Origin of the sequence: Pseudorhodobacter sp. E13, assembly GCF_003991405.1 — a bacterium.
In the GTDB taxonomy this organism is placed as follows: Bacteria; Pseudomonadota; Alphaproteobacteria; order Rhodobacterales; family Rhodobacteraceae; genus Pseudorhodobacter.
The window spans coordinates 283163-339402 of the sequence record NZ_RPEN01000158.1 but is presented as its reverse complement, the minus strand read 5'-3'; the positions used below and the strand labels follow the sequence as shown (position 1 = coordinate 339402).

53 protein-coding genes and 1 tRNA gene (2 of these 54 running past the window's edge) are annotated in these 56240 nt (G+C 62.3%); 32 read left to right on the top strand and 22 right to left on the bottom strand.

Annotated features, from left to right (window positions below; genetic code table 11):
• The 3 genes from lon to EGN72_RS15380 form a co-directional block, all read left to right on the top strand.
• Positions 1-2342, top strand: the 3' portion of a protein-coding gene (gene lon / locus EGN72_RS15390) for an endopeptidase La (RefSeq protein ID WP_127049112.1). The gene continues 67 nt to the left of window position 1, outside the view; only the last 2342 of its 2409 coding nucleotides appear in the window; its start codon lies off the left edge, out of view; the stop codon is at positions 2340-2342.
• A gap of 370 nt (positions 2343-2712) precedes the next feature.
• Positions 2713-3078, top strand: a complete 366-nt coding sequence (locus tag EGN72_RS15385) for an HU family DNA-binding protein (RefSeq protein ID WP_158623207.1) — start codon at positions 2713-2715, stop codon at positions 3076-3078.
• Between the two features lie 13 nt (positions 3079-3091).
• Positions 3092-3166 (top strand) — tRNA-Val (locus EGN72_RS15380).
• A gap of 48 nt (positions 3167-3214) precedes the next feature.
• On the opposite strand, the gene EGN72_RS15375 is transcribed toward EGN72_RS15380, so the two are convergent.
• From EGN72_RS15375 to EGN72_RS15355, 5 genes are all read right to left on the bottom strand, one after another.
• Positions 3215-4816 (bottom strand): FMN-binding glutamate synthase family protein, encoded by a 1602-nt coding sequence (locus tag EGN72_RS15375; RefSeq protein WP_127049108.1) that lies wholly within the window; start codon positions 4814-4816, stop codon positions 3215-3217.
• Positions 4817-4929: 113 nt separating this feature from the next.
• Complete coding sequence (locus EGN72_RS15370; protein WP_127049106.1) at positions 4930-5316, bottom strand: VOC family protein; 387 nt, start codon at positions 5314-5316, stop codon at positions 4930-4932.
• Entirely contained in the window at positions 5313-6179 is an 867-nt protein-coding gene (locus EGN72_RS15365) for an arginyltransferase (RefSeq protein ID WP_127049104.1), read from the bottom strand. Before EGN72_RS15365 ends, EGN72_RS15370 begins: the two co-directional genes overlap by 4 nt.
• A 133-nt stretch (positions 6180-6312) precedes the next feature.
• Entirely contained in the window at positions 6313-6756 is a 444-nt protein-coding gene (locus tag EGN72_RS15360; RefSeq protein WP_127049102.1) for an RDD family protein, read from the bottom strand.
• Between the two features lie 62 nt (positions 6757-6818).
• Positions 6819-7250 carry a DUF2852 domain-containing protein gene (locus tag EGN72_RS15355; RefSeq protein ID WP_127049100.1) on the bottom strand — a complete coding sequence of 144 codons (432 nt, stop codon included), beginning with the start codon at positions 7248-7250 and terminating at the stop codon, positions 6819-6821.
• 332 nt (positions 7251-7582) lie between these two features.
• On the opposite strand from EGN72_RS15355, the gene EGN72_RS15350 reads away from it, so the two are divergent.
• Together EGN72_RS15350 and EGN72_RS15345 are read left to right on the top strand one after the other, a co-directional pair.
• On the top strand, positions 7583-10357 hold the full coding sequence (locus EGN72_RS15350) for a glutamine-synthetase adenylyltransferase (protein ID WP_127049413.1): 2775 nt from the start codon (positions 7583-7585) through the stop codon (positions 10355-10357).
• A gap of 26 nt (positions 10358-10383) precedes the next feature.
• Complete coding sequence (locus EGN72_RS15345; protein ID WP_127049411.1) at positions 10384-10653, top strand: hypothetical protein; 270 nt, start codon at positions 10384-10386, stop codon at positions 10651-10653.
• Between the two features lie 15 nt (positions 10654-10668).
• On the opposite strand, the gene eda is transcribed toward EGN72_RS15345, so the two are convergent.
• Positions 10669-11307, bottom strand: a complete 639-nt coding sequence (eda, locus tag EGN72_RS15340; RefSeq protein WP_127049098.1) for a bifunctional 4-hydroxy-2-oxoglutarate aldolase/2-dehydro-3-deoxy-phosphogluconate aldolase — start codon at positions 11305-11307, stop codon at positions 10669-10671.
• Positions 11308-11653: 346 nt separating this feature from the next.
• On the opposite strand from eda, the gene EGN72_RS15335 reads away from it, so the two are divergent.
• Both EGN72_RS15335 and EGN72_RS15330 read left to right on the top strand, forming a co-directional pair.
• On the top strand, positions 11654-12367 hold the full coding sequence (locus tag EGN72_RS15335) for a hypothetical protein (RefSeq protein ID WP_127049096.1): 714 nt from the start codon (positions 11654-11656) through the stop codon (positions 12365-12367).
• A gap of 78 nt (positions 12368-12445) precedes the next feature.
• Positions 12446-13747 (top strand): surface lipoprotein assembly modifier, encoded by a 1302-nt coding sequence (locus EGN72_RS15330; RefSeq protein ID WP_127049094.1) that lies wholly within the window; start codon positions 12446-12448, stop codon positions 13745-13747.
• 17 nt (positions 13748-13764) lie between these two features.
• On the opposite strand, the gene edd is transcribed toward EGN72_RS15330, so the two are convergent.
• The gene (gene edd / locus EGN72_RS15325; RefSeq protein WP_127049092.1) at positions 13765-15567 is read right to left on the bottom strand and encodes a phosphogluconate dehydratase; all 1803 of its coding nucleotides are present in this window, start codon (positions 15565-15567) and stop codon (positions 13765-13767) included.
• Positions 15568-15894: 327 nt separating this feature from the next.
• On the opposite strand from edd, the gene EGN72_RS15320 reads away from it, so the two are divergent.
• The 7 genes from EGN72_RS15320 (at position 15895) to EGN72_RS15290 (ending at position 23434) form a co-directional block, all read left to right on the top strand.
• On the top strand, positions 15895-16590 hold the full coding sequence (locus tag EGN72_RS15320) for a DUF6778 family protein (RefSeq protein ID WP_127049090.1): 696 nt from the start codon (positions 15895-15897) through the stop codon (positions 16588-16590).
• A gap of 60 nt (positions 16591-16650) precedes the next feature.
• A complete protein-coding gene (locus tag EGN72_RS15315) occupies positions 16651-17898 on the top strand; it encodes an RSP_2647 family RNA methyltransferase (RefSeq protein WP_127049088.1) in 1248 nt (415 codons plus the stop codon).
• A 3-nt stretch (positions 17899-17901) separates the two neighbouring features.
• Positions 17902-18450: an RSP_2648 family PIN domain-containing protein gene (locus tag EGN72_RS15310; RefSeq protein ID WP_127049086.1), complete on the top strand. Its 549-nt coding sequence runs from the start codon at positions 17902-17904 to the stop codon at positions 18448-18450.
• A gap of 169 nt (positions 18451-18619) precedes the next feature.
• Positions 18620-21199 (top strand): CHAT domain-containing tetratricopeptide repeat protein, encoded by a 2580-nt coding sequence (locus EGN72_RS15305; protein ID WP_127049084.1) that lies wholly within the window; start codon positions 18620-18622, stop codon positions 21197-21199.
• A gap of 93 nt (positions 21200-21292) precedes the next feature.
• Positions 21293-21982 (top strand): ribulose-phosphate 3-epimerase, encoded by a 690-nt coding sequence (gene rpe, locus EGN72_RS15300; protein WP_127049409.1) that lies wholly within the window; start codon positions 21293-21295, stop codon positions 21980-21982.
• The gene (gph, locus tag EGN72_RS15295; RefSeq protein WP_127049081.1) at positions 21979-22635 is read left to right on the top strand and encodes a phosphoglycolate phosphatase; all 657 of its coding nucleotides are present in this window, start codon (positions 21979-21981) and stop codon (positions 22633-22635) included. Before rpe ends, gph begins: the two co-directional genes overlap by 4 nt.
• A 4-nt stretch (positions 22636-22639) precedes the next feature.
• The gene (locus EGN72_RS15290; RefSeq protein WP_127049079.1) at positions 22640-23434 is read left to right on the top strand and encodes a dimethylarginine dimethylaminohydrolase; all 795 of its coding nucleotides are present in this window, start codon (positions 22640-22642) and stop codon (positions 23432-23434) included.
• A gap of 69 nt (positions 23435-23503) precedes the next feature.
• On the opposite strand, the gene EGN72_RS15285 is transcribed toward EGN72_RS15290, so the two are convergent.
• Positions 23504-23938: a hypothetical protein gene (locus EGN72_RS15285; RefSeq protein WP_127049077.1), complete on the bottom strand. Its 435-nt coding sequence runs from the start codon at positions 23936-23938 to the stop codon at positions 23504-23506.
• Positions 23939-24014: 76 nt separating this feature from the next.
• Between EGN72_RS15285 and EGN72_RS15280 the strand changes: the two genes are divergently transcribed.
• Together EGN72_RS15280 and EGN72_RS15275 are read left to right on the top strand one after the other, a co-directional pair.
• On the top strand, positions 24015-25016 hold the full coding sequence (locus EGN72_RS15280) for a hypothetical protein (RefSeq protein WP_127049074.1): 1002 nt from the start codon (positions 24015-24017) through the stop codon (positions 25014-25016).
• A gap of 117 nt (positions 25017-25133) precedes the next feature.
• On the top strand, positions 25134-27542 hold the full coding sequence (locus EGN72_RS15275; RefSeq protein ID WP_127049072.1) for an FAD-dependent oxidoreductase: 2409 nt from the start codon (positions 25134-25136) through the stop codon (positions 27540-27542).
• Positions 27543-27638: 96 nt separating this feature from the next.
• On the opposite strand, the gene EGN72_RS15270 is transcribed toward EGN72_RS15275, so the two are convergent.
• On the bottom strand, positions 27639-28532 hold the full coding sequence (locus EGN72_RS15270) for a LysR substrate-binding domain-containing protein (protein WP_233587156.1): 894 nt from the start codon (positions 28530-28532) through the stop codon (positions 27639-27641).
• 126 nt (positions 28533-28658) lie between these two features.
• On the opposite strand from EGN72_RS15270, the gene EGN72_RS15265 reads away from it, so the two are divergent.
• From EGN72_RS15265 to EGN72_RS15240, 6 genes are all read left to right on the top strand, one after another.
• Positions 28659-30323: a Na/Pi cotransporter family protein gene (locus EGN72_RS15265; protein WP_127049070.1), complete on the top strand. Its 1665-nt coding sequence runs from the start codon at positions 28659-28661 to the stop codon at positions 30321-30323.
• A 125-nt stretch (positions 30324-30448) separates the two neighbouring features.
• On the top strand, positions 30449-31672 hold the full coding sequence (locus EGN72_RS15260) for a 2-aminoethylphosphonate--pyruvate transaminase (RefSeq protein ID WP_199743758.1): 1224 nt from the start codon (positions 30449-30451) through the stop codon (positions 31670-31672).
• Between the two features lie 21 nt (positions 31673-31693).
• Positions 31694-32938 (top strand): phosphonoacetate hydrolase, encoded by a 1245-nt coding sequence (phnA, locus tag EGN72_RS15255; protein WP_127049068.1) that lies wholly within the window; start codon positions 31694-31696, stop codon positions 32936-32938.
• 13 nt (positions 32939-32951) lie between these two features.
• Positions 32952-34403, top strand: a complete 1452-nt coding sequence (gene phnY, locus EGN72_RS15250) for a phosphonoacetaldehyde dehydrogenase (protein WP_127049066.1) — start codon at positions 32952-32954, stop codon at positions 34401-34403.
• 47 nt (positions 34404-34450) lie between these two features.
• Positions 34451-35800 carry an aspartate aminotransferase family protein gene (locus EGN72_RS15245; RefSeq protein ID WP_127049064.1) on the top strand — a complete coding sequence of 450 codons (1350 nt, stop codon included), beginning with the start codon at positions 34451-34453 and terminating at the stop codon, positions 35798-35800.
• Positions 35797-36633 (top strand): EamA family transporter, encoded by an 837-nt coding sequence (locus tag EGN72_RS15240; RefSeq protein WP_127049061.1) that lies wholly within the window; start codon positions 35797-35799, stop codon positions 36631-36633. The genes EGN72_RS15245 and EGN72_RS15240 overlap by 4 nt, the downstream gene beginning before the upstream one ends.
• Before the next feature lie 8 nt (positions 36634-36641).
• Here the strand turns inward: EGN72_RS15240 and EGN72_RS15235 are convergent, their stop codons facing one another.
• A complete protein-coding gene (locus tag EGN72_RS15235) occupies positions 36642-37832 on the bottom strand; it encodes a diaminopropionate ammonia-lyase (protein ID WP_127049059.1) in 1191 nt (396 codons plus the stop codon).
• A 135-nt stretch (positions 37833-37967) separates the two neighbouring features.
• Here EGN72_RS15235 and EGN72_RS15230 point away from each other — a divergent pair, with 135 nt between their 5' ends.
• The 3 genes from EGN72_RS15230 to EGN72_RS15220 are packed head-to-tail and all read left to right on the top strand — an operon-like array spanning position 37968 to position 40494.
• Complete coding sequence (locus EGN72_RS15230; protein WP_127049057.1) at positions 37968-38711, top strand: allophanate hydrolase subunit 1; 744 nt, start codon at positions 37968-37970, stop codon at positions 38709-38711.
• A complete protein-coding gene (locus tag EGN72_RS15225) occupies positions 38708-39718 on the top strand; it encodes a biotin-dependent carboxyltransferase family protein (protein WP_127049055.1) in 1011 nt (336 codons plus the stop codon). The genes EGN72_RS15230 and EGN72_RS15225 overlap by 4 nt, the downstream gene beginning before the upstream one ends.
• Entirely contained in the window at positions 39715-40494 is a 780-nt protein-coding gene (locus tag EGN72_RS15220; RefSeq protein WP_127049053.1) for a LamB/YcsF family protein, read from the top strand. The genes EGN72_RS15225 and EGN72_RS15220 overlap by 4 nt, the downstream gene beginning before the upstream one ends.
• A gap of 18 nt (positions 40495-40512) precedes the next feature.
• Here EGN72_RS15220 and EGN72_RS15215 read toward each other — a convergent pair whose 3' ends face one another.
• The 9 genes from EGN72_RS15215 to EGN72_RS15180 all read right to left on the bottom strand — a co-directional run bounded on the left by EGN72_RS15215 (position 40513) and on the right by EGN72_RS15180 (position 47477).
• The gene (locus EGN72_RS15215; RefSeq protein ID WP_127049051.1) at positions 40513-41247 is read right to left on the bottom strand and encodes a GntR family transcriptional regulator; all 735 of its coding nucleotides are present in this window, start codon (positions 41245-41247) and stop codon (positions 40513-40515) included.
• A gap of 135 nt (positions 41248-41382) precedes the next feature.
• Positions 41383-42069, bottom strand: a complete 687-nt coding sequence (locus tag EGN72_RS15210) for a M48 family metallopeptidase (RefSeq protein WP_127049049.1) — start codon at positions 42067-42069, stop codon at positions 41383-41385.
• A 64-nt stretch (positions 42070-42133) separates the two neighbouring features.
• On the bottom strand, positions 42134-42730 hold the full coding sequence (locus tag EGN72_RS15205) for a DedA family protein (protein WP_127049047.1): 597 nt from the start codon (positions 42728-42730) through the stop codon (positions 42134-42136).
• The gene (locus tag EGN72_RS15200; protein ID WP_127049045.1) at positions 42727-43044 is read right to left on the bottom strand and encodes a hypothetical protein; all 318 of its coding nucleotides are present in this window, start codon (positions 43042-43044) and stop codon (positions 42727-42729) included. Before EGN72_RS15200 ends, EGN72_RS15205 begins: the two co-directional genes overlap by 4 nt.
• The gene (locus tag EGN72_RS15195; RefSeq protein WP_127049043.1) at positions 43041-44225 is read right to left on the bottom strand and encodes a VWA domain-containing protein; all 1185 of its coding nucleotides are present in this window, start codon (positions 44223-44225) and stop codon (positions 43041-43043) included. Before EGN72_RS15195 ends, EGN72_RS15200 begins: the two co-directional genes overlap by 4 nt.
• Positions 44226-44229: 4 nt before the next feature.
• A complete protein-coding gene (locus EGN72_RS19320) occupies positions 44230-44394 on the bottom strand; it encodes a hypothetical protein (protein WP_199743757.1) in 165 nt (54 codons plus the stop codon).
• Between the two features lie 38 nt (positions 44395-44432).
• Positions 44433-45809, bottom strand: coding sequence for a DUF2927 domain-containing protein (locus EGN72_RS15190; protein ID WP_127049041.1), 1377 nt, complete (start codon positions 45807-45809; stop codon positions 44433-44435).
• Position 45810: 1 nt separating this feature from the next.
• On the bottom strand, positions 45811-46164 hold the full coding sequence (locus tag EGN72_RS15185; protein ID WP_158623206.1) for a GNAT family N-acetyltransferase: 354 nt from the start codon (positions 46162-46164) through the stop codon (positions 45811-45813).
• A gap of 476 nt (positions 46165-46640) precedes the next feature.
• On the bottom strand, positions 46641-47477 hold the full coding sequence (locus EGN72_RS15180) for a MoxR family ATPase (protein ID WP_127049036.1): 837 nt from the start codon (positions 47475-47477) through the stop codon (positions 46641-46643).
• A gap of 172 nt (positions 47478-47649) precedes the next feature.
• Here EGN72_RS15180 and dksA point away from each other — a divergent pair, with 172 nt between their 5' ends.
• Together dksA and EGN72_RS15170 are read left to right on the top strand one after the other, a co-directional pair.
• Complete coding sequence (gene dksA / locus EGN72_RS15175; RefSeq protein WP_127049403.1) at positions 47650-48072, top strand: RNA polymerase-binding protein DksA; 423 nt, start codon at positions 47650-47652, stop codon at positions 48070-48072.
• Positions 48073-48161: 89 nt separating this feature from the next.
• Complete coding sequence (locus EGN72_RS15170; RefSeq protein WP_127049034.1) at positions 48162-49376, top strand: FAD-dependent monooxygenase; 1215 nt, start codon at positions 48162-48164, stop codon at positions 49374-49376.
• A 19-nt stretch (positions 49377-49395) separates the two neighbouring features.
• On the opposite strand, the gene xth is transcribed toward EGN72_RS15170, so the two are convergent.
• Positions 49396-50175, bottom strand: a complete 780-nt coding sequence (gene xth / locus EGN72_RS15165; RefSeq protein WP_127049032.1) for an exodeoxyribonuclease III — start codon at positions 50173-50175, stop codon at positions 49396-49398.
• Positions 50176-50351: 176 nt separating this feature from the next.
• Between xth and EGN72_RS15160 the strand changes: the two genes are divergently transcribed.
• The 3 genes from EGN72_RS15160 (at position 50352) to EGN72_RS15150 (ending at position 52645) form a co-directional block, all read left to right on the top strand.
• The gene (locus EGN72_RS15160) at positions 50352-50540 is read left to right on the top strand and encodes a hypothetical protein (protein ID WP_127049030.1); all 189 of its coding nucleotides are present in this window, start codon (positions 50352-50354) and stop codon (positions 50538-50540) included.
• Positions 50541-50660: 120 nt separating this feature from the next.
• Positions 50661-51719: a hypothetical protein gene (locus tag EGN72_RS15155; RefSeq protein WP_127049027.1), complete on the top strand. Its 1059-nt coding sequence runs from the start codon at positions 50661-50663 to the stop codon at positions 51717-51719.
• Positions 51716-52645 carry a DMT family transporter gene (locus tag EGN72_RS15150; RefSeq protein WP_158623205.1) on the top strand — a complete coding sequence of 310 codons (930 nt, stop codon included), beginning with the start codon at positions 51716-51718 and terminating at the stop codon, positions 52643-52645. Before EGN72_RS15155 ends, EGN72_RS15150 begins: the two co-directional genes overlap by 4 nt.
• A gap of 12 nt (positions 52646-52657) precedes the next feature.
• Here the strand turns inward: EGN72_RS15150 and EGN72_RS15145 are convergent, their stop codons facing one another.
• Positions 52658-52984, bottom strand: coding sequence for an iron-sulfur cluster assembly accessory protein (locus EGN72_RS15145; protein WP_127049401.1), 327 nt, complete (start codon positions 52982-52984; stop codon positions 52658-52660).
• Between the two features lie 154 nt (positions 52985-53138).
• On the opposite strand from EGN72_RS15145, the gene EGN72_RS15140 reads away from it, so the two are divergent.
• The gene (locus EGN72_RS15140) at positions 53139-54308 is read left to right on the top strand and encodes a deoxyguanosinetriphosphate triphosphohydrolase (RefSeq protein ID WP_127049399.1); all 1170 of its coding nucleotides are present in this window, start codon (positions 53139-53141) and stop codon (positions 54306-54308) included.
• 6 nt (positions 54309-54314) lie between these two features.
• Positions 54315-56123 carry a sodium:proton antiporter gene (locus EGN72_RS15135; protein WP_127049023.1) on the top strand — a complete coding sequence of 603 codons (1809 nt, stop codon included), beginning with the start codon at positions 54315-54317 and terminating at the stop codon, positions 56121-56123.
• Between the two features lie 31 nt (positions 56124-56154).
• On the opposite strand, the gene EGN72_RS15130 is transcribed toward EGN72_RS15135, so the two are convergent.
• Positions 56155-56240, bottom strand: partial view of a disulfide bond formation protein B gene (locus EGN72_RS15130; RefSeq protein ID WP_127049021.1) — the end only. The gene runs 388 nt beyond the window's last position; only the last 86 of its 474 coding nucleotides appear in the window; its start codon lies beyond the right edge, outside the window — the gene reads right to left on this strand; the stop codon is at positions 56155-56157.

Here is a 56240-nt window from a genome sequence, read left to right as displayed (position 1 = left end):
TGATCGTGCCGCTGTTCGTCGGGCGTGAAAAATCGGTTCGGGCGCTGGAAGAAGTGATGGCCGAGGATCGCCAGATCCTGCTGTCCAGCCAGATGGACCCGACGGTCGATGACCCGGAAAGCGATGGCATCTATCGTGCCGGCGTGTTGGCCAATGTGCTACAACTGCTCAAGCTGCCCGATGGCACAGTGAAAGTGCTGGTCGAAGGCAAAAGCCGTGTGCGGATTACCAATTTCATCGAAAACGACCGGTTCTTCGAAGCCGAGGCCGCGCCGCTGACCGAATTGCCGGGCGATACCGCCACGGTAGGGGCGCTGGTGCGCGCCGTTGCCGAGGAATTTGAGCGCTACGCCAAGATCAAGAAAAACATCCCCGAAGAGGCGCTGTCGGCCGTGGCCGAAACCCGCGAACCCTCGCGCCTTGCTGATTTGGCCGCAGGCCATCTGGGGATTGAGGTTGCCGACAAGCAAGCCCTTCTGGAAACGCTGGATATCGGCCAGCGTCTGGAAAAGGTTTACGGCCATATGCAAGGCGAAATGAGCGTTTTGCAGGTGGAGAAAAAGATCAAGACCCGCGTGAAATCGCAGATGGAGCGGACGCAACGCGAATATTACCTGAATGAGCAGATGAAGGCGATTCAGAAGGAACTCGGCGATGGCGAGGATGGCCAGAACGAGATTGCCGAACTGGAAGCCCGCATCGCCAAGACCGCGCTGTCCAAGGAAGCGCGCGACAAGGCCGAAGCCGAGGTGAAAAAGCTGAAAAGCATGAGCCCGATGAGCGCGGAAGCGACCGTGGTGCGCAACTATCTGGATTGGCTGCTTGGGGTGCCGTGGGGCACCAAATCCCGCGTGAAAAAGGATCTGGGCAAGGCGCAGGCCGTGCTGGATGCCGATCACTACGGGTTGGAAAAGGTCAAGGAACGCATCGTCGAATATCTGGCGGTGCAGGCGCGGTCTGCCAAGCTGAAAGGCCCGATCCTGTGCCTCGTCGGCCCTCCGGGCGTTGGCAAGACATCCTTGGGCCGCTCGGTCGCAAAGGCCACGGGGCGCGAATTTATCCGCATCTCGTTGGGTGGCGTGCGCGATGAGAGTGAAATTCGCGGCCACCGCCGGACCTATATCGGCTCTATGCCCGGCAAGATCATTCAGGCGCTGAAAAAGGCCAAGACGACGAACCCGTTGATCTTGCTGGATGAAATTGACAAGATGGGGCAGGATTTCCGCGGCGATCCGGCCTCGGCCATGCTGGAGGTGCTGGACCCGGAACAGAACGCCACCTTTACCGATCACTATCTGGAGGTCGAATATGACCTCTCGAACGTGATGTTCCTGACGACGGCCAACAGCTATAACATGCCCGGCCCGCTTCTGGACCGGATGGAGATTATTCCGCTGTCGGGCTATACCGAGGATGAAAAGCGCGAGATTGCAAAGCAGCATCTGATCCCCAAGCAGATCAAGAACCACGCCTTGAAAAAGGGTGAGTTTTCGGTGGCCGATGATGCGCTGCTGGAGGTGATCCGCACTTATACCCGCGAAGCAGGGGTGCGGAACCTTGAACGCGAGCTGGCGAAACTGGCACGCAAGGCTGTGACCGAAATCGTGAAGGCGAAAACCAAGGCGGTGAAGGTGACGATTGAGGGGCTGGAAGGCTTCCTTGGCGTCAAGCGGCACCGCTATGGTCTGGCCGAAGCCACGGATCAGGTGGGTGTGGTGACGGGTCTGGCCTGGACCAGCGTGGGGGGTGAGTTGCTGTCGATTGAGGCGCTGCGCCTGCCGGGCAAGGGCCGGATGAAGACCACGGGCAAGCTGGGCGATGTGATGAAGGAATCCATCGATGCGGCCAGCAGCTATGTGCGCTCTATCAGCCCGGAAATCGGCGTGAAGCCGCCGAAGTTCGAAACGATTGATATCCATGTCCATGTGCCCGATGGCGCGACGCCCAAGGATGGGCCAAGCGCGGGTCTGGCCATGGTCACATCCATCGTTTCGGTGCTGACGCAGATTCCGGTCCGCAAGGATATCGCAATGACGGGCGAGGTTTCCTTGCGCGGCAATGCGATGCCCATCGGCGGCCTGAAGGAAAAACTGCTGGCGGCCTTGCGCGGTGGGATCAAGACGGTGCTGATCCCGAAAGAGAATGAGAAGGACCTGTCCGAAATTCCGGACAATGTGAAAGAGGGTCTGACCATCATTCCCGTGACCCATGTACGAGAGGTTTTGGAACATGCGCTGGTGCGCAAGCCCGAACCGATCGAATGGGATGAGGCCGCCGAGGAAGCTGCCGCCGCCGCGCGTCAGGCCAAGGCCGAAAGCAGCATTCCGCAGACCGCCCATTAAGCGGTTGAACAAGGGAAAGGCGCGTCTGCGGGGCGCGCCTTTTTCTTTGGGCAGGGCGCGGGCCCCTTGGACCCTTTGCCAAAGGCAGGCTGCGGCGCGAAACTTTGGTTTCATTTAACCAAGCGCTGTGGAATTGGATTTGCCCTGTTCCCAACGGCTGAAAACTCGCCTAAATTGTTTCCAAGTAGAAAACAAACGGGGAGCAGGCGCCACCAGGGCCACATCCAACAGCACCGCTGACAAATCCAAATCGCAGAGCACTGCGGCGAAAACCCCTGCCAAGGCAGAGCCGAAAACCGCTACGAAAACCGCACCGCCGCGCGGCATTCCGGCCCCGGCAATCAAGCCAGCGGCGGTGGTCGTGCCGAAAATGTCGGTTGTCGGAACCTCGGGCGAGGCACCGGCGACAGTGGCCGCAGCCGCCAAAGCCGGGGGCGATGAGCCGCATATGCTGAAAAAGCAAGAGTTTGTGGAGCGGGTCGTCAAAGCCTCGGGCGCCAAGAAGAAAGATGTAAAGCTGATCCTGGATGCCGCTTTGGGCGTGCTGGGCGATGCGCTGTCGGCGTCCGAGGAATTGAACCTGCCGCCACTGGGCAAGGCCAAGGTGAACAAGCAGCGGCAGGAAGGCAATGCCGAGGTGTTGATCTTGAAACTGCGGCGCGGCGGCGGCAGCGGTGGTGGCGGTGATGCCGCGGCGGAAAAAGAGGGTCTTGCAGAGGACGGTGAAGACGATTAAACCGCCCCCCGATGGGTGATTAGCTCAGTGGTAGAGCGCTTCGTTCACATCGAAGATGTCAGGGGTTCAAATCCCTTATCACCCACCATTTCAACAGCTTCGCAGGCGTTGCGGCCGCTTTCCAAGCCCCGCGACGCTACATCGCAAAGGCAAAGCTGTCGGCGCTTGCGTGATCCCAGTATTTGGCAAAGGCCGGGTGGCTGACATCGCCGCCCATCAACGCGCCTTGATCCAGCCAAAGATATTGGCTGGCGGCAGAGCGCACCTCGCGGCTGTTGACGCGGATCATCAGGTGATGCGGCGTCAGGTCATTGGGGTGCTGCAAACCGCTTGCCTCAATCGCTTCTTTCAGCGTGTGCATCGTGTTGGCATGGAACTTGGCAACGCGTTGGTATTTGTCATCCACCACCAGCGCGCGGTAGCGGCCGGGATCTTGCGTGGTGACGCCGGTGGGGCATTTGCCGGAATGGCAGGCCTGCGCCTGAATGCAGCCGATGGCAAACATGAAGCCGCGCGCCATATTGCAGGCATCGGCCCCCAGCGCGAACATGCGGCAGATATCAAAGGCCGAGATCAGCTTGCCCGAGACGATGATCTTGGTCTTGTCGCGGATGCCAAGGCCGACCAGCGTGTTATGCACCAGCATCAACCCTTCGCGCAGGGGCGCGCCGTAATGGTCAGCAAATTCAGCGGGGGCGGCCCCGGTGCCGCCTTCCGCCCCGTCAACCGTGATGAAATCAGGCGATTGGCCGGTTTGCGCAAAGGCCTTGGCCAGCGCGAACCATTCCCACGGGTGCCCGACGCAGAATTTCAGGCCGACCGGCTTGCCACCCGACAAATCCCGCAACCGCTGCAAAAAGCTGCATAATTCCATGGGGGTAGCGAAAGCAGAATGGGAGGAGGGGCTGATGCAATCTTCGCCCACTTTGACGCCGCGCGCCTCGGCAATCGCCTCGGTCACTTTGGCGCCGGGCAGGATGCCGCCATGGCCGGGTTTTGCGCCCTGGCTCAGCTTGACCTCAATCATCTTGACCTGATCGGCGCTGGCATTTTCGGCAAAGCGATCTTCGGAAAAGCTGCCATCAGGGTTGCGGCAGCCAAAATACCCCGAGCCGATTTGCCAGACCAGATCGCCGCCCCCCGCCCGGTGAAAGCGCGAGATGGAGCCTTCGCCGGTGGTATGGGCAAAGCCACCCATCGCCGCACCTTTGTTCAGCGCCTCAATCGCGGTGGGGGACAGCGCGCCGTAAGACATGCCCGAAATGTTCAGCACCGAGGCGCGATAGGGTTTCTTGCAGCCCGCCCCGCCAATGGTCACGCGAAAGTCCTGGCTGGGCAGATGCGAGGGGCGCATCGAATGGTTGATCCATTCATGGCCGATTTTCTCCACATCCAGCAGCGTGCCAAAGGGGCGCAAGCCGTCAATCCCCTTGGCGCGGCGATAGACCAGCGCGCGCTGTTCGCGGGAAAACGGCGTCGCGTCCTGATCGCTTTCCACGAAATACTGGCGGATTTCGGGGCGAAAGGTTTCCAGCAAGAACCGCAACCGGGCCGAGATGGGGTAATTGCGCAGCACCGAACTGTGCGGCTGTGTCAGGTCAAACAGGCCAAGCGCCGAAAAGGACATGGCCAGCACCGTGATAAGCCCGCCCCAGATCGGGTGATAGACCGTGACGGCAAGCCCGACAGGCACCGCCAGAAGCACCAGCGCAAGCGGTGTGTAACGCAGGGGGAACATATCAACCTCTCAATCCGGCGCGGTTCTGGGCATCCTGCGCCCGTGCCCTTAAATCAAGGTTAACGCTAGCGGGTCTGGCCCCGGCTTGCCAAGTTTATTTGTAAAGGTGCAGGTCAGGCGCGCTGCAACAGATCCCAGCGGTTCCCGAACGGGTCGCGCCAGATGGCAACCTTGCCATAGGGTTCTTGCCTGGGGGCTTCTTCGAACACCACGCCTGCGGCCTGCATACTGGCGTGGTCACGGTCAAAATCATCGGTTTCCAGAAACAGAAACACGCGGCCCCCGCTCTGATCGCCGATGCGGCGGTTTTGCTGGCGGGTTTCGGCCCGTGCGAGGATGAGCGAGGCCCCGCGCCCACCGGGGGGTGACACCCGGACCCAGCGTTTGCGGCCCTGATCGACATCTTCGGCAAGGTCAAACCCCATCACATCCACATAAAACCGGATTGCCGCATCATAATCGGGCACCACGAGGGCAAGGGCGGCGATGGCTTGGGTCATCGTTTGATCGGGGGGGCGGGCATGTCGGTTGGCCGCTCTTTCGGGCTGCGGCCATCGGGCAGGTTGATGCGGGCGACCTGCTCGGCAATCGGGTCGACGGAAAGGGGGTGCAGCTCGGCGGTGTGGGCCTGCGGATCACCGATCGGTTGCCAGCTTCCCGCCTTGAAAATCTCCAGCCCTGAAAAGCCTGCCTTATAGCCCATTTTCCGGCTGCCCGGCACCCAATAGCCCAGATAGACAAAGGGCAGCCCCGCGGCGCGCGCAATCTCGATATGGTCGAGAATCAGGAAGGTGCCCAAAGAGCGCGCGGTCAGATCGGGGTCATAGAAGGAATAGACCATGCTCAGCCCGTCATCGAACACATCCGTCAGACACACGGCAGACAGATCGGCGGGGCCGCGCCCTTCGGTTTCGGAATATTCGATGACGCGGCTGCGGATCGGGGTTTCCTCGATCATCGCGGCGAATTCGAAAATATCCATATCGGCCATCCCACCTTCGGCATGGCGGAAATCCAGATAGCGGCGGAACAGGGCATATTGGTCCTCGGTTGCCCAAGGGCTGGTGGCGTTGCGTTTCAGCGCCGCATTGCGCCGCAACACCTTGCGCTGGGTGCGCGTGGGCGTGAAATCGGCCACGCGGATACGGGCCGAAAGGCAGGCCGAACATTCCGCACAAGACGGGCGATACAGCACATTCTGCGAGCGGCGGAAGCCTTGCTTGGACAGCGTGTCATTCAGCTTTTGCGCATGTTCCCCTTGCAGCGCGGTGAACAGCTTGCGCTCCATCCGGCCTTCCAGATAGGGGCAGGGCTGTGGGGCGGTCACATAGAACTGCGGGGCGAGGGGAAGGGTGTGTCGCATCTCTGTCCGGAAAAGCTGTAAATCAGCGACAGGTTAGCAAGCACACCCGCGCGCGCCAAGGAAAGACTGCATGGTTTTTCGACAGAAATTCAGGAATTTGCAGGTTTTCGCCGGGGGCGCGCAGAATGTGCGGTCAGTAACGGGCGCTGCGGTTGATGGCGACGCTGCCCAGCACGGTATCGGTCAGCCCTTGGCCGCGCGGGCTTAGGATCATCATCGCGACAGACAGCACCTGCGGCAGCACAAGGCTGCTGCTGACCAGATAGCCCAGCGTATGCACAAAGGCGGTTCCGGTATCAAAGGGGCGGCCATCGGCGCGGCGGAATTCAATCGCCGCAAGGCGCATGCCCAGCGTGGCCGAGCCGCTGCTGATCGTGACCCAGCGATAGGCGGCATTCACCACCACGAACAGCACCGGCAGAAAGAACAGCGCGGTAAAGGCGGTAAACGGCACGATCAGCGCGGTCAGGATCATGGTGAGCAGCGTATCAATGACCCAAGCGACCCCGCGCTTGGCGGTGACGCCTTCGTAAAATTCGGCGTTATAGTCCGGGTCGGGCAGGGCGTTGGCGAACATGATGTGCTGGTCCTTGAAGCAAAGGGGGGCGGCCCCTGAGGTGGGCCGCCCGTCCGGGTTTATCAATAGGCCGAGACATCTTTGGCGGCGTCATCGGCGGTGTTGCGCTTCACGCGCTCATCCATGAAGGCGTCGAATTCCTGCTTGTCCTTGGCATCGCGCAGACGTTTCAGGAAGGCTTCAAACGCTTCTTGTTCCTCTTCCAGACGGCGGATGGTTTCGCTGCGATAGGCATCGAAGGCCGTGTTGCCAGTGGAAGCGGTTTTCCAATCGCCATGGGAATGGCGGCGGGCGCGGCAGGCGGAACGGTTGAACATGCGTTTACTCCAGATCATATAGGCGAGGATGGCAAGGCCGACAGGCCAGACGAAAATGAACCCCAGCACCATGGCTGCAATCCATGCGCCTTTGCCGCGATCATCCAGCCAGCCCTCGACGCGGCGAGGCCAGCTTGTGATGCCGTGGGGTAGGCTTTGGGTCGATGTGTCATACATTGTGGACTCTCCGTTCAAAGGGGTTGCGGTTCGGGGTTATGTTTATTCCTTTTACATTACCAAGATTGCCACGATGCCAGCGCTTTTCAAGTCTTTATGTTAAAGAAATTTACATTTTTTGAGGGTTGGAGGTAAAATTCAGGTCAAGTCATTGAAGTTAAGATATAAAATATTGTCAGCCTGTGTGTCTGTGCGCCTTTGGCGGCCAACCGATCGCAGCCGGGCGGTGTAAAAACGCGCTTTGCCGCACAGCCTGTGCGGGCCGCAGAAATATCCGCTGCGCCCGATTGACCGCGCCGCGCCTGCTGGGCATTCTGCGCGGCATGTCGCATATGCCCTTCGCCCCCCGCATCACCCGCAAACCGCTGCCCTATGACTCCGCCGCCGGGGCCGAGATTGCGGCGCGCTTTGCCGATATTGACCCTGCTGTGCTGCCCGTTCTGGTAGGGGCGGCGGGGTGCAGCCCGTTTCTGGCCGATCTGATGCAGCGCGAGGCTGATTGGCTGCGCGCCGCCCTTGCCCGCGCCCCGGAAACGGCGGTGGCGACAGAGCTTGCGGCGCTAAAGGATCTGTCGCTGGACGCTTTGGGCGCGGGCTTGCGGCAGGCCAAGCGGCGGGTGGCCTTGCTGGCAGGCTTGGCTGACCTTGCGGGCGTCTGGCCGCTGGAGGCGGTGACAGGCGCGCTGACCGATCTGGCCGACCGCGCGGTGGACCTGTCGCTGAAGCGGTTGGTCGCCGAAGAAATCCGGCGCGGCAAGATCCCCGGCGCGGTGGCCGAGGATGCCGAGACAGCGGCGGGCATGGTGGTCTTTGCCATGGGCAAGATGGGCGCGGGGGAGTTGAATTACTCCTCGGATATCGACCTGATTTGCCTGTTTGATGAAAGCCGCTATCCCGACAGCGCCGCCGAGGCCCGCAGCGCCTTTATTCGTGTCACGCGCAAGATGGCGGCCTTGGTGGGCGACCGCACGGCGGAAGGCTATGTGTTCCGCACCGATCTGCGGCTGCGCCCGGATGCGGCGGTGACACCGGTCTGCCTGTCTTTCGCGGCGGCGGAAAGCTATTACGAAAGCGTGGGCCGCACATGGGAACGCGCGGCCTGGATCAAGGCGCGGCCTTGCGCAGGGGACATTGCGGCGGGGGAGCGGTTTATCAAGACGCTGACGCCGTTTGTCTGGCGCAAGCATCTGGATTTTGCGGCCATTCAGGATGCGCATGACATGCGGCTGCGCATTCGCGATCACCGCCGCCTGCATGGGCCGGTGGTGGTGGAAGGCCATAACATGAAGCTGGGCGTGGGGGGCATCCGCGAGATTGAGTTTTTCACCCAGACGCGGCAGTTGATTGCAGGCGGGCGCGACCCCGATTTGCGCGGCCGCCAAACCGTGCCGGGCCTTGCCGCACTGGCCGAAAAAGGCTGGATTGCGCAAGACACCGCCGCAGAATTGACCCAGCTTTACCGCGCGCATCGGGAAATCGAGCATCGGTTGCAGATGGTGCATGACGCGCAGACGCATGACATGCCAGCCACCGCCGATGGCATCGCCCGGATCGCGATGTTCTGCGGAGAGCCGGATGTCGCCGCGTTTCGCGCCAGCCTGACCGCGCGGCTGGAACGCACCGACCATCTGACCGAAGGCTTCTTTGCCCCCGGCGAGGCAGAGGAAGGGCCAGAGCTGTCCGACAGTGCCCGCGACATCGTGCGCGGCTGGGACAGTTATCCTGCGCTGCGGTCTGAACGCGCGGGCACGATTTTCCGTCGCGTGCGCCCCGGCCTGTTGAAACGGTTGCAACGCGCCGCCAACCCGGATGAGGCCTTGATTGCCTTTGATGGGTTTCTGGCGGGCCTGCCTGCCGGGGTGCAGATTTTCTCCTTGTTCGAGGCGAACCCGCAGCTTGTTGATCTGATAGTTGATATTGCCGCCACCTCGCCCGCGCTGGCGCTGTATCTGTCGCGCAATGGCGCTGTGCTGGATGCGGTGATCGGCGGCAGTTTCTTTGCCGCTTGGCCGAGTTTGGGCGCATTGTCGGCGGGGCTGACAGCGGCGCTGGCCGAGATTGCGGATTATGAGCGCAAGCTGGATGCTGCGCGGCGCTGGATGAAGGAATGGCATTTCCGCATCGGTGTGCATCATTTGCGCGGGTTGATCGACGCGTTCGAGGCAGGCAAGCAATATGCCGATCTGGCCGATGCCACCTTGGCCGCGCTGTGGCCGGTGGTGGAGGCAGAGTTTGCCCGCAAATACGGCCCGCCACCGGGGCGGGGGGCGATTTTGCTGGGCATGGGCAGCCTTGGGGCAGGGCGGCTGAATGCGGAATCGGATCTTGATCTGATCGTGATCTATGATGCGGGCGATGCCGAATATAGCGACGGCAAGAAGCCATTGGCGATCCGGCCCTATTTCGCGCGGCTGACGCAAGCGATGGTGACAGCCGTGACCGCGCAAATGCCCGAGGGGCGGCTCTATGAGGTGGATATGCGCTTGCGGCCTTCGGGGCGGCAGGGGCCGGTGGCAACCTCGATCCATTCCTTCAAGGATTACCAACTGACCGAGGCCTGGACATGGGAGCATCTGGCCCTGACCCGCGCGCGCCCGATTGCCGGGAATGCCGATCTGCGCGCCGAGTTTGAGGGCCTGCGCCGCGAGGTTCTGGCCGCCAAGGCCGGGGGAGAAACGGTTCTGGCCGATGTGGCCGATATGCGCGCGCGGCTGGCCGCTGCCAAACCCGCAAGCGGGCCGTGGGATGCCAAGAACGGGCCGGGGCGCTTGATGGATATCGAACTACTGGCGCAGACGGCGGCGTTGCAGGCAGGCGACCCCGCGCGGCGGGTGGAGCCGCAGTTGCGCGCTGGCGTGAAACGTCAATTCCTGTCGCAATCGGATGAGCAGGCGGTGCTGGATGCCTACAGGCTTTGCTGGCGGCTTCAGGCAGCCTCGCGCTTATTGACCGACAAGGCGCTGGATTTTGAAAAGCTGGGGATCGGCGGGCGGGCGTTCTTGCTGCGCGAAACCGGGCAAACCGATGTGGCAGCGCTGAGCGCGCGGCTGACAGAGGCGCTGGCCGGGGCCGAAGCCGTGATTGCGCGATTGATAACGGCCCCATAGTGGCCAACGGGGATGGATAGCAGATGATGGACCTGAAAACAGCGGACCCGAAAGGCTTGATCCGCGAAAGCTATCGCATCGAGGGGATCACCTTGGGTGAATGTCGGTCCATCTTCATGGATTGGGCGCTTAGCCTGCCTGTCGATGCCGAAACCGGCCCGGCCTTGCGGCATCTGTTGGCGACCTATGCCGCAGCGGCGCCAGAGCATCCGATGAACGGGGTGCTGGAGGCCGCCTTGACCGCCCCCAGCGCAGCAAAGCGCCGGGGCGGGCGTGCGGGGCGGGTGCGGCAATAAGTGCCGCAATAAGGGTTAGCGCAGTTTCGCCGCCTCGGCTGCGATGGCGGTAATCCCGGCCCAATCGCCTGCGGCCATCAGGTCCACAGGGGCCACCCAAGAGCCGCCGACGCACAGCACATTCGGCAGTTTCAGATAGTCATTGGCATTTTTCAGGCTGATGCCCCCGGTCGGGCAAAACTTGACCTGTGGGATCGGCGCACCAATCCCTTTCAGCGCGGGCGCACCGCCCGATGCCTCGGCGGGAAAGAATTTCTGCACCGTATAGCCCAGTTCCAGCAGGGTCATCACCTCGGTCGCGGTGGCGGCACCGGGCAGCAACGGCAGTTCAAATTCTGCGCAGGCATCCAGCAGCTTGGCCGTGGCACCGGGCGAGACGCCGAATTTCGCGCCGGCCTCTTTCGCGGCTTTCACATCATCGCGTGTCAGCAACGTGCCTGCGCCGACCACACCACCCGGCACGTCGGCCATCGCACGGATCACGTCCAGCGCGGCGGGGGTGCGCAAAGTCACCTCCAGCGCGGGCAGGCCCCCGGCCACCAGCGCGCGCGCCAGATCGGCGGCCTTGCTGGCATCCTCGACCACCAGCACCGGAACCACCGGGGCAAGGTTGCAAATCTCAAGCGCGTGGCGGGATTGTTCGGCGGGCGTCATGGCGCGGATATCCTTTTCTGGGGCCTGATGTTCAGGCGCGGGCGCGGCAGCGCCGCAGATTTTCTGCGCCGAGTGTTAGCGCAAACCATGGCTTCGGTCCAGCCCAATCGCGGCAGCAGGCTGGGGGCGGCATGGGGGCGGCATGGCAGCAAGAGGCGGTGCGCGTGCTGAATTTTTGGGCATTTTGCAGCGCTGATCCGGGCCAGACAGGGGCGGCGGATGACAAGTCCCGTCATGAAAATCTTGTCATTTGAACTGACCAGCGCGCCTCGCGAAAGGTCAACAGGCGCGGCCCTGCCATGGTTGGGCGGCGCGGTTTTTTGACCGAAAATTGAAAGGAAAAAGGATGACTTACACAAGACTGGCGCGCGGCGCGGTGGCCGTTGCAGCGGTGCTGTCGCTCTCGGCCTGTTTGGGCAGCGGGGGCGGCGGCGGTGCTGGCGCAGGGGCTGGCGCAGGCGCGGGTGGTGGCACCGCCAATTTCGCAGCAGCCCTGAGCGAGGTGCAGGGGCGTATTCCCACCAGTGACATGCCAACCTCTGGCTCGGCCACCTATGCCGGGCAGGCGCAGGTTGATCTGCGCAAATCCGATGGCAGTATGCCGGGCAAGCTGACGGGCGATCTGAAGCTTGAGGTTGCCTTCAAGCCTGCCAATTCCGACCCGGACACTTTCGCCGATAACGTCACCGGCACCGCCGGAAATTTCGTGCTGGATAAAGACGGCACCGATGTCGCCATTCCGGGCACGCTGACCGCAGGGATTGGCAGTCTGACGGCGGTTGCCACCAGCACCGAGCAAACGCTGACCGGTATTCCCGTGGTGGGGTCCGTGACCACACGCACGGGCGCGATGAGCGTTTACTACGGCGGAGAGCTGGACATGACAGAGGCAGGCGGCAGCGCCAATTCCGATGTTCTGCTGAGCACGGGCGGCAGCTTTGTCGGCGCGGGTGGCACAGGTGTTCACGGGGCGGCCAGCTTGCTGACCCATGCGCCGGGCAGCCCCACCACGCCAGAGTTCACCTCGGGCGAGGGGTATTTCTGGTTGAACCGTCAGTAAGGCCACGATCACCGGACCCGGTGATCCTTGGGCAGGGGCGGCAACACGCCCCTGCCAACAGAAAAGAGGAAGAGAAAGATGGAACGCAGATCAATCAGGTCTTGGCTTTTGGCGGGCGCGGTCGTGCTGTGTGGCCTTGGCACGGGGGCTGTGCGGGCGGGCACGCTGGACGATGCCGAGGCCGCCTTGCGCGCGCAGGCCCCGCAACGGGCTGCAGCACTATTGCAAGGCTTCAGCCCCGCCACGCCGCAGGAGCGGGGCCGCATGCTATGGGCCCTTGCGGTGATCGAGATGCAGCAAGATCGCTTTGCCGCTGCCATCCCGCATCTGGAGGCGCTGGTTGTGCTTGCGCCGGATGATGCCTCGGTCCGGCTGGAGTTGGGGCGGGCCTATTTCATGACGCAGGCCGATGGGGCGGCGCGCAAACAGATAGCCGCCGCGCAGGCCGGAAACCTGTCTGCGACCGAGCGCGGCTATGCCGAGCAATTCTTGCAGCAAATGGCGGAGCGCAAAACCTCGGAAACCTATCTGAGCTTTGCGCTGATCCCTGAATCCAACGCGGTGAAGCGCACTTCGGCCGAGACGATGGATATCGGGGCTTTGACCTTCCGGCTGAACGCCAATGCGCGCAAACAGGCCGGGGTGGGGTTGCGTCTGGGGTTTGGCCATACGCTGCTGCCACGGCTGGGGAACGGGTTGCAGGGGCGGCTTGGTCTGCATTTTGACGGCAAGCTGTATCGCCAATCCGATATTTCCGAGGCGACGATCACCGCCGAAGCAGGGCTGGATAAAACCCTTTCGCCGCGTGCTGTGCTGCGGGGCGGGGTGTTGGCGCAACTGCGATTTCTGGGTGGAAGGGAATATTCGCGCGGGCTGGGGGGCTATTTGTCCTACAGCGCCTCTATCGGCACGGCAGGCCGCTTTGATGCGCGGGCCGAGGTGATGAAGCTGACCTATCCGGGCTATTCCGGTGCGGATGGGTTGCGCAGCACGCTGAGCCTTGGTTATCGCCATGCGGTTTCGCCATCCTTGGTGCTGACGGGGAATGTGGTGCTTAGCTACATGGATGCCAATCTGGCGCGGGACTCCGGGCCAAGTGGCGCGCTGACGCTGGGGCTGGAAAAGGCCTTTGATGGCGGTTTCGTGCTGGCGGGCAGCGTGACGAAAGGCTTTTTGCGGCGCGAGGCGCGGTCGGCCCTGTCAGTCAACCCGCGTCGCGATGATCTGAGCGTGATCACGCTGCGGGCCTATCACAGCCGTTTCCAGATCAAAGGCTTCGCGCCGACACTGGAGATCAGCCATGAGCGGCAGAAATCCAATATCGTGTTGAACGATTACGCCAATACGCGCGTCTCCATCGGTTTTACCAAGCGGTTCTGACGGGGGCGGGTGCCCCCCTAGACCACCCGCGCGCCTTCGGTCGAGGGGCCGACATTCCGGCGGAACACCTCGAACAGCTCGCGCCCGATGCCATGGGCATTGCCCGACAGATCGGCCTGCGCAAGCGGGCGGGTGCTCAGGTCAACGCCCACCGCCTCCAGCGTGCCGGCATTGGCATCCAGCCGCACAACATCGCCATCGACCAGCCGCGCCAGCGGTCCACCACAGGCGGCCTCGGGCGAGACATGGATCGCGGCGGGCACCTTGCCACTGGCCCCCGACATGCGGCCATCGGTGACAAGCGCCATGCGCAAGCCACGGTCCTGCAGCACGGTCAGCATCGGGGTCAGCGAGTGGAGTTCCGGCATCCCATTGGCGCGCGGGCCTTGGAAGCGCACGACGACCACAGTGTCACTGGTGAATTCATTGGCGCGGAACGCCTCTTTCACCGCCTCTTGGGTGTGGAAAATCCGCACCGGAGCCTCGATCACATGGCGTTCGGGCGCCACGGCAGAGACTTTGATGACCCCGCGCCCCAGATTGCCGGACAGTTGCTTGAGGCCCCCCACGGCGGCAAACGGGTCGGCCACCGGGCGCAGGATTTTCTCGTTCAGGCTGCTGGCGGCACCGTTTTCCCAAACCAGCGCCTCGCCTTGCAGCTTGGGTTCACGGCGATAGGCGTCCAGCCCGTCGCCGATGATGGTCTTGGTGTCCGGGTGCAATAGGCCCGCATCCAGCAATTGCCCGATCATGAAGCCAAGGCCCCCTGCGGCGTGGAAATGGTTCACATCGGCCAAACCGTTGGGGTAAACCTTGGCCATCAGCGGCACCGCATCCGAGATATCGGCGAAATCTTCCAGATCCAGCAGCACCCCTGCCGCGCGCGCCATGGCGGGCAAATGCAGCACGAGGTTGGTAGAGCCGCCGGTGGCCATCAGGCCCACCATGCCATTGACGAAGGTGCGTTCGTCCAGCACCTCACCCGCCGGGGTGAAATGGTTGCCAAGCGCTGTGATGGCGGCGGCGCGTTCCACCGCGGCCCCCGTCAGCGCATCGCGCAAACCGTTGCCGGGGTTGACGAAGCTGGAACCGGGCAGGTGCAGCCCCATGAATTCCATCAGCATCTGGTTGGTGTTGGCCGTGCCGTAAAAGGTGCATGTGCCGGGGCCGTGATAGCTGGCCATCTCGGCCGCCATCAATTCGGCGCGGCCCACCTTGCCTTGGGCAAAGGCGTTGCGCACGGCGGATTTTTCATCATTCGGCAAGCCGCTGGGCATCGGGCCTGCGGGCACAAAGACCGCCGGAATATGGCCGAAGGTCGCGGCTGCGATCACCAGACCGGGGACGATCTTGTCGCAGACGCCAAGGTAAAGCGCTGCGTCAAACACGTTATGCGACAGCGCCACCCCTGCGGCCAAAGCGATCACATCGCGGGAAAACAGGCTGAGTTCCATCCCCGGCTGGCCTTGGGTCACGCCGTCACACATCGCCGGCACGCCGCCCGCCACTTGCGCCGTGGCCCCGGCCTTGCGGGCCGCCGCCCGGATCAGATCGGGGTAGCGTTCATAGGGCTGATGCGCCGAGAGCATATCATTGTAAGCCGTCACGATACCGATATTGGGCGCGCGGTCAGCCACCAGCGCGTCCTTGTCGCTGCCCATCGCGGCATAGGCATGGGCCTGATTGCCGCAAGACAGATGCGCGCGCGCCGGGCCTTTGGCAACGGCCGCCGCCATGCGGCCCAGATAGTCGCCCCGGCTTTGGGCCGACCGTTCGCGGATACGGTCTGTCACGCGATCAATCGTGCTGTTCAGGGTCATGGCGGGCCTCGCGGTTCGTGGAAAGGGGATTTGCACCTATTGTTAGCGCTAACGAGGCCAAAAGAAAAGGCCTGCAACACGGGATTCAACGGCTATTTCGCCGCAGTTTGCAAAAACCTGCCGATGGCTGGGGCCGGGGCTGCTGGCCGCTTCAGGCCCGAAATTGTTGCAAATTGACGTAAGGGCCTGTGCCCGATTTGCCACGATTGTTTCCGAACAGGCTTCAAACGCCCAGTAATGCACGATCGTTTCCGTATTTCCGCCACATTCTGCCGACAAAGCTTAACGCAAGATTAAAGGGCACAAAACGCACCGAAAGGAAAAGCCATGAAGGCTGTTCGTATCATTCTCGCGCTTGGCTTGGCACTTGGGCTGTCGGCCTGTGGCGGCACCGATCTTGCATCGCGCAACGCGCCGCTGCACACATCCGACCTGCCGCAAGCACAGCCATCGGCGCAAAAGCGGGTGGTTTTGTCGTCGCAATATAACGTCACCGAAATCCGCATCACCGTGCCGCGCACGCTGAAAGTGTCGGAGGCGAACCTGTTTTACCCCAATGCCGATATCGTCTGGCGCGGAGAGCCCTTGGGCGACCGTCACATTCAGGTGCATTCCATCTTTACCGATGCTTTCGGCATGGGCACCGCGCAGATGAAATCGGGGCCAGAGGTGATTGTGGAAGCCGAAGTAAAGCGCTTTCACGGCGTGACCGAAAAAACCCGCTATACGGTGGGCGGTGTGTTCAACATGGAATTCGTGCTGACCGTGCGTTCGGCCAAAACCGGTGAGGTGCTGGACGGGCCGCGCTTTGTCGAGGCGAATGCCAAAGCCTCGGGCGGGAGTGCCGCGATTGAAGAAGAGCAGGCCGGCCGCACCCAGCGCGTAGTGGTGATCGAGACGCTGCGCGCCAAGATCAAACAGGAACTGTCGCAGAAATATGAGATGACGCCGATCAGCCGGAACCTCGGCCCCATCGCGCTGACTCCGGGGCGCCTGATGGAACAGGTGCCGCTGCCGCTGTAATTGCGCGGGCTGCAACAGACGGGCTTTCGCAAGCCAACGGAAACCGATATGGGGAGGGGCATGAACAGCACCTCCCCTTCGCATGACAGCGACCCCGCAAGCACCGGGCCGAATGATCGGCCCATCGTCCGTTTGAAACCGAAAGCCGAAGCGCGGGCGATCCGCCACGGCTTTCCTTGGGTTTATGCTGATGAGCTGGTGACAGACCGGCGCACGCAAAAGCTGGCCCCCGGCGCGCTGGCCGTGCTGGAAGATAGCGACCGCCGCCCGATGGGGCTGGTGACGGTCAACACCAATTCCAAGATCATCTGCCGGATGCTGGACCAGAACCCCGAGGCCGAGATTGATCAGCCTTGGCTGGAGGCGCGGCTGGCCCGTGCGCTGGCGCTGCGTGAGCGGCTGTATGACGCGCCCTTCTACCGTTTGGTGCATGCCGAAGCCGATGGTCTGCCCGGCGTGGTGATTGACCGCTTTGGCGATACGGCGGTGATCCAGCCCAACGCCGCTTGGGCCGAGGCGCATATCGCGCCGCTGGTCGCTGCCCTGATCGCGGTGACGGGTGTGACCAATGTGCTGAAAAACGCCACCGGGCGCGCCCGCAGTCTTGAGGGCCTCGGCGAAGAAACCGTGGTGATGGCGGGCGCGGTTGATGCACCCATTGCCGTGCCGATGAACGGGGCGACCTATCTGGCCGATCTGATTGGTGGGCAGAAAACCGGGCTGTTCTTTGACCAACGCCCCAACCACGCCTTTGCTGCCCGTCTGGCACGCGGCGCGCGGGTGCTGGATGTGTTTTCCCATGTCGGCGGCTTTGGGCTTGCCGCACTCGCGGGGGGGGCGGCTTCGGTGCTGGCGGTGGATGGTTCCGCCCCGGCGCTGGCGCTGGCGGAACAAGGGGCTGCGGCGTCTGGCTTTGCCGATCAGTTCACCACGCGGCAAGGCGATGCCTTTGCGGTGCTGGAGGCATTGGCCGCCGAGGGTGCGCAGTTTGATGTGATCATTTGTGACCCGCCCGCCTTTGCCCCGGCCAAACCGGCGCTGGAGGCAGGCTTGCGCGCCTATGAACGGGTGGCCCGTCTGGCCGCCCCGCTGGTGGCGCCCGGTGGCTATCTGGGGCTGTGTTCTTGTTCCCATGCCGCCGATCTGGCGTCGTTCCGCAATGCTTGCGGGCGTGGGATTGGGCGTGCCGGGCGGCGGGGGCAGCTTTTGCACACCGGTTTTGCCGGGCCGGACCATCCGATGCTGCCGCAACTGGCGGAAAGCGGCTACCTCAAGGCGCTGTTTTACCGGCTTGACGGGATGGCGTGACAGGTGAAGCTGGCGCTGGATGCCTGCGTTCTGTTTCCGACAGTGATGCGCGAGGTGCTGCTGGCCGTGGCAGGGCAGGGGCTGTTCACGCCTGTGTGGTCGGACCGTATTCTGGGCGAGTGGCAGCGCGCCGCCTCGCGCTACGGCGCCGAGGCGGAGGGCGAGGCACTGGCCGCTATTGCCCGCGCGCAAGACCTGTTTCCCAATGCGCGGGTGAAACCGCAGCCGGGGCTGGAAAACCGCCTGCACCTGCCCGATGAAAATGACATTCACGTTCTGGCCACGGCGATTGCAGGCCATGCCGATGCCATTGTCACGCTGAACGCCAAGGATTTTCCGCGCGGGCTGTTGCAAGCCGAAGGGCTGGCCCGCCGCGACCCCGATGGGCTGCTGTGGGAGCTGTGGTCGCATCACCCCGAACAGGTCGAGGCGGCGCTGGAACAGGTGCGCGCCACCGCCTCGCGCCTGTCGGGCGAGGAGAAGGCGCTGAAACCGCTTTTGAAACGCGCGAAGCTGACACGACTGGCCCGCGCCCTTGGCGCGGAACAATAGGCCCGCCGTAGGCGCAGGGCATTAGGCCCGCCGTAGGCGCAGAACATTGGGCCCGCCATAGGCACAAATCCGGGCAGAAGATGACAAATCCTGTCCTCTTTCAGAGGTTTCTTGCCCGAACTGCCTGCGCTGACTAACATCATCCCAACCCCTGCTATGGAGTGTTGTGATGCTTGCCAAAACCCTTCGATCGCTTGTCGTGATGGCCTTGCTTGGCCTGCCGCTTGGGGCCTCTGCACAAACAGACCCCTATGCCGGGATGGACCCGCAATTGGTGGCCGGTGCGCAGGCGGGCAACCCGTTTGACATGCTCAACCTCGGTCTTGCGATGGTGCTGGCCGACCGGTCCGAGGCGGTGCAACGCGATGCGCTGGAATGGTTTACCAAAGCCTATGGTTTGGCCAATGATAACCCCGATGGGCTGGATGCGCGGCTTGCAGGCTATGCCCTGCGCGAAATGGGCAATGCCGAAAAGGCGCTGTCGAATTTCCGCACGGCGCTGGGCCATTATGAGGAGGCCGAGCGCCTGTTCCGCAGTCTGCCCGCCGCCGATGAATACAACCGCATGATCGCTGTTCTGCTGGAAGATCAGGGCATCGTGCTGCAAGACCTGTCACGCTATGAGGATGCGCTGCGCCCGCTGAAAATCGCCTATGACTGGCACTTGAGCCAAGACCCGCCGCAGCGCCGCGATGCCGCCAATGTGCTGCTGAATGCAGGCACGGCGCTGGAACGGCTGAAACGCTATGACGAGGCGCTGGAGGTCTATAAGTGGAGCTTTGACATCTTTAGCGAAACCGATGGCGAAACCAGCGCTGTCGTGGGCTATCTGTCCAACAATATCGGCTGGGTCTATGTGCAGACCAAGAAATTCAGCGAGGCACGGCAATGGCTGGAAATCGCCCTGAAAATTCTGGAACCGCTGGAAGGGGCGATGTCGTATAATGTCACCATCCTGCGCATCAATATGGGCCTTGTCGCGGTGGAGGAAGGCAAGGCCGAGGAGGCCATTCGCTGGGGCCTGCTGTCCATGCCCTATATCGCGCAGAACCGGCAGCAAACGCTGGCCATTCAGCGCTGGAATTTCGAATCCCTATCGCGGGCTTTCACCATGCGCGGCGAGCCAGAGCGTGCGATCTTCTTTGGCAAGCTGGCGGTGAATGCCCAGCAAGCGATCCGCGCCAATAACAAAGGCGATACGCCCGATGACACGCAGGAATTGCAGGCCGAATGGCGCAGGCTCTATCAGTCGCTGGCCGATCTGCTGATCTCGCAGGGGCGGATATCTGAGGCGCAAGCCGTGCTGAACATGGAAAAAGAGGAGGAGGTGTATAACTTCCTCAAACGTGATGGGGCCGCGGATATCACCAAAACCCGCGCCACGCTGAACAATTCCGAGCTGAGCGAGGAGCAAAAGCTGGAAACCCTTGCCGCGCTGCCGATTGCCGCCGAAATGGAACTGCGCAACCTGACGGCCAAGCTGGATGCAGGCACCGCGACCGAGGAGGATGAGAACCAGCTTTTCCTGCTGCAAGACGCGTTGCAGCAAGCCACCGACCAGTTTGATGCCGCTGTCACCGCCTTTCTGGCGCAAACCAGCGAAACGGAAAAGGCCGCCCTGACCGATCAGTTCGACGCGACAGGCAGCTATCAGGCCGATCTGGCGAAATTGCCAAGGCGCACGGCGATCCTGCAAATCGCCACCCTGCCGGATGCGGTGCATCTGTTTTTAACCCTGCCCAACCTGACCTTCCATGAAAAGGTCGATATGCCCCGCGCCGATCTGGCGCGTTTGGTGTTTGACGGTTTGCAAGCGATCGAGTCGCTGGACCCAGAGGCCCCGGCCCGGTTGCAGGCATTGCATAAGGTGCTGTTTGCGCCGATGCAGCAAAAGCTGATCGACAGCGAGGTAGAGGTGGTGATGCTGAACCTTGACGGGTTCTTACGCTATGTGCCCTTTGCCGCGCTGCATGATGGCGACGGCTATCTGATCGAACGCTTTGCCTTTTCGCTGTATACCCCGGTGGTGAAAACCGATTTCACCACGCCTGCGCGCGAAGACGCCAAGACCGCGGGTTTTGGTGTAACGGCGGCGCATCCGGGCTTTTCGCCGCTGCCGGGCGTCAAGACCGAGTTGGACACCATCTTTGGCCCCGCGCCGGGGCAAGGTGTGCTGTCTGGCCCGACCGCGCTGGATGCCGGGTTTGACGAACGCTCATTGCGGCGCAGCTTGCTCAAACGCCCTGCCATTCTGCATATCGCCAGCCATTTCAACCTTGTGCCGGGGGCCGAGGATGACAGCTTTTTGCTGCTGGGCGACGGGGCGCATCTGCCGCTGTCGAAAATCCGCAAGACCGAGGCGCTTAGCTTCAAAGGCGTTGATTTGCTGACGCTGTCGGCCTGCCAGACCGCGCGCGGGTCCGATGGCGACGGGGCCGAGATTGACGGTTTCGGCACCACGGCGCAACTGAACGGGGCAGGGGCGGTGATGGCCTCGCTTTGGCCGGTGTCGGATGCCGCGACCCCAGTGCTGATGCGCGATTTCTATCGTGGCATCATGGTCGAAGGGCTGGACAAGGCCGAGGCGCTGCGCCGGGCGCAGCTGGTCATGTTGCATGGCGGCGAGATGGTGGCCACGGTGACAGACCGCGCCGCCGCCGCCCTTGATGCCCCCGACGCGCCGCTGAAACAGGGCACCGATCACCCTTACTTCTGGTCGGCCTTCGTGCTGATGGGCAATTGGCTGTAACTGCGCCCGCCCGCGTGCAGCCAATGCTTTACCTTGGCCGTGGTTCCGCCTTAGAAGGGGCAGGACAACAGGAGCCCCAACATGCCGATGCCCATGACATTTGACCGCAAGATCAAGATCGCCCCCTCCATCCTTTCCGCCGATTTCGCCAATTTCGGGGCCGAATGCCGCGCGATAGAGGCCGAAGGCGCGGATTGGGTGCATGTCGATGTGATGGATGGGCATTTCGTGCCGAATATCACCTTTGGCCCCGCCACCTGCGCCGCCATCCGCCCGCATATCAAAGGCGTGATGGATGTGCATCTGATGATCGCCCCGGTCGACAGCTATATCGAGGCTTTTGCCAATGCCGGGGCCGATGTCATCTCGGCACACTTGGAGGCCGGGCCGCATATTCACCGCACCCTTCAGGCCATTCGCGGGGCAGGGGCCAAGGCAGGCCTTGCCATCAACCCCGGCACAGCCGTAGAGGCGGTGGAATACCTACTCGATATGGTCGATCTGATCTGCGTGATGACGGTAAACCCCGGTTTTGGCGGGCAAAAATTTATCCACTCGCAGGTGGCAAAGGTCGCCAAACTGCGCTCCATGATCGGTGATCGCCCGGTGCATATTGAAATCGACGGCGGTGTCACCCCCGAAACAGCGCCCTTGGTGGCCGCTGCCGGGGCGGATGTGCTGGTCGCAGGCTCTGCCGTGTTCAAAGGCGGCTCGGTCAGCAACCCGGCCCCTTACGGCACCAATATCGCCGCGATCCGCGCCGCCGCCGAGGCCGCCCTTTGACCGCCGTCATCTTCGATCTGGACGGCACGCTGATTGACAGCGCGCCCGATATTGCCGCCACAGCAAACACGGTGCTGGCAGAGCTTGGCCTCGCCAGCCTGCCGCCCGAACAGATCCGCGGGTTCATCGGCAAAGGGGTTGCAAACCTGCTGCAACGGGTGCTGGAGGCGTCTGGCATGGCCGCTGATGGCCCGCTCTTCACCCCGATGATGACCCGGTTCAACCAGCTCTACGAATCCGCCTTCACCCATACGCAGATCTATCCCGGTGTGCCCCGCGCCTTGGTGCAACTGGCGGAAATGGGCTGCGCGCTGGGCATCTGCACCAATAAACCCATCGCCCCCACCCGCGCCGTGCTGCGCCACCTTGGGCTGGACCGGCATTTCACTGCCGTCTATGGCGGCGACAGCCTGCCACAGCGCAAACCCGACCCCGCGCCGCTTCTGGCCACCGCAGGCGATCTGGGCCGCGCCCGCGTGATCTATGTCGGCGATAGCGAGGTGGATGCCGAAACCGCCGCCAATGCCAAACTGCCCTTCCTGATCTATACCGAAGGCTATCGCAAAACCCCGGTGCATGATCTGCCCCATGACGCCGCCTTCAATGATTTCAAACAATTGCCGGGGCTGGTCGCCGCCCTGATGAAAGGCTGATCCGATGGATGCCTCCTACCGCTTCACCCATGCGATCACCCGCAAACCCAGCGCCAGCATCACCGCAGGCCTGCGCGCGGTCGATATCGGCACGCCAGATCTGGTGAAAATGCAGGCCCATCACGCCGATTACATCACCGCCTTGCGCAGCACCGGCGCCAAGGTGATCGAACTCGACGCGACAGAGGCCTTCCCCGACAGCGTTTTTGTCGAAGACACCGCGCTTTGCCTGCCGCAAGGCGCTGTCATCATGCGTCCCGGCGCGCCCAGCCGCTTGGGCGAAGCCGCCGAAATGGCCCCGCATCTGCGCGCGCTTTACAGCGATGTCCGCCAGATCACCGGGGCCGAAAGCTTCATCGAAGGCGGCGATATCCTGACCACGGAAACCGAAATCCTCGTCGGCCGCTCCGCCCGCACCAATGCCGCAGGGATCATAGAACTCACCGCCTTGGTCAGCGATTGGGGCCATAAGCTGCGCGAGGTTTTCACCCCACCCGGCGTGCTGCATTTCAAAACCGATTGCTCGCTCTTGGACGCGGAAACCATCCTTTCCACCGACCGCCTCGCCGCTTCCGGCTGCTTTGCAGGCTACCGCGTCCTGCACACAGCACCGGGCGAAGAAGCCTGCGCCAATACCATCCGCTTCAATGATCTGGTGATCATGCCCGCAGGCTTCCCCAAAACCCGCGACCTGCTCGATCACGCGGGCTATAAGGTGCAAGAAATCGGCAATAGCGAATGTGCCAAACTTGATGGCGGCATGTCCTGCCTCAGCCTGCGCTTCAGCCCCGGCGGCTGATCCTGCTTTCTTTTCGGCCCAAATATCCCGGGGGGTGCGGGGGGCTGGCCCCCCGCCGCTTTCCGCCCCTCAATACACCAGATTTTTATCGCGTTCCGATTCAAACGTGACGCTGCTGCCATCTTCATAGATGATCCGCAACGTCACCTTCTGCGCCGTGCCTTTCGGCACCGTGATAAAGAACGGATAGGTCAGATCGCGGTCTTTGGATGTATTGGGCTGGCGCAGCTCGCGGTGGCAGGGCTCCATCGGCAGGCGCGTCACGGGCAATTCATCATTCAATCCGTAATAAATCTCCTGCACGCCGCAGCGCCATCCAAGGATCGCGGTGAAATAGATGTAATCAATCTCGCCATCCTCCTTGAAAGACAAGATCTGATCCTTGATCGACTGATGGATGAAGGCAGCCCCTTCGGGCGTGGTGAAATCAGTTGGCGGGGCGGTCTGGGCCATGGCGGGGCCGGTCAGGGCCAGAAACGCAACGGCCAAAGCGGATTTATGCATCTTCACTGTCCTTCTGTTTTCAAATGACTTCTGCGCCCTTATACTGTTCTCAAAATAAGAACGGGCAGGGGTAAGTATGGCGCAAGACCAAGGGCAAAATCAACGATTCAACATTGTGGCCGTTGGGCAGGCCGGGCGGCTGTCCTATGAGGCGGTGCTGCTGGCGGCCAGTTTGCGCGCCTCCAACCCTGATTTTGCGGGCCGTTTGTTCATCGCCATGCCCCAGAACGGCCCGCGCTGGAACACGGACCCGGAAATCCATGACACCGCAATTCTTGGCCTTCTGGCGGATTTCGGCGCCGAAATCCTGCCCTTCCCCTCCAAGCTGTTCGGCTCTGCCTATCCCTACGGCAACAAGATCGAATGTCTTGCCGCCCTGCCGGATGAGCCGTTTTTGTTCGTCGATACCGATACTGTTTTCACCGGCCCGCTGGCCTCGGTCGGCTTTGAATTCACGCGCCCTTCCGCCTCGATGAAGCGCGAAGGCACCTGGCCCGTGCTGGAACTTTACGGCCCCGGCTATACCGAAATCTGGAAATCGCTTTACGACCGTTTCGGGCTGGATTTTGCCAGCAGCCTTGATACCAGCCAACCCGATGAATATTGGCAGCGCTATCTTTACTTCAACGCCGGTTGGTTTTTCCACCAAAGCCCCAAGGCTTTTGGCGCGCGCTTTGCCGAATATGCGCAGGTGATCCGCGATGATGCGCCCCGCGCCTTGGTGTGTCAGCCATTGAACCCTTGGCTGGATCAGGTGGCGCTGCCCTTGGTCATCCACAGCTTTGGCGGCGCGCGCCCGGGGCCCGCGCTTGCGGGGCTTGACGGTGATGTCACCTGCCATTGGCGCACGATGCCGCTGTTTTACGCCCGCGAAAGCGATCTGGCCGTCGATCTGGTCGAACAGGTGATGGCACCGAACCCGATCAAGAAGGTGATGAAGGAATATCTGCCTTTCAAAAAGATGATCTATCAGGGCAAGGGCCGCGAGGTGCGCGCCATGTTTGACCGCGCAGATCTGCCCCGGCGCGAACAGATGATCCGCAACCAGATCAAACGCGCGGGGCTGTGGGTGCGCTAAGACGCGCGGCCATGGCTTATAGCATCATCTGAAAAAGCGATACTTGGGTCGCATTTATCATCTTTGCCGATGCACTGGCCTGCCCTAGCCTTTGGAAAAAGCCAAAGGGGGTGGCAGATGCCCGGAACAGACCTGCCCGCACGGGCGCGCGTGGTGATTGTGGGCGGCGGTGTCATTGGCACCTCTACCGCCTATCACCTGACCAAGCTGGGTATCCGCGACGTGGTGTTGCTGGAACAGGCGCAACTGTCCTCGGGCACCACATGGCACGCGGCGGGGCTGGTCGGGCAGTTGCGCGGCCATTCGGTGATGACCAAGCTGATCCAGTATTCCACCAAGCTTTATGCGGGGCTGCATGCCGAAACAGGGTTGCAGACCGGGTGGAAGAATTGCGGATCGCTGTCCGTGGCGCGCAGCGATGACCGCATGGCCTTGCTGCGCCGCACCATCGCCTCTGCCCGCGCCCAAGGCGTAGAGGTAGAGGCGCTGACCCCGAAAGAGGCGCAGGCGAAATGGCCACCGATGCAGGTGGACGACCTGAAAGGCGCGATCTGGTTGCCCGGCGACGGCAAGGCCAACCCGACCGACCTGACCCAAAGCCTTGCCAAAGGCGCACGCATGGGCGGCGCGCAGATTTTCGAAGCGGTGCGGGTGACGGGCATCACCCAAGCCGCGGGCCGGGTGACGGGGGTTGTCACCGCGCAGGGCGTGATGGAGGCCGAAATCGTGGTGAATTGCGCCGGCCAATGGGCGCGCAAGCTGGGGCTTATGTGCGGCGTCTCGGTGCCGATGCATTCGGCCGAGCATATGTATATCGTCACCGGCCCGCTGCCCGGCGTGCACCCCGATCTGCCCGTGATGCGCGATCCCGACGGCTATATCTATTTCAAGGAAGAGGTCGGCGGTCTGTGCATGGGCGGGTTTGAGCCAGAGGCAAAGCCTTGGGGCATGGCGGGCATCCCCGATGATTTCGCCTTTCAACTGCTGGAGGATGATTGGGATCAATTCGAAATTCTGATGGAAAACGCGCTGATCCGGGTGCCGGGGTTGCAAGATGCGCAGGTCAAGACATTCTATAACGGCCCCGAAAGCTTTACCCCCGACAATAACTTCCTGCTGGGCGAGGCGCCGGAGTTGCGCGGCTTTTTCGTCGGCGCAGGGTTCAATTCCATGGGCATCGCCTCGGCCGGTGGGGCGGGGATGGCGCTGGCGGAATGGATCGCCCAAGGCGCCCCCACGATGGACCTGTGGCCCGTCGATATCCGCCGCTTTGCCGGGTTTCAGAACAACCCCAGCTTTCTGCATGACCGGGTGAAGGAAACTTTGGGTATGCATTACAGCATGCCTTGGCCGAATTTTGAACAGGCCTCGGCCCGCCCGCTGCGCCGCACCGCGCTTTATGACCGGCTGTCGGGGCAAGGCGCGGTTTGGGGCAGCAAGATGGGTTGGGAACGCCCGCTTTATTTCGCGCGGGCCAAGGCCGAGGCGCAGATCGCTTACAGCTTTGATCGGCAGAACTGGCATGACACGGTGCTGGCCGAACAGCGCGCCACGCGGATGGGGGCAAGCCTGTTTGACCTGTCCTCCTTTGCCAAGCTGATGGTGGAAGGGCCGGATGCGCTGGCCGTGCTGAACCGGATTTGCGCCGCCAATATCGACCAACCGGTTGGCCGCTCCATCTATACCGGGATGCTGAATCTGCGCGGCGGCTATGAAAGCGACCTGACGGTGATGCGGCTGGGCGCGGCGCGTTTTCTGCTGGTCACAGGTTCGGCCCAAGCGGTGCATGATGCCGACTGGATCGCCAAGAACACGCCCGAGGGCGCGCGGGTCTGGGTGTCGGATGTGACCAACGCGTGGTCGGTGCTGGCAGTGATGGGGCCGCAAGCGCCCGCATTGCTGCAACGCCTCAGCCAGTCCGATCTGTCAGATGCGGCCTTCCCCTTTGCCAGCCATCGCGCGATTGATCTGGGCTATGCCACCGTCATTGCCAACCGGCTGAGCTATGCCGGAACGCCGGGGTTTGAACTGTTCGTGCCGGTGGAATTCACGCTTGGGGTTTATGAGGATATTCAGCGGCTTGGCATCACCAATGCCGGTTATTACGCGTTGGAGGCGTTGCGGATTGAAAAAGCCTTTCGCGCCTGGGGGCGAGAGTTGACGCCCGATATCACACCGCTGGAGGCGGGGCTTGGCTTTGCTGTCGATTTTGACAAGGCCGGCGGGTTTGTCGGGCAGGCGGCCTTGCTGGCGCAGCGCGGCCAAGCCTTGCGCCAACGTATCGTGCAGATCAGCTTGGCAGCGCCAGAGGCAACCTTGTGGGGCGGGGAATTGCTGCTGCGCGACGGGGAGCCTGTGGGCAAGGTGATGTCGGCGGCCTTTGGCGCGACCCTTGGGCGGCCAGTGGCATTGTGCCGGATGGAGGGCGGGGCGCTTGACGGGGCTGCGCTGTGCGCCGCGCGGTTTGAGGTGGATGTGGCAGGGCTGCGGCTGCCGGCGCTTTGGCACGCCAAGCCGCCGCTGTGACGTAGGGCGCAACGGCAGGCGTAGGGTGGGTGCAACCCACCGCCCCTTTGCCGACCACCGCCCCTTTGCCGACACGGGCGGTGGGTTACACCCACTCTACGGCACAGGGGCCGCCGCCAATTTTTGCGCGATTTCCAGAAAGGCGCTGACCAGTTTGCCGCCGCGCCGTTCCCGCAAGCAGATCAGGTTTTCTTCCATCACCATCTGCGCCTCTGCCTCCAGTGGCACGCGGATCAGGCGCGGGTCTTCGCCAAATTCCGCTACCGACACAACGCCGACACCCGCGCCCGAGGCGACAATCTCGCGCACGGCCTCACGCCCTTCGGCGGTAATGGCGGGGGTGAAGCTAAAGCCATTGGCCGCTGCGGCCTCTTCAAACTTCTTGCGGGTTTTGGACCCGTGTTCGCGCATGACCAAGGGCAGGCCCATAAGATCCTGAAACGTCAGCGCAGCACGTCCCGCCACCGGATGCCCCTTGGCCACAAAAGCGGTGATCGGCGTTGCGTTCAGCGCCAGCGTTTCAAACTCGCGGCCGGGGGGCAGATCCCCCAAGACACCCAGATCCGCCTCATAGCTGAACAGGCTCTCGATCACGGTTTCGGTGTTGCCACCGCTGATGACAACCGCGACACCGGGGTATTTTTCGCGAAACAGCGCAAGGATTTTCAGCACATGCTGCGCGCTATCGGCCACGATGCGCAAGGTGCCCGCCCGGGTGGCCCGGCTTTCGGACAAAAGCTCGCGCGCCTGATCCTCATTGTCAAACAGCCTGCGGGTGATGTCCAGCAAACGCGCACCTGCCGGGGTCAGCGTGACCTGCTTTTTATGGCGGTTGAACAAGAGGATATCATATTCCTCTTCCAATTTGCGGACCTGATCGGAAATTGCGGGCTGGGTCAGGAAAAGTTCTTCCGCTGCGCGCGAAAAGCCGCCACAAATAGCAACATAGTGAAAGGCGCGAAGCTGGACATAGCGCATCTGGGCCGTCATCCTATCGCTTGGGGTAATGCTTGCATCGAAACTAACGATTTGCCTTATGTGTTGCAAGCGCGCTTGATACGGCGCTTGAAACCGGGTCGCCCGATGCTGTTAAAGTGATGGAAAAAGGACCACTCTATGCTTCCTGTTGCCTTTCTGATCCATCTTGCCGGGGCGGTGATGTTGCTGCTTTGGGCGGTGCGGATGGTGCGCACGGGGGTGGAACGCGCGCATGGCACGCGGCTGAAGGCGGCTTTGCGCGGGGCCAAGGGGCGCACGGCGCAGATGGCATTGGTGGGTATGGTGCTGGCGGTGGTGCTGCAAAGCTCCACGGCGGTGGGTATTCTGGCGGCGGGCTTTGTGACCAGCGGGATACTGACCGTGGGCACCGGCATCGCGGCATTGCTGGGGGCCGACCTTGGCTCGGCGCTTGTGGTCAAGATATTGTCGTTCGATCTGTCGGGGTTGATCCCGTTGTTGCTGCTGGTCGGCGCCACGATGTTTCTGAAGTTTGAGGCCCGCACCGTGCGCCAGACCGGGCGGATTGTGCTGGGCATCGCCTTTATCCTGCTGTCCTTGCAAATGGTGGGGCAGGCAACGGAACCCCTGCGCGACAGCACCTTGCTGCCCGGCCTGATCGGCTATTTGCGCGGCGATCCGTTGACGGCCTTTCTGGTCGCGGCGGGGATTGCCTGGGTGGTGCATTCCTCGGTTGCGACGGTGCTGTTGTTTGTCACCTTTGCCAGTGGGGGCATGTTGCCGCTGGAGGTGGCCTTGCCGATGGTGCTGGGCGCGAACCTTGGTGGCGGCATCATCGCGGTCTGGCTGACCCGCGGGATGGAGCTGGAGGCCCGGCGCATCCCCATCGGCAACCTGATCTTTCGCGGCACGGCGGCGCTGGCGGTGCTGACGCTGTTGCAGGTGGTGGACCTGCCAATCAGCTATCTGGGCGCGACAGAACCTGTGCAACTGGTGAATTTTCACCTTGCTTTCAACCTTGTGCTGGTGCTGCTGTCCTTACCCTTCGTTGGCCCGATGGAGCGGCTGGCCGAGAAAATCCTGCCCAATCCGGTGGCCGAGGCCGACCCGGCGGCGCTGGATACCCCTGTCAGCATGTTGGACCGCGCATCGGTTGGCAACCCGACCGTGGCGCTGGCCAGTGCCAAGCGCGAATTGCTGCGCATGGGCGAAACGGTGGCGGCGATGTATCATCCGGTGATGGAACTGATGGATGGCGGCAGCCCGGAAAAGATTGCCCGCATCCGCGCGCTGGATGAAACCGTCAACCGCAAGCATACCGATATCAAGCTGTTCATCGCCGAGGTGAACCGAGGCACCCTGACCGACCGCGAGCGGCGGCAGGGCACCCATCTGACCGATTTTTCCATCAATCTGGAGCATATCGGCGATATCATCGTCAAAAGCCTGCTGAGCCTTGCCGAAACCCGCGCCCGCAAGAACCTGCGCTTTTCGCCCGAAGGCTGGAAGGAAATGTGCAATCTGCACAATCGGGTAGAGGCGAATATGCAGCTTGCGCTGAATGTTCTGGTTTCGGGTGATGTGGAAAGCGCGCGGCAACTGGTCAAGGAAAAAGAGGCCATGCGCAAGCTGGAACGTGAAAGCCATGACAGCCATCTGGAACGCTTGCGCAACGGCCATGCCGTCAGCATCGACACTTCCGATATCCACCTTGAAACCGTGCGCGCCTTGAAAGAGATCAACTCGCTGCTGGTCACGGTGGCCTATCCGATCCTGACGGAAAGCGGGCATCTGCTGGAAAGCCGTCTGGCGCAGCCCAGCTAAGGCGGCTGGCAGTAAAAACGATAGGTCGATACGAAATAACGATTTTACATATGCCAATCCGCATGGAAAAAACGCCCTAAGTCTTCACGCTGCCCAAGTCTTCATGCTGATGGAAGGGACACCCGATGTCGCACGCGCCCGCCGCCAAAACTGCGGCCACAACTGCCGCCACACCCAACAGTTTTCCCGACCCCGCGATGGGAGAGCCGTTTCTGCTGACCCCCGGCCCTTTGACCACGGCGCTTTCGGTGAAAGAGGCGATGCTGCGCGACTGGGGGTCTTGGGACGGGGATTTCCGAGCGATGACGAAATCGCTGTGCGATCAACTGGTTGCCTTGGCGGGGGATACGCAGGGCGACTATGTCTGCGTGCCGATGCAGGGCTCTGGCAGCTATTGCGTAGAGGCGATGCTGGGCACCTTTGTGCCGCGCGATGGCAAGGTGCTGGTGCTGGCCAATGGTGCCTATGGGCTGCGGGCGGCGGAAACCATGCGCTATCTGGGCCGCGCCTATACGCTGATCGACAAGGGCGATTACATGCCGCCGCGCGGGCCGGAGGTGGACGCCGCGCTGGACGCAGACCCCGCGATCACCCATGTGATCCTGTGCCATTGCGAAACCTCCTCGGGTATCCTGAACCCGGTGGCCGAGATTGCCGAGGCTGTGGCCGCCAAGGGCCGCAAGCTGTTGATCGACAGCATGTCTGCCTTTGGCGCGATTGATCTGGATGTGACCAAGCTGCGCTATGAGGCGATGGTATCATCGGCCAATAAATGTATCGAAGGGGTGCCGGGTTTCGGCTTTGTCATCGCGCGCAAATCGGAACTGGAGGGGTGCCGCGGCAATGCCCATTCGCTCAGCCTCGATGTCTATGCGCAATGGGCGAATATGGTGAAATCGGGCCAGTGGCGCTATACTCCGCCGACCCATGTGGTCGCGGCCTTCCTTGAGGCGCTGCGCCTGCATGCCGAAGAAGGCGGCGTGGCCGCACGCGGCGCGCGCTATGCCCATAACCGCGATGTGATGGTGGCGGGGATGCGGGCGCTTGGCTTTGAAACCCTGCTGAAGGATCGCTGGCTGTCGCCGATCATCGTCACCTTCTTTTGCCCCGCCGACCCGAGATTCGTGTTTGCGCAGTTTTATGAGCGGATGAAGGCCAAGGGCTTCATCATCTATCCCGGCAAGCTGACGGTGGTGGAAAGTTTCCGCATCGGTTGCATTGGCCGCATGGATGCCGCCATCATGGAACGTGTGGTCAAAGCCGCCGCCGAAAGCCTGACCGAGATGGGCGTCACCTCGGCCGCCCCTCCTGCCGCTGCCCTTGAAGAACGCGCCAAACTGGCCGCCTGAAATTTTGCTGAAAGGTCTACCATGCCCCATCCCGCCTCTGTCACCGCGAATGATCGCAGCTATCCTTGGCCGAAGGTTTGCGCGATTGCGATTTGCCTTGATGGCTGCGAGCCGGAATACCTGACGCAGGCAATTGCCAAGGGCCTGATGCCAACCCTGAAACGCATGCGCGAAACCGGGACGGACCGGTTGGCCCATTCGGTGATCCCGTCTTTCACCAACCCCAACAACCTGTCCATCGCCACGGGGCGCCCCCCTTCGGTGCATGGCATTTGCGGCAACTACCTCTATGAGCCGGAAACCGGGCAAGAGGTGATGATGAATGACGTGCGTTTCCTGCGCGCGCCCACCGTGTTCTCGCGGTTTTATGAGGCGGGCGCGCGGGTGGCGATTGTGACGGCCAAGGACAAGCTGCGCGCTTTGCTGGGCGCGGGGCTGCGCTTTGACGAAGACCGCGCGAAATGCTTTTCCGCCGAGCGTTCGGCCACATCGACCCAAGCCGAACATGGCCAGGACAAGGCCGCCGAATGGTTGGGCTTTGGTCAGCCGGATGTCTATTCGGCGGAACTGTCGGAATTTGTCTTTGCCGCAGGCGTCAAGCTGCTGGCCGAATGGAAACCGGATGTGATGTATCTGACCACGACCGATTATGTGCAGCATAAATACGCCCCGAACCAGCCGCAGGCGCAGGCGTTCTATGCAATGTTTGACAAATACCTCGCGCAATTGGATGCGATGGGGGCGGCGATTGTGGTGACGGCAGATCATGGCATGAAGCCCAAACATGATGCGCATGGCGACCCGCAGGTGATCTATGTGCAGGATTTGCTGGATGATTGGCTGGGGAAAGCGGCGGCGCGGGTGATCTTGCCGATCACCGACCCTTATGTCGTGCATCACGGCGCGCTGGGCGGCTTTGGCACGGCCTATCTGCCCAAGGGGGCAGACCACGCCGATATCATCGCACGTCTGGCCGCGCGCCCCGAAATACTGGAGGTGATGGACCGCGCCGAGGCGGTGGCGCGCTTTGATCTGCCTGCTGACCGGATCGGCGATATCGTCATGATCAGCACGGAAAACATGACCATCGGCACGTCGGAACACCGCCACGACCTTGCCGCGCTGAACGAACCCCTGCGCAGCCATGGCGGGCTGACGGAACAAGAGGTGCCCTTTATCGTCAACCGGGTGATGGACCTGCCGGCGCAACCGGTTCTGCGCAATTTCGATGCGTTTTTCTACGCCACCACCGCAGCCGCGCTTTAAAAGGGGATGTGCCATGACCGATGCTTTTGAACCCCGCCACGAAGGGATGCGCATCGGCGGAGAGATTGTCTTTGCCGATGATGTGATCGAGGTGCGCTATCCCTATACCGAGGAGGTGGTGGGCACCGTTCCCGCAGGCCGCGCCGAACATGCGCGCCGCGCCTTTGCGATTGCGGCGGCCTATAAACCTAAGCTCAGCCGCTATGAACGCAGCCAGATCCTGCAACGCGCGGGCCAGTTGATCGGCGCGCGGCGCGACTATCTGGCGAAATGGCTGGTGCTGGAACTGGGCATCTGCCACCAACACGCGATCTACGAGACAAAGCGCGCGCAGGATGTGTTCCAATTCGCCGCGCAACAGGCGCTGATGGATGACGGAGAGATTTTTTCCTGCGATCTGACCCATAACGGCAAGGCGCGCAAAATCTTTACCAAGCGCGAACCGGTGCGCGCGATTTCCGCGATAACCCCGTTCAACCACCCGCTGAACATGGTGGCGCATAAAATCGCGCCCTCTATCGCCACCAATAACTGTATGGTCTGCAAACCGACGGAGTTGACGCCGCTGACCGCGATTGCGCTGGCCGATATTCTGTATGAGGCGGGGCTGCCGCCCGAAATGTTCCAGATCGTGACGGGTTGGCCGAAAGATATCGGCGAAGAGATGATGGTAAACCCGGATATCGACATAATCACCTTTACCGGCGGGGTGCCGGTGGGCAAGCTTATCGCCGCCAAGGCCGGGTATAAGCGGCAGGCGCTGGAATTGGGGGGCAATGACCCGCTGATCATCTGCAATGATCTGTCGGATGCTGATCTGGACAAGGCGGCGGTGATTGCGGTGGCGGGGGCCACGGGCAATTCCGGCCAGCGCTGCACCGCGATCAAGCGGATTCTGGTGCAGGAAAGCGTGGCGGATCGCTTTGTGCCGCTGGTGCTGGCCAAGGCGAAGGCAATCAGGTTTGGCGACCCGCAAGACCCGGCCACGGAACTGGGCTGTGTGATCCATGCCCAAGCGGCGGAGCTGTTTGAACGCCGGGTGTTGATGGCCGAGGCGGCAGGGGCGAAGATCCTTTACCATCCCGGTCGCCGTGGCGCGCTGCTGCCGCCCATCGTGGTGGACCATGTGCCGCATGACAGCGAATTGGTGATGGAGGAAACCTTTGGCCCCATCATTCCGATCGTGCGGGTGCCCGATGACGATGCGGCGGTGATGCGGATTTCCAACGCGACGCCCTTCGGGCTGTCCTCAGGCGTTTGCACCAATGATCTGCACCGCGCGATTGCCTATATAAACGGGCTGGATGTAGGCACCTGCAACATCTGGGAGCAACCCGGCTATCGCATTGAAATGTCGCCCTTTGGCGGTATCAAGGACAGTGGCAATGCGGTGAAGGAAGGCGTGATCGAGGCGATGAAGTTCTTTACCAATGTCAAAACCTATTCCTTGCCCTGGCCGGAATAGCGCCGCCCCGCGCGCGCGTTTCCTCTCCAAAATCAAAGGTATGCCGGATGAAGCTGACCCATACCGAAGGTGAGTCCAACCAATCCGCCGCGCGTCGCGCTTGGGCCGCGAAACACCCCGATCCCGCCACGCGCGACCTGCTCGCCCGGGATGCCAATGCGTTCTTGCATCAATCGCTTTCCAGCCCTTGTGTGTCGACCATCGCCAAAGCCGAAGGCATCTGGATCGAGGATACCGCAGGCCGCCGCTATATGGATTTTCACGGCAATTCGGTGCATCACATCGGCTATGGCCATCCGCGCCTTGTGGCGGCGATCAAGGCGCAACTGGATGATCTGCCCTTCGCGCCCCGCCGCTTTACCAATGAACCTGCTGTCGCTTTGGCCGAAAAGCTGGGCCGCCTTGCGCCCGGCGGTCTGTCGAAGGTGCTGTTCACCACCGGCGGGTCCGATGCGAATGAGGTGGCGCTGAAAATCGCGCGTGCGGCGACGGGGCGGTTCAAGACCATCAGCTTTTGGGATGCGTTCCACGGTGCGGGCTTTGGTGCCGCATCGGTGGGGGGCGAGGCCACGTTCCGCAGCCATATCGCGGGGCCGTTGATGACGGGCACCGAACATGTCGCGCCCTTCAACTGCTATCGCTGCCCCTATAACCACGCGGGGCCAGAGGTTTGCGGCCTCGCCTGTGCGGGGATGGTCGATTATATCCTGGGCCGCGAAACCGATGTGGCCGCCGTGATCGCCGAGCCGATGCGCGCAGTGCCCGTGGTGCCGCCGCCGGGGTTCTGGCAAGCGGTGCGCGCGGCCTGCAACCGCCATGGCGCGCTGCTGATCATGGATGAAATTCCCACCGGGCTGGGCAAAACCGGGCGCATGTTCGCCTTTGAACATGACGCGGTGATCCCCGATATCGTTACTCTCGGCAAGGCGCTGGGCGGGGGTATCCTGCCCATTGCCGCCGTTCTGGCGCGGCGTGATCTTGATCTCTGCGGCGATTTCGCCATCGGCCATTACACGCATGAGAAAAACCCCGTCACCGCCCGCGCTGCCCTGATCACCTTGGAGATCATCGAGGAAGAAGGGCTGGTAGAACGCGCTGCCGAACTGGGCGCACATGCCATGGCGCGGCTGCACGCCTTTGCGCCACAAAGCCGCTTTGTGGGCGATGTGCGGGGCAGGGGGTTGATGTTTGGCGTGGACATTGTCAGCGACCGCGCCAGCAAAACCGCCGCCCCAGATCGCGCCGAACGGATATATTACCGCTGTCTGGCGGCGGGGCTGTCGTTCAAGATCAGTGCGGGGTCGGTGCTGACCCTGTCGCCACCGCTGACCATCAGCCGCAATGATCTGGACCGCGCGCTCAGCATCGTTGAAACCGCCATTCTGGCCGAAGCATGACGCCACTCGCGCTGGGGATCGTGCTGTTCTCGGCCTTTCTGCATGCCGGATGGAATGCGATGCTGAAGGCGGTGGACGACCGTGCCGGGGTGTTGGGGGCTGTCAGTCTGGCGCATGCGCTGGCGGGGGTGGTGCTGATTGCGCTGTCGCCTTTGCCGGACCGGGCAAGCTGGCCGTCGATCTTTGTCTCGACCGTCGTGCATTACGGCTATTACCTGCTGTTGTTCCGCGCCTATCGCCATGGTGATCTGAGCCAAGTTTACCCGATTTCACGCGGGTTGGCCCCGGCCTTTGTGGCGCTGTCGGCCTATCTGCTGATCGGCGAGGGGCTGGGGCCGCTGGGCTGGGTGGGTTTGGCGCTGGTGTCGGGGGGAATTGGCCTGTTGGCGCTGCAACGCGGAGCTGCGCAGGCGCAGGGTAGCACGATTGCCTTTGCGGTGCTGTTGGGCCTGTGCATCGGCACTTATTCGGTGGCCGATGGTCTTGGCATCCGGCAGGCGGGCACCGCCACGGGCTATATGGGCTGGCTGTTTTTATGTGAGGCCCCGGTGCCGCTGGCCATTGCGCTGCATCGCCGCCGCAACCGGGGCCATTTCGCGCCGCGCACGCTGATTCTGGGGCTGATGGGCGGGGCGGCGGCGGTCACGGCCTATGGGCTGGTGCTTTACGTCAAAACCCTCGCGCCTTTGGGGGCGGTGTCGGCGGTGCGCGAATCCAGTGTCATCATCGCCGCGCTGATCGGCGTGCTATGGTTTGGCGAGCGGCCATGGCGGGGCCGGATGCTGGCGGCGGTGATTGTGGCGGCAGGCGTGGTGGCGCTGGCACTGGCCTGAGGCTAATCCTAATCCGCCTCGGCCATCATGGCCGCGTAAATCTCGGGGTCGGTGATACCTTCGGAGCCGAACAGCAGCACCCGCGATTCTCCCGTCAGCCCCAGCCTTTCGCGCAGCCCCGGTTGGCGCGCGGCAGCGATCAGCGCGGCCAAGCCCGCCACGCCGCTTTCGCCGCCTTCGATCTGCGGGTCCGCCCCCAAGGGCCGCGCCAAAAGCCGCATCGTGGGGCCGATCAGCGCATCAGGGATGGCAAGGTAATCGCTGGCTTCCTCCACCAACACCTCCCATGCAAGGGGGGAGGGTTCGCCGCAAGACAGGCCCGCCATGATGGTTTCTGCGGTGATGTCGACCGCGGTGGCGCGGCCTGCCTGTGCGCTGGCCCGCAGGCAAGGGGCAAGCGCGGGTTCCACCACGATCACGCGGGGGGCGGCATCGCCCCAATTCTGGCGCAGGCAGGCGGCCACGCTGGCGGCAAGCCCGCCCACGCCCCCTTGCACAAAAACATGGGTCGGGGCGCGGTCCATCGCAGCGCAGGCCTCGGATACCATGGTGCCATATCCGGCCATCACATCGCGCGGCGGTTCGGTATAGCCGGGCCAAGAAGTATCGGCGACCATGAACCAGCCATGCCGCTGCGCATCGTCCCGCGCTGCCGCAACCGAGGCGTCATAATTGCCCGCAATCCGGCAGACATCGGCCCCGAAATCGCGCATCACCTGCGCGCGCGCCTCGCTGACCTCGGCATGAATATAAATGCGGCATCCGGCCCCAAAGCGCTGGCAGCCCCATGCCAGCGAGCGGCCATGATTGCCATCGGTGGCCGAACACAGCGTGACCTGTGCGGCCTCGGCCCGCAAGGCGCCCGAACGGATCTCGGCCAGTGTCACGCTGCGGCCCAACCTTTTGCCAAGGGCCGCTTGCAGCACCCGCAAAGCCGCATAGGCCGCCCCCAGCGCCTTGAAACTGCCAAGACCAAAGCGCGGGCCTTCGTCTTTGTAAAGCACCGCGCCAAGGCGCAGGCTTTCGGCCAAGGCGGGCAGCGGGTGCAACGGGGTGACGGCATAGCCTGCCCAGCTTGCAATCTCGGCCTGTGCGGCGGCGAAAGCCTCGGGTGACAGCACGCGCTGCGCGGCCCCGGAGGCACGGCGCGGGGCGTGGAAATGGTCGATCACGGCAGAGTCAAAAGGGTCAAAGCGCATGGCGGGCCTTTTCAAGCAAGCAATGCGGACAGCCTGCCATGGGGGCATGGCGAAGGATAGGGAAAAGCAGGCCATAGGGGTGCGATCTGCGCAAAGGGGCTTGCGGGCGATGGGGCAAAGCGGCACGATTGCCTGATGCAATCCCTTGATCCCTCTCCTCAAATTCATGCGCTTGGGCTGACGGGCCTTTTGGTGCGGTTTTCCGATCATCTGACGGATGCGGCCAACCGCGCCGCCATCGCCTTTCGCGCGGCGGTCGAGGCAGAGGCTTGGCCGGGGGTGGAGGAAACATCTTCCTCGCTTGCCGCGACCTATCTGCGGTTTGACCCGCTGCGCCTGTCGCATCAGGATTTGACGGCCAAGCTTCGGGCGCTGTTGGCGCAGGCGGATTGGTATGCCGCCCCCGCGCCGTCGGGGCGGCGGTTGTGGCGTATTCCCACGGTTTACGGCGGTGCGCATGGCCCGCAACTGGCCGAAGCGGCAGGTTTGGCCGGGCAAAGCGAGGCCGAGGCCGTAGCGACCCTGTCGCGCGCGCGGATGCGGGTGCTGACGCTGGGCTTTGCCCCCGGTCAGCCCTATCTTGGCGAATTGCCCGAACAATGGAACATCCCGCGCCAGAACAGCGTGACGCCGCAGGTGCCTGCCGGGGCGCTGGTGGTTGCGGTGCGGCAATTCGTGCTGTTTGCCAACCCGTCCCCGACCGGATGGCGCCATATCGGCCAAACCGCCTTTCGCTGCTTTCGCGCCGAATGCGCCGACCCCTTCACCCTGCGCGCAGGCGATGAGGTGGAATTCTGCGCCGTGACCCCAGCGGAATTCGCCAATCTGCAAGCCGACAGCCGCAGCAATGGCGGCGCAAGCGTGGAGCCCTTGGCATGACCGCGCTTTTGGTGCTTTCCGCTGGCGCTGGTGTGACCGTGCAGGATCAGGGCCGTCCGGGGCATATCGGGCTTGGCCTGTCTTGCGGTGGCGCGGCGGACAGGTTGGCCCTTGCCGAAGGGGCGGCGCTGCTGCGGCAAAGCCCGGATCTGGCTGCGTTGGAAATGGCGGGGTTTGGTGGCAGTTTCACCGCCACTGGCCCGTTGCGCATTGCGCTGACCGGGGCGCCGATGCGGGCCACGCTGGATGGCGCGCCCTTGGCGTGGAACGCCAGCCACGCCCTGCCGTCCGGCGCACGGCTGGAGATTGGCGGCGCGCAAAGCGGGGTCTATGGCTATCTGTCGGTGGGCGGCGGCTTTGCCACCGAAACCTTCCTTGGCGCGCGCGCCACCCATCTTGCCGTGGGGATCGGGCGCGGCCTTGCGGCGGGGGACCGCTTGCCCATCGGCGCCGATACTGGCGATGTGGTGGGGCTTGGCCTTGCCGTTGCAGACCGGTTCAACGGGGGCAGGGTGCGGGTCATCGCCTCATTGCAAACCGCGCTGTTCCCAGAGGCAGAGATTGCCCGGTTTCAGGCCACCCCCTTTCACCGCGATGCGCGTGCCAACCGTCAAGGCGTGCGGCTGTTGCCGGATGGGGATGGGTTTGGCCTTGCCTCCGGCCAGTCGATCCTGTCGGAAATCATCACCCCCGGCGATATTCAGATCCCCGGCGATGGCGCGCCTTTCGTGCTGCTGCCCGAGGCGCAGACCACCGGGGGCTATCCGCGCATTGGCACGGTGTTACCTGCCGACCTGCCGCTGGTGGCGCAATGCCCGGCGGGGGGCGCGTTGCGGTTCGCCTTTGTCACGCTGGAGGAGGCGATGGCCCTGCACCGCACATACCAGACAGCGACGGCACAGCTTTCCCGCCATTGCGCGCCTTTGCTGCGCGACCCGCGCGATATGCCCGATCTGCTGTCGTATCAACTCATCTCTGGCATGATCACCGGAACGGAGGACGCATGACCCTGACAGTCGACCTGAATGCCGATATGGGCGAAAGCTTTGGCCCCTGGACCATGGGCGCGGATGCAGCCCTGCTGCAAACCATCACCTCGGCCAATATTGCCTGCGGGTTTCACGCCTCGGACCCGGATGTGATGGCGGCGACCATGGCGGCAGCGGTGGCGCAGGGCACCGGGATTGGCGCGCATCCGGGCTTTGCCGATCTGCAAGGCTTTGGCCGCCGCCGCCTGTCGCTAAGCCATGCCGAGTTGCGGCATCTGGTGGCCTATCAACTGGGGGCCGCACAGGCGATGGCGGCACTGGCAGGCGGCAAGGTGCGGCACCTGAAGCTGCACGGCGCGCTGGCAAATATGGCCGCCGAAGATGCGGCGATGGCGCAGGCCTGCTATGAAGGCGCTTTGGCCGTGGCCCCGGAGATCATCATCATGGTGCTGGCCGCCACGGCGCAGCAAACCGCGGTGGAACGGCTTGGCTGCACTTGGGCCGCCGAAATCTTTGCCGACCGGGCCTATAATGATGATGCCACGCTGGTGGACCGCAAGCTGCCCGGCGCGGTGATCCATGACGCGGATCTGGCCGCCCGCCGCATGGTCGAGATGGTGCAGGCAGGGGCCATCATCACCGCCAGCGGCAAGCATATCCCCACCCCGATTGACACGATCTGCCTGCATGGCGACACGCCCGAAGCGGTGGAGATTGCTAGCAAAACCCGCGCGGCGCTGACGGCGGCAGGCATTACGGTGGCACAATTCAAAGGCCGCAAACAGGCAAGCTGACCGTTTCGCCGCCCCGCGTTACTTCACGCTTGCGGGCTGGTGCTGTGGCTGGGGCGGCTCTGCCCCCTCCATCACGGCGCGAAAGATGGCCAGCGCGGTTTCGCCATGCGCCTTCAGCAGGCTGGTGGCGGCGGTTTTGTCGCGGTCCAGCACGGCGACCATCAATTCCGTGTGGCGCGGCACCGAAATCGCCTCTGCGTGCAGGTGGTCCAAATCCGGCACCTCTGCCTGCAACCGCGCCAGAACCGCCTGATGATGGCGCTGCATCTGGCCCAGAACCTGCGCGTAAAACCGCTTCAACCAGTCAGAGCGGGCACCGGCCAGCAAGGCAAGGTGAAAGCGGTCGTGCAAGGCGATCCATGTCTGGCGATAGGCCAGCGTATCGGCCTCTCCCAAGGGGGGCACGGCTTGTGCCAGATGGTAATGCGCCGCGACCAGATCGGTTTCCCATTGCTTGTGGCCATGGGCGATCACATCCTCCAGCAAGGCGTTTTCCAGCGCGGACCGCGCCAGCAGCAAATCCATGAACGCTGGAAGGGAGGCCGGGGCCACGCGCCAATCGCGCGGACCTTCGGCAACCACCAGCCCTTGTTCGACCAAACGTGCCAAGGCGTCGCGCAATGGCGCTGCGCCGATGCCGTATTGCGCTGTCAGAACCGCGATGCGCAGGGATTTTCCAGTGGGCAATGTGCCGTTCAGGATATCGCGGCTTAACGTCTCCAGTGCCGCCTCTGTCTTTGCTTCGGACCCCATAAACCACCACCCCCGTAATCGTTAACCATTCCAAGACAACACAGCCGCACAGAGAAATGTGAAGCAAATTCCGCCGTCTACACAGTTTTGTGACAGTTTGTCACACCCTTGTTACGGTTTGGGTCAGAGCAGGTATTAGTCAAGGCCCCATTGCGCTTCGCGCCGTTCAATCGCGGCGATCCGTTCATCGGTTTTGGGGTGGCTGCGCAGCCATTGCGGGATGTCATGGCCTTTTGCCCCGGTCAGCCGGTCCAGTTTGGCGAACAAGCTTTTTTGCGGGGCGGTCCCGATGCCCGCCTTGACCAGCAGGGCGCTGGCATAGGCATCTGCCTCATTCTCATCCTTGCGCGACAGGCCCGCGCCAAGAAGGGTGGTGACGTAGGACGCGATGAACACGCCCACGATCGGGATGAACCGGCTGAGCAAGGTCGCGATCAGCATGAACACCGCGTTCTGCCCGGTCACGTCGATCATCCGCCGCTTGGTATGGCCAAGCGCCACATGCCCCAACTCATGCGCCACGACCGAGGCGATTTCATCCGCGCTGACAATGCCTTGGCGGTAGCGGTCAATAAAACCACGGGTCAGGAAGATGCGGCCATCGGGGGCGGCAAGCCCGTTCACTGGCTCCACATCATAGACATGCACGGCAATATGCGGCACCTCCAGCGCTTGCGCCATGCGGGCCATGACGGCCTCTAGCTGTGGGTCGCGCAGGGGTTTGGACTCGCGGTCCAGATGCTTGGCCGTTTGCAAGGCCGAAAACCTATACATGAAATAGGCCAGCACAAGCGGCAGAAGAATGGGCAGCAGCTTTATCATACCAAATATATGGGGTGGCAAAGGCGCAGGAAAAGCCCGAAGGCCAGAGATTTGCGCAGGCGGCTCATCTTGTGGCGCGGCGTTGCGCCCAAAGCGCGCGGCCCAGCAGCAGCGTCACCATGCCTGCGGTCAAGGCCCCGATCACGTTGCCCAGCGTATCCGAAAGCTCTTCGATCTGGGTGCCAAAGACATAGCCGAGCGTGACATAAACCGCGACCCATGTTGCCTCTCCCGCCAGATCGGCCAGCAGAAAGCGCCGCCACGGCATCCGGGTGGCCCCGGCGATCAGGTTGACATAGGGGCCAAGCGGGCTGAACAACCAGCGCGTCAGATAAACCGCCCAACCGCCGCGCCGCGCCAGCAAAGCCTCGGCCTGCGTCAACAACCGGGCAGAGGCGGGGCGGCGGCGCAACCACGCCCAAAGCCGCTCTCCGCCCCGGTAGCGGGCCAGAAGATAGCCGCCCTGATCGCCCAATACAGCCCCCGCAAAGGCCCCAAGGCAGACCTGCCACAACACCAGATCGCCTGCGGCGGCAAAGGCCCCGCCTGCCATCATCATCAAAGAGGAGGGCATCGGCAGCGCAAAGCAAGACAGCAGGGTCGCCAGTGAAATCACCAGCAAACCGTAATCCGACACCAAAAGCAGCAGCGTATCTGTCATTTCGACGCCCGCGCCGCGATCAGCGCCTCAATCTCGGCGATCAGATCCTCGACCGGGATGCCACGCTGTTGGGCCAGTTTTTCCAGCGGCACCCGTGGGGTTTCGCCGGGGGTCAGGTGCAGAATCTCCTGCAAATCCGCGCGCGGCAGATCATAGGTGCGGCCAATGTAGCGCGGGGTCATCCAGGGTTCGACCGGGTGCAGCCCGCGTTCCGGGTCCATCCAGAATACCGCGAAAAATATCGCGCGGGTGATGAAAAACACCGTCAGACCGGCGGCGATCACAAACACCGCCAGCATCGCCTTGCGTCTCATCGGCTCAGCTCCCTTGTGCCTTGGCTGATGCCCTCCAGCGTCATCGGCACCATACGGTCGCCGATGATCTGCCGGATCAGCCGGATCGAATGGCTATGCGCCCAGAACCGTTCCGGCGTCGGGTTGATCCACAGATGCGAGGGCCAGTGCTGGCAGAACCGTTCCAGCCAAACCTGCCCTGCCTCAGGGTTCCAATGTTCATTCGCCCCGCCGGGATGCAAAATCTCATAGGGGCTCATGCTGGCATCGCCGACGAAAATACATTTCCAATCCGGGCCATAGGTGCGCAACACTTCCCAAGTCGGGGTTTGCGCATCCCAGCGGCGGCGGTTGTCGCGCCACAGCCCTTCATAGACGCAGTTGTGAAAGTAGAAATGCTCCAGATGCCGGAATTCAGAGCGCGCGGCGCTGAACAATTCCTCGACCACCTTCACATAAGGGTCCATGGAGCCGCCGACATCAAGAAACAGCAGCACCTTGACCGCGTTGCGCCGTTCGGGGCGGGTCTGCACATCCAGATAGCCATGTTCGGCGGTGGCGCGGATGGTGCCATCAAGGTCCAACTCCTCGGCGGCGCTATCGCGGGCCCATTTGCGCAGACGTTTCAGCGCGACCTTTATGTTGCGGGTGCCCAATTCCACGCTGTCATCAAGGTTCTTGAACTCGCGCTTGTCCCAGACCTTGACCGCGCGGCCATGGCGGCCCTCTTTCTGGCCGATGCGCACGCCTTCGGGGTTATAGCCATAGGCCCCGAAGGGCGAGGTGCCGGCGGTGCCAACCCATTTGCTGCCCCCCTGATGGCGGCCCTTTTGCTCCTCCAGCCGTTGCTTCAGGGTTTCCATCAGCTTGTCAAACCCGCCCAAAGCCTCCACCGCGGCGCGTTCCTCATCGCTCAGGTGCTTTTCGGCCAGCTTCCGCAGCCACGCCTCCGGCAGGTCCAGCGCGTCGATCACCGCCTCTGGCGTGACCGTCTCTAACCCTTTGAAACTGGTGGCAAACGCGCGGTCAAACCGGTCGAGATACCGCTCATCTTTTACCATCGCGGTGCGGGCGAGATAGTAGAACCCATCGACATCATACGTCACCAGCCCCGCGGCCATCCCTTCCAGAAAGGACAGATATTCCCGCAGGCTGACCGGAACCCCGTGCTGGCGCAATGTGTCGAAAAAGGGAAGGAACATCGCCTTAATACATGCGCTCGATGATGATCGTGGCGAACAGGCCGACAAGGCAGAAGGCGATGCCAAAGCCCGCCGCATATTGCAAGATATCCAACAGTTTTCCGCCGCGTTTGCGCGCGATGCTGCCCCCGATGATGGCGCCCAGCACCAAACCACCCAAAACGATCATGTCATAGCCCCCGTGACACAGGGGCTATGACCCTGCTGTCAGCTTCTGTTACCGCGCCGCGCCAGCGCCGAGATTTCGGCCGCCCGCGCCTTGACCTGCGCATCCGAACCAAAGCCATAGCGCGCCCAGCCGCGACTGTCTATCCGAACGGCTGCGGCTTCTTTGCTGCGCCCTTTCATCGACAGCGCCTCGGCCTTGACCAGCATCAGCGTGGCCATCAGCGCGGCGTTTTCTGCGGCGGCCACCACAGGCATCGTGCGGTTGGCCAGTTCCAGCGCCTTGTCGGCTTGCCCCTGCGACAGCGCATAGGCGGCCAGTTGCATATCGACATGGGCCGCATGAATGGCGCCACCGGGCAAGGAGCGATAGATGCGCCCGGCCTCGGTAAAGGCGGAAATCGCGGTGTTCGGATCACGCGCAAGGGTCAAACGGCCAATGGCGAAATAGCTGAAAGCCAGCCGCCCGCCGGTCCAGCCCTGCGCCTTGGCGATGGACAAAGCCTGACGCGCCGCAGCTTCGCGACGGTCCGCGCTGCCGCCATTGCCAAGGGCCACCTCGATCGCATTGATCCATTGCCGCGGGGTCGGCGTCGCTTCGCTGGACCCTGCACGGTTCCCGGCCGGATTGATCCGCGCCAGAATGCCCGGCAGCTTGGCCGCCACCTGTTCCTGCGTCATGCCAGACCGCAGTTCCGGCGCGTAATAGGCGCGCAGGATGGTCATATCAAAACCGGTCAGCGAGGTGTGGAAGTTATCGTCATTAAAGACAGAATCGGTGAGGCGGAACAGATCGTTCAGCGGCCCCATCGCCTGTGCGGTTTCTTCATGAAGGCAATCACGCACCTCTTGAGCAGAGCTGTCGGCGGGAATGAAAACGGAAACGCGGTCGCGCTGGCTCAGGCTGGCCCAATCCAGCGTGCCATTGTTGCGGCTGGCGCGGAACTCATCCCAGCTTCCCACGCGCGGCACCACAAAACAGGCCACGTTGGCATAGGTGGCCTGAATGGTTTTGCGCGGCACGAATTCGATATTGATCGAGGCCGGGCCCTGCGCCACTTCGCGAATGTTCAAACCGGCCTCATTGCGGAAGCGGGCCAGGAGGCGGGACAGATCGGTCGCGGCACTGGGCGGAACCGCCCCGGCGGTGCGCACCGTGATCGGGCCTTCAAACCGGGTCAGAACGGGCAGGGGCCGCCCGCTTTCCATCCGAAACGACAATTCCAGAAAATCGCGCGCGATCTCGGGGTTGCTGCGCTGTGGCCGCCCCGCCGAGGTCAGGCCAAAACGGTTCATTTCAGGCGGCAGCGTCAGGCTGGTCGACGTGGACGCCTTGGTTTTGTTCATCGACACGTCTGCGCCGGGGCTTGGAACGCAGGCGGTCAGGCAGCAGATCGCCAAAATAGAGGCCAAACGCATATTATGCGGCCTTTCTGAACTGGAGGAACGGAGAAGTGACAGCCACAGCAGCTTGTGCGTCCTGCCCACGAATGGACGCTTCGGCAGCCATCCAATAGATCAGGGGTGCGCCTTCTTGCATCCCCTGTTGATAGATCGCCCGTATCAGCGTTGACCCGGCCTTTTGGGCCTGTGCTTCGGGCGTGATATAAAGGTCTTGAACAACGTAAGCGTTTTCAAAGGCATAGGGGCTTTCGTGACGTTCAAAATGGGCAATGCCCACCATCTCGCCATTGCATTCCACCACCATGGCCCCGGCATTGCCTTCGCGATGCGCAAGTTTGCGGAACAGGGCTGTGCGGTCGGTCCAACGCATTCTTGTCTGGTTCAACGCCAGATACTGACCCCATAGGGGAAACCAAGCCTCGAAGTCGCCGGGCTTCAATTCTCGGGTCGTCAAGATATCGTGTTGGGTCATGACACACTCGCCTTGCTGTTCTGCTCTGAGCTTCACAGAACAAGGTAGGAGTGTCAGTTTCGGGGCCTGCTCGTGTCAATCTTGGGGAATTAATGCGGCGTTAACGGAGTCTATGGCTAGGGTGGCCAAAGTCGTGGACCGCCAGATTTACCCGAAAATGATCGCGATATATTTCAGATTGTTTCAGAAATGACAGGTTGCGTGATTGAAATGTGGCGCAATTGTGGCAACACGGTGGCGCCCCTGCCTTAATCTTGCCCCGATTCTGACCCGATTTGAACAGGTTACAAGGCGACTTTAAAGCAGAGACTCAAGTTTCACCCGATGTTCGATACCTACAAGATGTAGACTCCGGCCCCTGGGCGCATCGGGCCTTAGCGATTGCCCCGCGCCATGAAGGCCAGCCGTTCGAACAGATGCACGTCCTGCTCATTTTTCAACAGCGCGCCATGCAGCTTGGGCAAGGACACCTTGTCCCGCGCCAGATCCTCGGGTGTCAGATCCTCGGCCAACAGCAGCTTCAGCCAATCCAGAACCTCGCTGGTCGAAGGTTTCTTTTTCAGCCCCGGCATCTCGCGCAATTCGTAAAACTGCGTCAGCGCGGTGGTCAGGAGCGCCTCTTTGATCCCCGGGAAATGCACTTCGACAATGGCGCGCAGGGTGTCCATGTCGGGGAAGCGGATGAAGTGAAAGAAACAGCGGCGTAGAAACGCATCCGGCAGTTCCTTTTCATTGTTGGAGGTGATGATGACAATCGGGCGTTGACGCGCCTTGATGACCTCACCGGTTTCATAAACGAAAAACTCCATCCGGTCCAATTCCTGCAACAGGTCATTGGGGAATTCGATATCGGCCTTGTCGATCTCATCAATCAGCAACACGACACGTTCTTCCGCTTCAAAGGCCTGCCACAGCTTGCCCTTGCGGATGTAGTTTTTCACGTCATGCACCCGCGCCTCGCCAAGCTGGCTGTCGCGCAACCGGCTGACGGCGTCATATTCATACAGACCCTGCTGCGCCTTGGTGGTCGATTTCACATGCCATTCCAGCAGCGGCATCCCCAGCGACTGCGCCACCTGCCGGGCCAGTTCCGTCTTGCCCGTTCCCGGTTCCCCTTTCACCAGCAGCGGGCGCTGCAACACCACGGCGGCATTCACGGCAACGGTGAGGTCTTCGGTGGCTATGTAGCTGTCAGTAGAGGCGAATTTCATCTTCTGGTTGCGACCTTGCTATTTGTTCCAGCGCGAACTTATCTGCGCCATCAAATTGTCGCAACCGCTAGTGACAATCGTTTCAGCTTCCGTTAAGTGACCGCCAATAGGAGCGCGCGCGATGTCAAATGCCCCCCTGTCGGGACCGTCCGACCAAATGGAGATTGATGAGATGAAGGCTGAGTCCTTTCTTCCAGACGATTACCGCCCGGCCGAGAACGAGCCATTCATGAATGACCGCCAGCTTGAATACTTCCGCCGCAAGCTGTTGACGTGGAAGCAGGACCTGCTGGACCAATCCGCAGAAACCATCGAGGGGCTGCAAGGCTCTGCCCGGTCGGTGCCTGATATCGCTGACCGTGCGTCCGAGGAAACCGACCGCGCGCTGGAACTGCGCACCCGCGACCGTCAGCGCAAGCTGGTGTCCAAGATCGACGCCGCGCTGCGCCGCATCGACAACGGTGAGTTCGGCTATTGCGAAGTGACCGGAGAGCCGATTTCGCTGAAGCGTCTGGATGCCCGCCCGATCGCCACGATGACGCTGGAAGCGCAAGAAAAGCATGAGCGCCGCGAGCGGGTTCACCGCGAGGATTGATCTGTCATTGATTGGCAGACGACTATCAGACAATCTGCACAAGGCCGGACCCCGTTAGGTTCGGCCTTGTGCTTTTGGAAGGCCCAAACATGAGTCTAAAAGATATCGAAGTCACCGTGCTTGGGGCAGGAGTTGCGGGGTTTGCGGTCAGCATTGCGCTGGCGCAGCGTGGCGCGAAAGTGACCTTGCTGGAACAGGCCGATGCGATCCGCGAAGTGGGGGCGGGTTTGCAGATCAGCCCGAACGGGGCAGCGGTGTTGCGCGCCTTGGGCCTTGGCGCGGCTTTGCAGGCGGCATCATTGCGCACTCAGGCGATAGAGTTGCGTGACGGCTATGGCGGCGACCCGGTCTTGCGGATGGATCTGACGCGGCTGCGCCCCACTACGCCGTTTCACCTGCTGCACCGCGCTGATCTGATCGCGCTTTTGCAACAGGGGGCCGAGGCTGCGGGCGTCGATCTTCAGCTTTTGCAACGGATTGAGCAGGTGGACCTGTCCGGCGCGCAACCGCGCTTCACCACCGCCTTGGGCAATGAGCGGAGCGCAGGTCTGCTGATCGGGGCTGATGGGTTGCATTCGCGGGTGCGGGCGGCGCTGAACGGGGCGGTTGCGCCCTTCTTCACGCATCAGGTTGCCTGGCGCGCGCTGATCCCGGCAGAGCCGGGAGAGCCTGCGGTGGCCGAGGTGCATATGGGGGCCGGGCGGCACTTGGTCAGCTATCCGCTGCGCGGCGGCACGATGCGCAACATTGTCGCCGTCGAGGAACGCCGCAAATGGGTCGAGGAAGGCTGGAACCTGCGCGACGACCCGCTGGAACTGCAACTGGCGTTTGAGGGGTTCTCGCCGCGGGTGCGGGGATGGTTGGCGGCGGTCACGGATGTCTGGCTTTGGGGGCTGTTCCGCCATCCGGTCGCCAAGCATTGGGTCGGCCCTCAGACGGCCATCCTAGGGGATGCTGCCCATCCGACGCTGCCATTCCTTGCGCAAGGCGCGAATATGGCGCTGGAGGATGCTTGGGTGTTGGCCGATTGTCTGGATCGTTTGGGCGTGGCCAATGGCTTGCCCGCCTATGAGGCCGCGCGCCAGCACCGCTGTGCCCGCATCGTGCAGGCGGCCAATGGCAATGCGCGCGCCTATCACCTGCGTGACCCTTTGCGCGGGCCTGCGCATCTGGCACTGAAACTAGGGGGTGCCGTTGCGCCGGGGCTTGGATTGCGGCGCTTTGACTGGATTTATGGCCATGATGTAACAGCAGGCGCGGCGGCCAGATCGGCGGCCAGATCGGGGGCAGGGCAGGGCGCCTGAACGGCACCCCGCGCGGGCGTCAGGCCGCAAGCTCTATCCAGACCGGGACGTGATCGGACGGCTTTTCGCCTGCCCGCACCTCGCGGTCAATCCGGCAGTCTTGCAGCAAATCGGCCGCCTGCGGTGACAGCAGCAAATGGTCAATCCGGATGCCATTGTTCTTTTCCCACGCGCCGGCCTGATAATCCCAGAAACTGTATTGGCCGGGCGCTGGGTTGCGGGCGCGGAAGGCATCGGTCAGCCCAAGGTTGACAATGCGCCGAAAGGCCGCGCGCGTGCTGGGCAGGAACAAGGCATCCTCGGTCCAAGCCATTGGATTTGCGGCATCTTCCGGCTGTGGGATGACGTTGTAATCGCCCGCAACTACCAGCGGCTCCTCGGTTTTCAGCAAGGTCGCGACCCGCGCCTCCATCCGGGCCATCCACGCCAGCTTGTAGTCATATTTCGGCCCCGGCACCGGGTTGCCATTGGGCAGATACAGCCCGCACAGCCGCACCGCCCGCGTGCCCATCACCGTGGCCTCGATCCAGCGGGCCTGTTCGTCGCTGTCATCGCCGGGCAGGCCGCGCGTCACATCCTCCAGCGGCAGGCGTGACAGGATCGCGACCCCGTTAAACCCCTTTTGCCCATGGGTCTCAACGCGGTAGCCCATATCCTCGAACAGCTCCCGCGGGAAGTTTTCATCCACGGACTTGATCTCTTGCAGCGCCACCGCATCCGGTTTCGCCGTCTCCAGCCAGCGCGGCAGCGCCTCGATTCGCGCCTTGATTCCGTTAATGTTGAATGTTGCCAGCTTCATATCATGCCCCCCGAGTTATCCCAGCTATCGTGCAATTGCGCCGATCTGGCAAGGGTTTGGCGGTATCGAATTGTGTGGATAAACCTGTGGATGCAAAAAAGCTTGGTAAATCAACCGAAAGCTGCATTGATATAAGAGCGAAAAGTCGCCCTGTAGCTGTCAAAAGGAGCATGCTTATGAAAATGAACACTGTTAAAAAAACCGTCGTTGAAACTGCTATTGTCGAAAAGGTTTCTGCTGATATGTTCAGCGGTGAAATGACCACCATGGCACAAAGCTTTTCAGCGCCGGAAATCAAGCTGGGCGCTGCTGATATGATCAGCGGTCAGGCCACAGTGATGGCGCAAAGCTTCTCGGCTCCCTGATCCGAGACTGGGTTGCTGTGTTGCACGGTGGCCCCGTGGCTGAGGTGTCGACCCACCTCAGCCGCGATTTTAAGAAGGGCGGTCCTATGTATCGCCTTTGCGTTTTAAGGGACGTTTGAAATGACAGTAATTTCTTTGACCTTTCCGCGCGTTAAAACATCGGACAATCCGGTCGCGCTGGTGATTGAAATGGTGGCAGAGCGTCGCCATGCCAAAACCAATGCCTTTTGGTATAAGGAAAACGGAGAGTTGCTGTCAGTGCTGCGCGCGCTGGATTGGCCAGTGCAAGGTGCTGATTTGCGCCCCTATGACGATGCGGGCGCCAAGCTGCTGCCCCTGCTGCGGTTCTTTCCGCAATATTATCGCCTGATCCTTGGATTTTCTTATGATCTGAACGTGTTATCCGGCACGCCTCATGCGGCGCAGCCGGTTGCGGCTTGGGCAGAGCAATCCGGTTTGGCCGCCAAGGAATTGTCGGATGTTGCACGGGTAGAGGCGGATTTTCTGATCGACCGCGCGCTGAACCGCCCGCAAGCAGGCTCTGGCCATGCCACGCGGCTGCAAGCCTTCTGCGAAAACAGTGATGCTTTCCGGCTGCCGGATCGCGCGGCGGCCTACAGCCTGACGCATATGGTTTTCTACGCCACCGATTATGGGCGCAAGCCTATGGCGCAGAATGAAAATATCCGCCGCAGTCTGATCCATGCGGGGCTGGTCGCTTGGCTGGATCAGGATATGGATATTCTGGCAGAAGTGGTTCTGGCCCTGCGGTTCAGCGAGGCTGCGGTGCCAGACCTGTGGGCCAATGCAGTCCTGCGGGCGGCCTCTGACGTGTTTTGTGGCAGCCAAGCGGCGGCGGGCGCTGATGATTTCCACGAAATGCTGATGCTGAACTGGGCCGCGGGGCAGTTGGGCGGTCGGGCCTTTGCCTTTGACATGCCCCACGATGCCACAACCTTCCACCGGCCAGAGCGTGGACCTTCGGCCCTGCAAGAGCTGTCGGCCCAGCTTTTTGCCTTGGGCGATCAGCGGCGCGGCGATTGGGGCGTGATGCGCTGGCGGCTGTGGCCCGCGCTGTCAGAACCCGCCCAAGCCCGCCTTGCCGAGGTTGAGGCATGGCCAGAATTCACCGCCTTTTTCCAAGGCTTTGCCCGCGCCGATCTGGGGGTCGCGGCATGACCCGTGAAATGGCGCGTCACACGCTTTGGGCCGGGGTCGCCATGCTGGTGCTTGCCACCGTGCTGGGGGCTGCAACGGATGGGTTGGCCAAATTCCTGTCCGGGCGGCTGCCCGTGGCCGAGGTTTTGATGATGGCCAATGGTTTCGTCGCGCTGATCACCTTTTGGGTCGCCAAGGGCATGACCCGGTTTTCCCACCAAAAGGTCGATTGCCTGACGACCAAACGCCCTGATCTGCTGATGTTGCGCTGTCTGACAACGGTTGTTTCGGCCTTTGCGTTCTTTCTGGCGGTAAAGCTCTTGCCGCTGACACAGGTGTTCTTGTTCGTCGGGTTGACCCCGGTGATGGCAGCGGCCTTGTCGAAACTGGTGCTGAAAGATGGCATCGGGCGCGCGGAATGGGCGGGACTGTGCCTTGGCGCGTTTGGCGTTGCTGTGCTGTTTCTGGGGGATCTGAGTTGGCCGGGCTTGGGCCATTGGGCAGGCTTTACCGGAGCCTTTGCTGGCACGATCAGCCTGATGCTGTCGCGCCGGATGGCGCAGTTTGAAAAGAACGCGATGGTGCAGGTGTTTTACCCCAATCTTTGCGTGGCCTTGGTTGCGGCTCTCTGGGCGGTCTGGGATATTCACCCGATTGGCCTGACCGAGTTTTGGGTCGGGCTGCTGTTCGGCCTGTGCATGTTCTTGGGACGGTGGAGCCTTGTGATCGCGATGCGCAACCTGCGGCCCACGGTGGCCTTTCCGCTGGCCAATATTCAATTCGTCTGGATGGCGATGATCGGCTATCACCACTTTGGCGAGGTGCCGACCGTGCAAACGGTGATCGGTGCGGGATTGGTGGGATTGGCCGGGGCGGTGGCGCTGCTGTGTCAGGCGCGGGTCGACCGGGCGCTGCCTTCGCTCAGGGCGCAGACGGCACAGGCCTGACCGCGCGCTTCGCTACATCGAAAAGGAAATCCCGCAGCCGCAGGAACTGCTGGCATTCGGGTTTTCAATGACGAAACGCGCGCCGATCAGCTCTTCTGAAAAGTCGATCACTGCATTGGACAGGAAGGGCAGCGACACTGAATCCACCAGCACCTTCATCCCGTCTTTTTCAAAGATCACATCATCTTCCGCAGGATCGTCCAGCCGGATGTCATATTGAAAGCCGGAACAGCCGCCGCCTTCGACAGCCACGCGCAGGGCCTTGGTGTCGCCTGTCGCCTCGGCAATCTCGGCCAGACGCGCAAAGGCGCGGTCGGTGACGCGGGGGGGCAGGGTCAGTGTCATGGCATGGGCCTATCTGCGGCTGTTATATTTGTAATATAGGGGGCGGGATGGTGCAGGACAAGGCGCGGCAGCAAGGGTGCCATTCCCCAAAGAATCGCATATAGACGAAAGCGATAGCCGTGACTGTGCGGCGCTATAGGTCGGAATGATGCTTGCACCCTTTGCCTGCCACCCGGAAAGCTCTCGCGGGCGTCTGCACGCCGAGCGGATGTCGTCGTTCCGGTCGCCGTTTCAGCGCGACCGCGACCGGATCATCCATTCCTCGGCCTTCCGGCGGCTGAAACACAAGACGCAGGTCTTTGTGGAACATGAGGGCGATTATTACCGCACGCGGCTGACCCATTCGATCGAGGTGGCGCAGGTGGCACGCACCATTTCCGGCGTCTTGGGGCTGAACACCGATCTGGCCGAGGCGATCGCGCTGGCGCATGATCTGGGCCACACCCCCTTTGGCCATACCGGAGAGGATGCACTGGCCGAACTCATGGCCCCTTACGGCGGTTTTGACCATAACGCCCAGGCCCTGCGCATCGTCACCCGGCTGGAACGGCATTACGCCGATTTCGACGGGTTGAACCTGACATGGGAGGCGCTGGAAGGCATTGCCAAGCATAACGGCCCCGTGGTCGCAGAACCGGGGCAGGTGTTGCCCTATGCGCTGGTCGAGGCCAATGCCGAATGGGATCTGGAACTGCACAGCTATGCCAGCGCCGAGGCGCAGGTGGCCGCGATTGCCGATGATATTGCCTATTCCCACCATGATCTGCATGACGGGTTGCGTTCTGGCCTGTTTGACGAGGCGGATCTGATGGAACTGCCCGTCACTGGCCCCGCCTTTGCCGAAGTGGATGCGCTGCACCCCGGTCTGGACAAGATGCGCCGCCGGCATGAGGCGCTGCGCCGTGTCTTTGGCCGTATGGTCGAAGATGTGATCGCGGTGGCCAATATCCGTCTGGGGGCGGCGAAACCGCAATCTGTCAGCGATATCCGCGCGATGGATGGCACCGTGATCCGCTTTTCCAAGCCGCTGTATCAGGAGTTGAAGGCGATCCGGTCTTTCCTGTTCACCCGCATGTATCGCGCGCCATCGGTGATGAAGGAACGCGCGCGGGTTACATCGGTGGTGCGTGATCTGTTCCCGCTGTTCATGGATCAACCCGCGCTGTTGCCCGCCGAATGGCGCGAAGATGTGGCCCGCGCGGATTCCCGGCAATTGCTGGCGCGCATCGTGGCCGATTATGTGGCCGGAATGACGGACCGCTTTGCCCTTCAAGAACATGCGCGGATTTTCAAAACCGCGCCCCCAGAGACGGAGTAAGAAACGATGGCAGTTGAATCCGCAGGCCTCTCGCCAGTAGAGGCCTTTGCCCTTGTGGGTGTGATCGGTGTGGGGGCGCAGTGGTTGGCATGGCGGCTGCAAATGCCTGCGATCGTGCTGATGCTGGTGGCGGGGCTGATTATTGGCCCTGCAACGGGAATTTTCATTCCCTCGCGTGATATCGGGGATCTGGTCGGGCCGATGATTTCCATCGCGGTCGCGGTGATCCTGTTCGAAGGCGGGCTGACGCTGAACTTTCACGCCTTGCAGGATGCCGCAAAAGGTGTGCGGCGGCTGGTCATTGTGGGCGCGCCCTTGGGGTGGCTGACATCGACGCTTGCCGTGCATTACGGCGCGGGGCTGGGCTGGGCGGCCTCGGCGGTGTTTGGCGGTATCATGATCGTGACAGGCCCCACGGTGATCGCGCCCTTGCTGCGCCAGGCCCGCCTGTCGCGCCGCCCTGCGGCCTTGCTGCAATGGGAAGCGATTGTGAATGACCCGGTGGGCGCTTTGGCCGCTGTGCTGGCCTTTGGCGTGGTGCAGGTGATGCAGGCCGATGGCGGTGGCGGATCGGCTGCCGGGCATTTCTTTGTCGGGATTTTCTTTGCCACGCTGGTCGGTTGGCTGGCCGGGCGCGGCATTGCGCTGGCCTTTCGCAAGGCGCTGGTGCCGGAATATATGAAAGTGCCGGTGCTGTTTGTGGTGCTGCTGGCGGTGTTCACCATTTCCGACCGCGTGCTGCATGAAAGCGGGCTTTTGGCGGTGACGGTGATGGGCCTTGTGATCGCCAATGCCGAACTGCCCAGCTATGAGGAGCTGCGCCGCTTCAAGGAACATGCCACGATCCTGCTGGTGTCGGGGGTGTTCATTCTGCTGGCGGCGGGGCTGGATATGACGGCCCTGCTGGGGTTGGATATCCGGGCGGTGCTGTTTGTGGCGCTGGTGGTGCTGGTGGCGCGGCCCCTGACGGTGATGACCTCGCTGATCGGAACCTCGGTGCCAATGCGTGAGCGGGTCTTGGTTGCCCTGACCGGGCCGCGCGGTGTGGTGCTGATGGCGGTTGCGGGCCTGTTTGGCGAACGTCTGGTGGCGCTTGGCGTGCCGGATGGGGCGGCCATCGGGCCGCTGGCCTTTGTTCTGGTGGCCGCGACCGTGGTGATCAACGGCTTTGGCCTTACGCCTCTGGCCAGCCTTCTGGGGCTACGCGCCGCAGAGGTGCCGGGCGTGCTGCTGGTGGGGGGCACGCGGCTGACCACCTCGCTGGGGCGGGCTTTGGCCAAGGCCGACGTGCCGGTGCTGGTGACGGATGTGAACCTTGGCCATCTGCGCCATGCGCGCGCGGCGGGGCTGAAGGTGTTTTTCGGGGACATCCTGTCCGAGGCGGCGGAAAACAAGGTGGAATTCATCGGCTTTTCCACCATCGTCGCGGCAACCGACAATGATGCCTATAACACCTTGGTCACAACTGACCTTGCCCCGGAATTTGGCCGCGACAAGGTCTGGCAACTGCCCCGCGCCAAAAGCGAAAGCGCGCGGCACAACTTGCCTGTCACGCTGGGTGGGCGGCGGATCGGGGACGGGCGGCCCTATGAAGATTATGAGGCGCTGCTGACCCAAGGCTGGGAGGTGCGCACCACCAAGCTGACCGAGGAATACAGCTTTGAAGCATGGCGCGCGGATCGGCCCAATGCGATCCTGCTCTGTGTGATTCCGGCGAATGGCGATCTGCGCTTTGTCGGGGCGGATAGCAAACAGGTGCCAGTCACGGGTGCGCGCTTGTTGGCCCTGTCACCGCCCAAGGCAGAAGCAGCCTAAGGACCAATGCAAACTGGCCAAGCGGTGCGCCTTAGCGCCGCTTGGCGGCCATCAGCCAGAACCCCACCAGCACCAGCGAGGCGATGCCGTTCCATGACGCCATCGACAGCCCTGCCA

Excerpts from the sequence above, each read along its gene's own strand:
- EGN72_RS15385 (WP_158623207.1), top strand. The coding sequence starts at position 2,713 with ATGTCGGTTGTCGGAACCTCGGGCGAGGCACCGGCGACAGTGGCCGCA.
- EGN72_RS15375 (WP_127049108.1), bottom strand. The coding sequence starts at position 4,816 with ATGTTCCCCCTGCGTTACACACCGCTTGCGCTGGTGCTTCTGGCGGTG.
- EGN72_RS15370 (WP_127049106.1), bottom strand. The coding sequence starts at position 5,316 with ATGACCCAAGCCATCGCCGCCCTTGCCCTCGTGGTGCCCGATTATGAT.
- EGN72_RS15365 (WP_127049104.1), bottom strand. The coding sequence starts at position 6,179 with ATGCGACACACCCTTCCCCTCGCCCCGCAGTTCTATGTGACCGCCCCA.
- EGN72_RS15360 (WP_127049102.1), bottom strand. The coding sequence starts at position 6,756 with ATGTTCGCCAACGCCCTGCCCGACCCGGACTATAACGCCGAATTTTAC.
- EGN72_RS15355 (WP_127049100.1), bottom strand. The coding sequence starts at position 7,250 with ATGTATGACACATCGACCCAAAGCCTACCCCACGGCATCACAAGCTGG.
- EGN72_RS15350 (WP_127049413.1), top strand. The coding sequence starts at position 7,583 with ATGCCCTTCGCCCCCCGCATCACCCGCAAACCGCTGCCCTATGACTCC.
- EGN72_RS15345 (WP_127049411.1), top strand. The coding sequence starts at position 10,384 with ATGGACCTGAAAACAGCGGACCCGAAAGGCTTGATCCGCGAAAGCTAT.
- eda (WP_127049098.1), bottom strand. The coding sequence starts at position 11,307 with ATGACGCCCGCCGAACAATCCCGCCACGCGCTTGAGATTTGCAACCTT.
- EGN72_RS15335 (WP_127049096.1), top strand. The coding sequence starts at position 11,654 with ATGACTTACACAAGACTGGCGCGCGGCGCGGTGGCCGTTGCAGCGGTG.
- EGN72_RS15330 (WP_127049094.1), top strand. The coding sequence starts at position 12,446 with ATGGAACGCAGATCAATCAGGTCTTGGCTTTTGGCGGGCGCGGTCGTG.
- edd (WP_127049092.1), bottom strand. The coding sequence starts at position 15,567 with ATGACCCTGAACAGCACGATTGATCGCGTGACAGACCGTATCCGCGAA.
- EGN72_RS15320 (WP_127049090.1), top strand. The coding sequence starts at position 15,895 with ATGAAGGCTGTTCGTATCATTCTCGCGCTTGGCTTGGCACTTGGGCTG.
- EGN72_RS15315 (WP_127049088.1), top strand. The coding sequence starts at position 16,651 with ATGAACAGCACCTCCCCTTCGCATGACAGCGACCCCGCAAGCACCGGG.
- EGN72_RS15305 (WP_127049084.1), top strand. The coding sequence starts at position 18,620 with ATGCTTGCCAAAACCCTTCGATCGCTTGTCGTGATGGCCTTGCTTGGC.
- rpe (WP_127049409.1), top strand. The coding sequence starts at position 21,293 with ATGACATTTGACCGCAAGATCAAGATCGCCCCCTCCATCCTTTCCGCC.
- EGN72_RS15290 (WP_127049079.1), top strand. The coding sequence starts at position 22,640 with ATGGATGCCTCCTACCGCTTCACCCATGCGATCACCCGCAAACCCAGC.
- EGN72_RS15285 (WP_127049077.1), bottom strand. The coding sequence starts at position 23,938 with ATGCATAAATCCGCTTTGGCCGTTGCGTTTCTGGCCCTGACCGGCCCC.
- EGN72_RS15280 (WP_127049074.1), top strand. The coding sequence starts at position 24,015 with ATGGCGCAAGACCAAGGGCAAAATCAACGATTCAACATTGTGGCCGTT.
- EGN72_RS15275 (WP_127049072.1), top strand. The coding sequence starts at position 25,134 with ATGCCCGGAACAGACCTGCCCGCACGGGCGCGCGTGGTGATTGTGGGC.
- EGN72_RS15270 (WP_233587156.1), bottom strand. The coding sequence starts at position 28,532 with ATGACGGCCCAGATGCGCTATGTCCAGCTTCGCGCCTTTCACTATGTT.
- EGN72_RS15265 (WP_127049070.1), top strand. The coding sequence starts at position 28,659 with ATGCTTCCTGTTGCCTTTCTGATCCATCTTGCCGGGGCGGTGATGTTG.
- EGN72_RS15260 (WP_199743758.1), top strand. The coding sequence starts at position 30,449 with ATGTCGCACGCGCCCGCCGCCAAAACTGCGGCCACAACTGCCGCCACA.
- phnA (WP_127049068.1), top strand. The coding sequence starts at position 31,694 with ATGCCCCATCCCGCCTCTGTCACCGCGAATGATCGCAGCTATCCTTGG.
- phnY (WP_127049066.1), top strand. The coding sequence starts at position 32,952 with ATGACCGATGCTTTTGAACCCCGCCACGAAGGGATGCGCATCGGCGGA.
- EGN72_RS15245 (WP_127049064.1), top strand. The coding sequence starts at position 34,451 with ATGAAGCTGACCCATACCGAAGGTGAGTCCAACCAATCCGCCGCGCGT.
- EGN72_RS15240 (WP_127049061.1), top strand. The coding sequence starts at position 35,797 with ATGACGCCACTCGCGCTGGGGATCGTGCTGTTCTCGGCCTTTCTGCAT.
- EGN72_RS15235 (WP_127049059.1), bottom strand. The coding sequence starts at position 37,832 with ATGCGCTTTGACCCTTTTGACTCTGCCGTGATCGACCATTTCCACGCC.
- EGN72_RS15230 (WP_127049057.1), top strand. The coding sequence starts at position 37,968 with ATGCAATCCCTTGATCCCTCTCCTCAAATTCATGCGCTTGGGCTGACG.
- EGN72_RS15225 (WP_127049055.1), top strand. The coding sequence starts at position 38,708 with ATGACCGCGCTTTTGGTGCTTTCCGCTGGCGCTGGTGTGACCGTGCAG.
- EGN72_RS15220 (WP_127049053.1), top strand. The coding sequence starts at position 39,715 with ATGACCCTGACAGTCGACCTGAATGCCGATATGGGCGAAAGCTTTGGC.
- EGN72_RS15215 (WP_127049051.1), bottom strand. The coding sequence starts at position 41,247 with ATGGGGTCCGAAGCAAAGACAGAGGCGGCACTGGAGACGTTAAGCCGC.
- EGN72_RS15210 (WP_127049049.1), bottom strand. The coding sequence starts at position 42,069 with ATGATAAAGCTGCTGCCCATTCTTCTGCCGCTTGTGCTGGCCTATTTC.
- EGN72_RS15205 (WP_127049047.1), bottom strand. The coding sequence starts at position 42,730 with ATGACAGATACGCTGCTGCTTTTGGTGTCGGATTACGGTTTGCTGGTG.
- EGN72_RS15200 (WP_127049045.1), bottom strand. The coding sequence starts at position 43,044 with ATGAGACGCAAGGCGATGCTGGCGGTGTTTGTGATCGCCGCCGGTCTG.
- EGN72_RS15195 (WP_127049043.1), bottom strand. The coding sequence starts at position 44,225 with ATGTTCCTTCCCTTTTTCGACACATTGCGCCAGCACGGGGTTCCGGTC.
- EGN72_RS19320 (WP_199743757.1), bottom strand. The coding sequence starts at position 44,394 with ATGATCGTTTTGGGTGGTTTGGTGCTGGGCGCCATCATCGGGGGCAGC.
- EGN72_RS15190 (WP_127049041.1), bottom strand. The coding sequence starts at position 45,809 with ATGCGTTTGGCCTCTATTTTGGCGATCTGCTGCCTGACCGCCTGCGTT.
- EGN72_RS15185 (WP_158623206.1), bottom strand. The coding sequence starts at position 46,164 with ATGCGTTGGACCGACCGCACAGCCCTGTTCCGCAAACTTGCGCATCGC.
- EGN72_RS15180 (WP_127049036.1), bottom strand. The coding sequence starts at position 47,477 with ATGAAATTCGCCTCTACTGACAGCTACATAGCCACCGAAGACCTCACC.
- dksA (WP_127049403.1), top strand. The coding sequence starts at position 47,650 with ATGAAGGCTGAGTCCTTTCTTCCAGACGATTACCGCCCGGCCGAGAAC.
- EGN72_RS15170 (WP_127049034.1), top strand. The coding sequence starts at position 48,162 with ATGAGTCTAAAAGATATCGAAGTCACCGTGCTTGGGGCAGGAGTTGCG.
- xth (WP_127049032.1), bottom strand. The coding sequence starts at position 50,175 with ATGAAGCTGGCAACATTCAACATTAACGGAATCAAGGCGCGAATCGAG.
- EGN72_RS15160 (WP_127049030.1), top strand. The coding sequence starts at position 50,352 with ATGAAAATGAACACTGTTAAAAAAACCGTCGTTGAAACTGCTATTGTC.
- EGN72_RS15155 (WP_127049027.1), top strand. The coding sequence starts at position 50,661 with ATGACAGTAATTTCTTTGACCTTTCCGCGCGTTAAAACATCGGACAAT.
- EGN72_RS15150 (WP_158623205.1), top strand. The coding sequence starts at position 51,716 with ATGACCCGTGAAATGGCGCGTCACACGCTTTGGGCCGGGGTCGCCATG.
- EGN72_RS15140 (WP_127049399.1), top strand. The coding sequence starts at position 53,139 with ATGCTTGCACCCTTTGCCTGCCACCCGGAAAGCTCTCGCGGGCGTCTG.
- EGN72_RS15135 (WP_127049023.1), top strand. The coding sequence starts at position 54,315 with ATGGCAGTTGAATCCGCAGGCCTCTCGCCAGTAGAGGCCTTTGCCCTT.